51 protein-coding genes and 2 tRNA genes (2 of these 53 running past the window's edge) are annotated in these 56,715 nt (G+C 67.8%); 18 read left to right on the top strand and 35 right to left on the bottom strand.

Annotation, left to right across the window (positions count from 1 at the left end; all coding sequences use genetic code 11):
* The 8 genes from lpxK to uvrB all read right to left on the bottom strand — a co-directional run.
* Nucleotides 1-445, bottom strand: partial view of a tetraacyldisaccharide 4'-kinase gene (gene lpxK / locus AC3ITM_RS07100; RefSeq protein WP_228887201.1) — the 5' end (the start) only. 578 nt of this gene lie to the left of the window's left edge; only the first 445 of its 1,023 coding nucleotides appear in the window; it begins with the start codon at nt 443-445; its stop codon lies beyond the left edge, outside the window.
* Nucleotides 445-2,193, bottom strand: coding sequence for a lipid A export permease/ATP-binding protein MsbA (msbA, locus tag AC3ITM_RS07095; protein WP_489269436.1), 1,749 nt, complete (start codon nt 2,191-2,193; stop codon nt 445-447). Before msbA ends, lpxK begins: the two co-directional genes overlap by 1 nt.
* Nucleotides 2,190-2,612 (bottom strand): ExbD/TolR family protein, encoded by a 423-nt coding sequence (locus AC3ITM_RS07090; protein WP_228887199.1) that lies wholly within the window; start codon nt 2,610-2,612, stop codon nt 2,190-2,192. Before AC3ITM_RS07090 ends, msbA begins: the two co-directional genes overlap by 4 nt.
* A 3-nt stretch (nt 2,613-2,615) precedes the next feature.
* Nucleotides 2,616-3,287, bottom strand: a complete 672-nt coding sequence (locus tag AC3ITM_RS07085; RefSeq protein ID WP_489269434.1) for a MotA/TolQ/ExbB proton channel family protein — start codon at nt 3,285-3,287, stop codon at nt 2,616-2,618.
* Between the two features lie 3 nt (nt 3,288-3,290).
* Nucleotides 3,291-5,699 (bottom strand): DNA internalization-related competence protein ComEC/Rec2, encoded by a 2,409-nt coding sequence (locus tag AC3ITM_RS07080; RefSeq protein WP_489269432.1) that lies wholly within the window; start codon nt 5,697-5,699, stop codon nt 3,291-3,293.
* Nucleotides 5,700-5,853: 154 nt separating this feature from the next.
* A complete protein-coding gene (locus tag AC3ITM_RS07075; protein WP_489269430.1) occupies nt 5,854-6,210 on the bottom strand; it encodes a YkgJ family cysteine cluster protein in 357 nt (118 codons plus the stop codon).
* A 139-nt stretch (nt 6,211-6,349) separates the two neighbouring features.
* A tRNA-Val gene (locus tag AC3ITM_RS07070) sits at nt 6,350-6,424 on the bottom strand.
* 107 nt (nt 6,425-6,531) lie between these two features.
* On the bottom strand, nt 6,532-8,556 hold the full coding sequence (gene uvrB, locus AC3ITM_RS07065; protein ID WP_489269428.1) for an excinuclease ABC subunit UvrB: 2,025 nt from the start codon (nt 8,554-8,556) through the stop codon (nt 6,532-6,534).
* Nucleotides 8,557-8,709: 153 nt separating this feature from the next.
* On the opposite strand from uvrB, the gene AC3ITM_RS07060 reads away from it, so the two are divergent.
* Nucleotides 8,710-9,252, top strand: coding sequence for a GspH/FimT family pseudopilin (locus AC3ITM_RS07060; RefSeq protein WP_489269426.1), 543 nt, complete (start codon nt 8,710-8,712; stop codon nt 9,250-9,252).
* Between the two features lie 64 nt (nt 9,253-9,316).
* Here AC3ITM_RS07060 and AC3ITM_RS07055 read toward each other — a convergent pair.
* From AC3ITM_RS07055 to grxD, 11 genes are all read right to left on the bottom strand, one after another.
* Nucleotides 9,317-9,393, bottom strand: a tRNA-Asn gene (locus tag AC3ITM_RS07055).
* 90 nt (nt 9,394-9,483) lie between these two features.
* Nucleotides 9,484-9,894, bottom strand: a complete 411-nt coding sequence (locus tag AC3ITM_RS07050) for a type IV pilin protein (protein ID WP_489269424.1) — start codon at nt 9,892-9,894, stop codon at nt 9,484-9,486.
* A gap of 26 nt (nt 9,895-9,920) precedes the next feature.
* Nucleotides 9,921-13,664 carry a pilus assembly protein gene (locus tag AC3ITM_RS07045; protein WP_489269422.1) on the bottom strand — a complete coding sequence of 1,248 codons (3,744 nt, stop codon included), beginning with the start codon at nt 13,662-13,664 and terminating at the stop codon, nt 9,921-9,923.
* Between the two features lie 11 nt (nt 13,665-13,675).
* Nucleotides 13,676-14,200 (bottom strand): pilus assembly PilX family protein, encoded by a 525-nt coding sequence (locus AC3ITM_RS07040; protein WP_489269420.1) that lies wholly within the window; start codon nt 14,198-14,200, stop codon nt 13,676-13,678.
* A gap of 5 nt (nt 14,201-14,205) precedes the next feature.
* Complete coding sequence (locus AC3ITM_RS07035; RefSeq protein WP_489269418.1) at nt 14,206-15,375, bottom strand: PilW family protein; 1,170 nt, start codon at nt 15,373-15,375, stop codon at nt 14,206-14,208.
* A complete protein-coding gene (gene pilV / locus AC3ITM_RS07030; protein WP_228887189.1) occupies nt 15,372-15,863 on the bottom strand; it encodes a type IV pilus modification protein PilV in 492 nt (163 codons plus the stop codon). The genes AC3ITM_RS07035 and pilV overlap by 4 nt, the downstream gene beginning before the upstream one ends.
* Nucleotides 15,860-16,375 (bottom strand): GspH/FimT family pseudopilin, encoded by a 516-nt coding sequence (locus tag AC3ITM_RS07025; protein WP_489269416.1) that lies wholly within the window; start codon nt 16,373-16,375, stop codon nt 15,860-15,862. Before AC3ITM_RS07025 ends, pilV begins: the two co-directional genes overlap by 4 nt.
* Before the next feature lie 195 nt (nt 16,376-16,570).
* Nucleotides 16,571-17,959 (bottom strand): nucleotide 5'-monophosphate nucleosidase PpnN, encoded by a 1,389-nt coding sequence (gene ppnN, locus AC3ITM_RS07020; protein WP_489269414.1) that lies wholly within the window; start codon nt 17,957-17,959, stop codon nt 16,571-16,573.
* 274 nt (nt 17,960-18,233) lie between these two features.
* On the bottom strand, nt 18,234-21,422 hold the full coding sequence (locus tag AC3ITM_RS07015) for a TonB-dependent receptor (protein WP_489269412.1): 3,189 nt from the start codon (nt 21,420-21,422) through the stop codon (nt 18,234-18,236).
* Between the two features lie 363 nt (nt 21,423-21,785).
* The gene (locus tag AC3ITM_RS07010; RefSeq protein WP_489269410.1) at nt 21,786-22,529 is read right to left on the bottom strand and encodes an SDR family NAD(P)-dependent oxidoreductase; all 744 of its coding nucleotides are present in this window, start codon (nt 22,527-22,529) and stop codon (nt 21,786-21,788) included.
* A complete protein-coding gene (gene grxD, locus AC3ITM_RS07005; protein ID WP_228887184.1) occupies nt 22,526-22,846 on the bottom strand; it encodes a Grx4 family monothiol glutaredoxin in 321 nt (106 codons plus the stop codon). The genes AC3ITM_RS07010 and grxD overlap by 4 nt, the downstream gene beginning before the upstream one ends.
* Before the next feature lie 118 nt (nt 22,847-22,964).
* Between grxD and AC3ITM_RS07000 the strand changes: the two genes are divergently transcribed.
* Nucleotides 22,965-23,546 carry a superoxide dismutase gene (locus AC3ITM_RS07000; RefSeq protein ID WP_228887183.1) on the top strand — a complete coding sequence of 194 codons (582 nt, stop codon included), beginning with the start codon at nt 22,965-22,967 and terminating at the stop codon, nt 23,544-23,546.
* 172 nt (nt 23,547-23,718) lie between these two features.
* Here AC3ITM_RS07000 and AC3ITM_RS06995 read toward each other — a convergent pair whose 3' ends face one another.
* Entirely contained in the window at nt 23,719-24,867 is a 1,149-nt protein-coding gene (locus tag AC3ITM_RS06995) for a 5-(carboxyamino)imidazole ribonucleotide synthase (protein WP_489269408.1), read from the bottom strand.
* Entirely contained in the window at nt 24,864-25,367 is a 504-nt protein-coding gene (purE, locus tag AC3ITM_RS06990) for a 5-(carboxyamino)imidazole ribonucleotide mutase (RefSeq protein ID WP_489269406.1), read from the bottom strand. The genes AC3ITM_RS06995 and purE overlap by 4 nt, the downstream gene beginning before the upstream one ends.
* Nucleotides 25,368-25,426: 59 nt before the next feature.
* Here purE and AC3ITM_RS06985 point away from each other — a divergent pair, with 59 nt between their 5' ends.
* The 4 genes from AC3ITM_RS06985 (at nt 25,427) to AC3ITM_RS06970 (ending at nt 28,291) form a co-directional block, all read left to right on the top strand.
* A complete protein-coding gene (locus AC3ITM_RS06985) occupies nt 25,427-25,696 on the top strand; it encodes a Trm112 family protein (RefSeq protein WP_489269404.1) in 270 nt (89 codons plus the stop codon).
* On the top strand, nt 25,693-26,550 hold the full coding sequence (gene nadC, locus AC3ITM_RS06980; RefSeq protein WP_489269402.1) for a carboxylating nicotinate-nucleotide diphosphorylase: 858 nt from the start codon (nt 25,693-25,695) through the stop codon (nt 26,548-26,550). The genes AC3ITM_RS06985 and nadC overlap by 4 nt, the downstream gene beginning before the upstream one ends.
* Before the next feature lie 262 nt (nt 26,551-26,812).
* Entirely contained in the window at nt 26,813-27,850 is a 1,038-nt protein-coding gene (locus AC3ITM_RS06975; RefSeq protein WP_489269400.1) for a DUF2272 domain-containing protein, read from the top strand.
* An 84-nt stretch (nt 27,851-27,934) separates the two neighbouring features.
* Nucleotides 27,935-28,291 carry a DUF3301 domain-containing protein gene (locus AC3ITM_RS06970; RefSeq protein WP_489269398.1) on the top strand — a complete coding sequence of 119 codons (357 nt, stop codon included), beginning with the start codon at nt 27,935-27,937 and terminating at the stop codon, nt 28,289-28,291.
* Between the two features lie 101 nt (nt 28,292-28,392).
* On the opposite strand, the gene AC3ITM_RS06965 is transcribed toward AC3ITM_RS06970, so the two are convergent.
* The 6 genes from AC3ITM_RS06965 to AC3ITM_RS06940 all read right to left on the bottom strand — a co-directional run bounded on the left by AC3ITM_RS06965 (nt 28,393) and on the right by AC3ITM_RS06940 (nt 33,528).
* The gene (locus AC3ITM_RS06965) at nt 28,393-28,836 is read right to left on the bottom strand and encodes a ClpXP protease specificity-enhancing factor (protein ID WP_228886606.1); all 444 of its coding nucleotides are present in this window, start codon (nt 28,834-28,836) and stop codon (nt 28,393-28,395) included.
* Nucleotides 28,837-28,987: 151 nt separating this feature from the next.
* Nucleotides 28,988-29,623 (bottom strand): glutathione S-transferase N-terminal domain-containing protein, encoded by a 636-nt coding sequence (locus AC3ITM_RS06960; RefSeq protein WP_228886605.1) that lies wholly within the window; start codon nt 29,621-29,623, stop codon nt 28,988-28,990.
* Nucleotides 29,624-29,783: 160 nt separating this feature from the next.
* A complete protein-coding gene (locus AC3ITM_RS06955) occupies nt 29,784-30,530 on the bottom strand; it encodes a cytochrome c1 (protein WP_489269395.1) in 747 nt (248 codons plus the stop codon).
* Complete coding sequence (locus tag AC3ITM_RS06950) at nt 30,523-31,782, bottom strand: cytochrome b (protein WP_228886603.1); 1,260 nt, start codon at nt 31,780-31,782, stop codon at nt 30,523-30,525. Before AC3ITM_RS06950 ends, AC3ITM_RS06955 begins: the two co-directional genes overlap by 8 nt.
* A 2-nt stretch (nt 31,783-31,784) precedes the next feature.
* Complete coding sequence (petA, locus tag AC3ITM_RS06945) at nt 31,785-32,405, bottom strand: ubiquinol-cytochrome c reductase iron-sulfur subunit (RefSeq protein WP_176989573.1); 621 nt, start codon at nt 32,403-32,405, stop codon at nt 31,785-31,787.
* Nucleotides 32,406-32,595: 190 nt separating this feature from the next.
* Nucleotides 32,596-33,528: a lytic transglycosylase domain-containing protein gene (locus AC3ITM_RS06940; protein WP_489269392.1), complete on the bottom strand. Its 933-nt coding sequence runs from the start codon at nt 33,526-33,528 to the stop codon at nt 32,596-32,598.
* 197 nt (nt 33,529-33,725) lie between these two features.
* Here AC3ITM_RS06940 and miaB point away from each other — a divergent pair, with 197 nt between their 5' ends.
* The 7 genes from miaB to AC3ITM_RS06905 all read left to right on the top strand — a co-directional run bounded on the left by miaB (nt 33,726) and on the right by AC3ITM_RS06905 (nt 40,907).
* On the top strand, nt 33,726-35,189 hold the full coding sequence (miaB, locus tag AC3ITM_RS06935) for a tRNA (N6-isopentenyl adenosine(37)-C2)-methylthiotransferase MiaB (RefSeq protein WP_489269390.1): 1,464 nt from the start codon (nt 33,726-33,728) through the stop codon (nt 35,187-35,189).
* Nucleotides 35,190-35,481: 292 nt separating this feature from the next.
* Nucleotides 35,482-36,465, top strand: coding sequence for a PhoH family protein (locus AC3ITM_RS06930; RefSeq protein ID WP_228886601.1), 984 nt, complete (start codon nt 35,482-35,484; stop codon nt 36,463-36,465).
* A 59-nt stretch (nt 36,466-36,524) separates the two neighbouring features.
* Nucleotides 36,525-37,010 carry an rRNA maturation RNase YbeY gene (ybeY, locus tag AC3ITM_RS06925; protein WP_228886600.1) on the top strand — a complete coding sequence of 162 codons (486 nt, stop codon included), beginning with the start codon at nt 36,525-36,527 and terminating at the stop codon, nt 37,008-37,010.
* 31 nt (nt 37,011-37,041) lie between these two features.
* Nucleotides 37,042-37,620 (top strand): hypothetical protein, encoded by a 579-nt coding sequence (locus tag AC3ITM_RS06920; RefSeq protein ID WP_489270049.1) that lies wholly within the window; start codon nt 37,042-37,044, stop codon nt 37,618-37,620.
* Nucleotides 37,621-37,686: 66 nt separating this feature from the next.
* On the top strand, nt 37,687-38,568 hold the full coding sequence (locus AC3ITM_RS06915; RefSeq protein WP_228886599.1) for a CorC family transporter: 882 nt from the start codon (nt 37,687-37,689) through the stop codon (nt 38,566-38,568).
* A gap of 8 nt (nt 38,569-38,576) precedes the next feature.
* Nucleotides 38,577-39,890, top strand: coding sequence for a lipoprotein N-acyltransferase Lnb domain-containing protein (locus AC3ITM_RS06910; RefSeq protein ID WP_489269387.1), 1,314 nt, complete (start codon nt 38,577-38,579; stop codon nt 39,888-39,890).
* A 15-nt stretch (nt 39,891-39,905) separates the two neighbouring features.
* The gene (locus tag AC3ITM_RS06905) at nt 39,906-40,907 is read left to right on the top strand and encodes a magnesium and cobalt transport protein CorA (RefSeq protein WP_489269385.1); all 1,002 of its coding nucleotides are present in this window, start codon (nt 39,906-39,908) and stop codon (nt 40,905-40,907) included.
* A 123-nt stretch (nt 40,908-41,030) separates the two neighbouring features.
* On the opposite strand, the gene AC3ITM_RS06900 is transcribed toward AC3ITM_RS06905, so the two are convergent.
* From AC3ITM_RS06900 to AC3ITM_RS06875, 6 genes are all read right to left on the bottom strand, one after another.
* Nucleotides 41,031-42,395 carry an NAD-dependent succinate-semialdehyde dehydrogenase gene (locus tag AC3ITM_RS06900; protein ID WP_489269383.1) on the bottom strand — a complete coding sequence of 455 codons (1,365 nt, stop codon included), beginning with the start codon at nt 42,393-42,395 and terminating at the stop codon, nt 41,031-41,033.
* A gap of 64 nt (nt 42,396-42,459) precedes the next feature.
* Nucleotides 42,460-43,305 carry an ABC transporter permease subunit gene (locus AC3ITM_RS06895; RefSeq protein ID WP_489269381.1) on the bottom strand — a complete coding sequence of 282 codons (846 nt, stop codon included), beginning with the start codon at nt 43,303-43,305 and terminating at the stop codon, nt 42,460-42,462.
* Entirely contained in the window at nt 43,302-44,213 is a 912-nt protein-coding gene (locus AC3ITM_RS06890) for an ABC transporter permease subunit (RefSeq protein WP_489269379.1), read from the bottom strand. The genes AC3ITM_RS06895 and AC3ITM_RS06890 overlap by 4 nt, the downstream gene beginning before the upstream one ends.
* Nucleotides 44,210-45,343: an ABC transporter ATP-binding protein gene (locus tag AC3ITM_RS06885; RefSeq protein WP_489269377.1), complete on the bottom strand. Its 1,134-nt coding sequence runs from the start codon at nt 45,341-45,343 to the stop codon at nt 44,210-44,212. Before AC3ITM_RS06885 ends, AC3ITM_RS06890 begins: the two co-directional genes overlap by 4 nt.
* Nucleotides 45,344-45,475: 132 nt before the next feature.
* On the bottom strand, nt 45,476-46,579 hold the full coding sequence (locus AC3ITM_RS06880; RefSeq protein WP_489269375.1) for a polyamine ABC transporter substrate-binding protein: 1,104 nt from the start codon (nt 46,577-46,579) through the stop codon (nt 45,476-45,478).
* Between the two features lie 135 nt (nt 46,580-46,714).
* The gene (locus tag AC3ITM_RS06875) at nt 46,715-48,109 is read right to left on the bottom strand and encodes a glutamine synthetase family protein (protein WP_489269373.1); all 1,395 of its coding nucleotides are present in this window, start codon (nt 48,107-48,109) and stop codon (nt 46,715-46,717) included.
* A 400-nt stretch (nt 48,110-48,509) separates the two neighbouring features.
* Between AC3ITM_RS06875 and AC3ITM_RS06870 the strand changes: the two genes are divergently transcribed.
* The 3 genes from AC3ITM_RS06870 to AC3ITM_RS06860 all read left to right on the top strand — a co-directional run bounded on the left by AC3ITM_RS06870 (nt 48,510) and on the right by AC3ITM_RS06860 (nt 51,784).
* The gene (locus tag AC3ITM_RS06870; RefSeq protein WP_489269371.1) at nt 48,510-49,805 is read left to right on the top strand and encodes an NAD(P)/FAD-dependent oxidoreductase; all 1,296 of its coding nucleotides are present in this window, start codon (nt 48,510-48,512) and stop codon (nt 49,803-49,805) included.
* Between the two features lie 106 nt (nt 49,806-49,911).
* Nucleotides 49,912-51,252, top strand: a complete 1,341-nt coding sequence (locus AC3ITM_RS06865) for a diguanylate cyclase (RefSeq protein WP_489269369.1) — start codon at nt 49,912-49,914, stop codon at nt 51,250-51,252.
* Nucleotides 51,253-51,322: 70 nt separating this feature from the next.
* Nucleotides 51,323-51,784 (top strand): bacteriohemerythrin, encoded by a 462-nt coding sequence (locus tag AC3ITM_RS06860; protein ID WP_228886588.1) that lies wholly within the window; start codon nt 51,323-51,325, stop codon nt 51,782-51,784.
* Here the strand turns inward: AC3ITM_RS06860 and AC3ITM_RS06855 are convergent.
* Nucleotides 51,765-53,057: an MFS transporter gene (locus tag AC3ITM_RS06855; RefSeq protein WP_489269367.1), complete on the bottom strand. Its 1,293-nt coding sequence runs from the start codon at nt 53,055-53,057 to the stop codon at nt 51,765-51,767. The two genes, AC3ITM_RS06860 and AC3ITM_RS06855, sit on opposite strands and share 20 nt — an antisense overlap.
* A 113-nt stretch (nt 53,058-53,170) precedes the next feature.
* Entirely contained in the window at nt 53,171-54,673 is a 1,503-nt protein-coding gene (locus tag AC3ITM_RS06850) for an aldehyde dehydrogenase (RefSeq protein ID WP_489269365.1), read from the bottom strand.
* A 111-nt stretch (nt 54,674-54,784) separates the two neighbouring features.
* Here AC3ITM_RS06850 and aptA point away from each other — a divergent pair, with 111 nt between their 5' ends.
* Entirely contained in the window at nt 54,785-56,137 is a 1,353-nt protein-coding gene (aptA, locus tag AC3ITM_RS06845) for an omega-aminotransferase AptA (protein WP_489269363.1), read from the top strand.
* A 51-nt stretch (nt 56,138-56,188) separates the two neighbouring features.
* A protein-coding gene (locus tag AC3ITM_RS06840; protein WP_489269361.1) for a plasmid replication/partition related protein crosses the window boundary here: on the top strand, nt 56,189-56,715 show its 5' portion. It continues 364 nt past the right edge of the window; 527 of the gene's 891 nt are visible here — the first part of the coding sequence; its start codon is at nt 56,189-56,191; its stop codon lies beyond the right edge, outside the window.

Genomic DNA, 56,715 nt, shown 5'->3' with positions numbered 1-56,715 from the left:
CGATGATGTTGCAACCCGCTTCGACCAGCGCCCTGCCGGCCGCCACGCGGTCGGCGTCCACCCGCACCGGCACGCCGGTCTTCCAGGCGATCAGCACCGGCTCGTCGCCACCGATGCCGGTGGCGGTGCCGGCCTCGACCCAGCGCGCCACGCCGGCATCCTCGCGGCCGTAGCCGCGGCTGGCCACGCCGGGTTTCCAGCCGGCCTCGCGCAGTCGGTTGACCAGGGCGATGGTCAGCGGGGTCTTGCCGGTGCCGCCGGCGGTGACATTGCCGACCACGATCACCGGCACCGGCAGCGAATGCCGCTTCAGCCAGCGCCGCCGGTACAGCAGCCGGCGCAGCGCGATGGCCGCGCCGTACAGCGGGGCCAGCAGCCGCGCCGGCCACGGAACCGTGCTGCCGTCATACCAGTACGACGGCGTCTGGGCGCCCTTGGCCGCCATCAGGCCTGCCTGTCGCGGAACTGCATCTTGTGCAGGTGCTCGTACAGCCCGCCCAGCGCCAGCAACTCATGGTGGGTGCCGCGCTCGACGATGCGGCCATGGTCCATCACCAGCACCTGGTCGGCATGCTCGATGGTGGACAAGCGGTGCGCGATCACCAGCGTGGTGCGCTCGGGCATCAGCCGTTGCAGGGCATCCTGCACCAGCCGCTCCGATTCGTTGTCCAGTGCGGCGGTGGCCTCATCCAGGATCAGGATCGGCGCATCGCGCAGGATCGCGCGGGCGATCGCCAGGCGCTGGCGCTGGCCGCCGGACAGCAGCGCACCGTTTTCACCGACCGGGGTCTGCAGCTGCTGCGGCATGCGCGCGATGAACTCCCAGGCGTTGGCCGCTTCGGCCGCGGCACGGATCTGTTCTTCGGTGGCGTCCATGCCGTAGGCGATGTTGGCGCCCACGCTGTCATCGAACAGCATCACCTTCTGCCCGACCATCGCCACCTGCCGGCGCAGGTCGGCCAGCGGGTAGTCGTCCAGGGCCACGCCATCGAGGGTGATGCGGCCGCCACTGGGTTCGTAGAAGCGCGGCACCAGCCGGATCAGGCTGGTCTTGCCGCTGCCGGAGCGGCCGACGATCGCGGTCACCGTGCCCGGCCTGGCCACGAAACTGATGTCATCCAGCGCAATCCCGGTGTCCTCGCGGTAACGCAGCATCACGTGCTCGAAGGCCAGCTCGCCCTGTGCGCGGCCGATGCGCCGGGTGCCCTGGTCGCGCTCGACCGGCATGTCCAGGATGCCGAACAGGCGCTCGGCGGCGGCCACGCCACGCGAGATCGAGGTCTGCACGCTGGTCAGGCGCCGCAGCGAGGGAATGATCGCCATCATCGAGGTCATCAGGCCCATGAACTGGCCGGCGTTGAGCTTGCCGGCCAAGGCCTCGCGGGTGGACACCCAGACGATTACCGCCAGCGCCAGCGCGGCCAGGAACTGCACCGTACTGGAGGCCAGCGCGCGGGTGGTTTCCACCTTCATGTTCAGGCCGAGCATGCGGTTGGCCAGCCGTGCATAGCGCGAGATCTCGTGCGCTTGGGTGCCATGTACCTTCACTTCCTGCTGCGCGGCCAGCGACTGCTCGGCGGTCTGGGCCATGCTGCCCATGCCGTCCTGGATGCCACGGCTGATGCGCCGGTAGCGCTTGCCCACGAACGAAACGATCACCCCGATCAGCGGCACCACCACCAGCATCGCCACGGTCACCTTGACGCTCATCTGCAGCATCACCACCAGCATGGCGATGATGGTCAGGGTGTCGGCAACCAGGGTCTTGAGCGCATCGGCACTGGCCTGGGTGACCTGCTCGGTGTCGAAGTTCAGGCGGCTGACCATCACCGGGGTGGCTTCGGAATCGAAGTGCGAGGATGGCAGGTGCAGGTACTTTTCCAGCACCTGTTCGCGCAGGTCGCGGACCACGCTGCGGCCGGTGCGGGCCAGCGTGTAGTCGCTGACCAGGGTGGCCAGGCTGCGCATCATGAACAGGCCCAGGATGGTCAACGGCAGGATCACCGCCATCTTCGGCTCGGGGTTGACGAAGCCGCGGTTGACCAGCGGTTCCATCAGCTTGGTGAAGTGGTAGCCGGCCAGCGCCTCGATGATCATGGCGATCACCGCCGCCACCATGAACACCCAATAGGCGCGGGTATAGCCGAGCAGGCGCTTGTAGATCGGCCAGATCGGCGGGTGTTGGTTACTCATGGATGCACCTCCGGCGCAGTAGCAATGGCAATGCGGCGGAAGCCGAGCTGGCCCAGGGCATCCTGGGCGGTGACAACGGCCTGGTACGGGGTGCGCGCATCGGCGCGCAGCAGCACGGTCTGCTCACGATCGCTGCCGGCCACGGCGGCGATGGTCTGCTTGACCGACTCCACGTCGGTGCGCAGCACTTCCTGGTCGTTGATGAAATAGCGCCCTTCGGCGTTGACCAGCACGCTCAGCGCGCGCGGCGGCTCGGCGTGGTTCTGCTGGCTGGCGGTCGGCAGCTGCAGCTGCAGGGTCGACCGCGCGTCGAAGGTGGTGGTGACCACGAAGAAGATGATCAGCACGAGGATCACATCGATCAGCGGGACCAGATCGATGTGCGGCTCGTCCTGGACCCGGTCATTGCGGATGCGCATCCGTCAGCCCTTGGCCGTGACCGGCGCCGCGGTGGCGGCGGGGTTGGCGCGGGCGGTGGCGTTCATCACCCCCGGGCGGCCGTCGAGCGCGTCCAGCAGGGCGCCGGCTTCCTGTTCCATCTCGATCACATAACCGCCGATGCGGCCCTTGAAATAGCGATGGAACATCAGCGCCGGAATCGCCACGATCATGCCGGTGGCGGTGCAGACCAGCGCCTTGCCGATACCGCCGGCCAGCTGGTTCACATCGCCCACGCCGTGGTCGAGGATGCCCAGGAACATCTGGATCATGCCCACCACCGTGCCGAGCAGGCCCAGCAGCGGGCCTGCCGAGGCAATCGTGCCCAGGGCGTTCAGGAAACGCTCCATGCGGTGCACCAGGTGCCGGCCGGCATCCTCGATGCGCTCGCGGATCTGGTCGCGCGGCCGGTTGCGCGCTTCCAGCGCGACCGCCAGCAGCGCGCCCAGCGGCGAATTGGCCCGCAGCGACTGGATGTGGCTGGGGTCGAGCTTGCCGCGTGCGGCCCAGTTGCGCACTTCCTGGCCCAGCCCGGGGGGCAGCACCTCGTTACGCCGCAAGGTCCAGAAACGCTCCAGGACGATCGCCAAAGCCAGTACGCCCAACAGCAGCAGCGGCACCATCGGCCAGCCACCGGCCTTGACCAGTTCCCACACGTTTCAACCCTCCGGCCCATCGGCCGCCTGTTTGACCGCCGATAGGATAGCAGCCGACCGCGCCCGCTCCGCGGCATCCCACCAACGCGGCTGAAAAACCCGCTGTTCACGCACCTGCAGGCCTTCACGCCCCAGCCACACGCGCAGCGCGCCGCTGTCGGCGGTACTGAGCACTTCGGCCCCCACGCCCTGCCAGCGCGCCACCACGGCGGCACGCGGATGCCCGAAGCGGTTGCCATGCCCGGCCGAGACGATCGCCAACTGCGGCGCCACCGCCTGCACCCAGGCCGGCGTGGAGGAACCGGCACTGCCGTGATGCGGCACGATCACCGCCTGCGCGCGCAGCGACTGCGGCGCGGCCTGCAGCAGCAGCGCCTCGCTGGGCGCGCCGATGTCGCCGGCCAGCAGGATCGCCCCATAGCCGGTGTCGATGCGCAGCACGCAGCTGCTTTCATTGCCCACGTAGCGGGTCCGGCCGGGCGGATGCAGGTAACGGAAACCCACATCGTCCCAGCGCCAGCCCTGCCCGGCCACGCAGGGCTGGCTGAGGGCGACCGGCGCGCCGGCGGGCGCCTGCAGCGGCGGGGCGGCAAAGGCCCGGCGCACCGCCGCCACGCCGCCGGCATGGTCCTGGTCGGCATGACTGAGCACCACCCGGTCCAGCCGGCCCTCGCCCAATGCACGCAGGGTCGGCACCACGATCCGCTCGCCGGCATCGAAGCCTGCCTCGGCGGCCGGCCCGGCGTCGTACAGCAACTGGTGCCGGGCCGTGCGCACCCATACCGCCAGGCCCTGCCCCACATCCATCACCAGCAACTCCACCTCGCCCGGGCCAGGGCGCGCGCGGGCCGGCCACAACAGCGGCAGGCACAGCAGCAGCGCCGGCAACCGCGCGCCACCGCCACGCGGCAGCAGCAGCCAGAACACCCCCAGCAGTGCCGCCAGCAGCGCCGCGCGCCCGGCCTGCGGCAACCACCACAGGGCCAGTTCGCTGCGCGCGGCCCAGCCGAACAGCCACCAGCTGGCCTGGAAACACCATCCGGCCAATTGCCAGGGCCAGCGCCCGGCACCGTCGACCAGCGCCTCCAGCGCGGTGCCGAGCAAGGCCAACGGCACCACTACCAGGCTCCACCAGGGAATCGCCAGCAGGTTCACCAGCGGCCCGGCGCGCGAGGCCTGGCCGAACAGTGCCGCCGTCAACGGCAACAGCGCCAGGGTCGCCACCCCCTGCGCGCCCAGGAAGGTGCGCAGCCAGTGCTGGTCGCGCCCCGGCAGGCACCAGACCAGCCACAGCACGCCGGCAAAGCTGAGCCAGAACCCCGGCGCCAGCACCGACAGCGGGTCCAACAGCAGCATCGCCAGCGCTGCCAGGGCCAGGGCCTGTCCCACCGTGGCCCGCCGCCGCGTGCAGCGCGCCGCGGCCACCACCGCGATCATCAGCACCGTGCGCACCGTGGGCAGCGCGAAGCCGGCCACAGCGGCGTACAGTGCCGCCCCGGCCACCGCGCCGATGGCCGCCGCCAGTGGCCGTGGCCACACCCGCCCCAGCAGCGGCAGTGCCCGCCAGCCCAGGGCGGCCAGCCAGGCGGCGACGCCGGCCACCAGACCGACATGAAAACCGGAGATGGCGACCAGGTGGGTCAGCCCCAGTGCGCGCAGATCGTCCCAGTCGGCCTGGCTCAGGCCCCGCGTATCACCCAGTGCCAGTGCCTGCACGAAGCGCGCGCCGTCGCCGCGCACCTGGCTGGCGATCGCCGTGGCCATGCGTTCGCGCCAGGCCGGCAGCCCGGTCGGCTCACCCAGTGCCTGCGCCGCCGGCACCGGCCGCACATAGCCGGTACCGGCGATGCCTTCCAGCAGCGCGTGGCGCTCGGCGTCGAAACCGCCAGGATTGAGCAGGCCGCGCGGCGGGCGCAGGCGCGCACTCAAGGCCCAGCGGGCACCGCCGCGCACGCGCTGGCGCGCCGCCGGCGCAGCGCGCGTCCCCAGGTCATGCCAGCCCAGCGCGAACACCCGGCCGCGCACCGCCGGCGGCATCGCGGCGGTGTCATCGACCTGGAAACGGAAGCGGGTACTGCGCGGCCCATGCTCGGGCAGGCCAACCACCCTGCCCTGCAACGCGTACTCGGTGGCCGCAGCATGGGCCGGCAACTGCCGGTCCAGCGCGGCATGGCCGTGGACACCGGCCCAGCCCAGGCCGAACAGGGCCGCGCCCAACCAGCGCACGCGTGACGGCCACAGCCACAGCAGTATCCCGGCAACGACCCCGGCCAACGCAGGGCCGCGCGGCAGCAGCACCGGCGCGAACACCAGCAGGCACACCCCACACAACAGTGCGGCCGCGCAGGCCTTGCCGAACACCGGCAAGGGGCCAGGCCGCGGACAGTTCGCGAGGTGACGCAGCAGGGGCATGCGGGCAGCCGGGCTGAAAACCACATGCTTGGGCAGGCCGCACCGCACCACCATCGGGAGGGACAGCTATCCAGCGTCGGGAATTACCTCTTGCCGAGCCCGCACCCGGCACGCCAGGCAGGGCGCGCCGCCCCGGGAAATGCAGCGCATACCGCTACAGCAGCACCTGCCGGGTCGAACGCAGGAACTGGTGGATGTCTTGCTCGGCTTCGGTATCGATCATGTACACCGGGCGCTGGCCGTTGGGGCACAGCAGACGCGGCGTGGTGCCGAACAGCCGGCAGATCAGCGGCCGCTCGTGGTACACCTCGCAGCCGTGCTGGCCCAGGTAGGGGCAGCTCAACTCGGCCAGGGCCGCAGCGTGCTCGGCCTCGGTCTTGACCGGCAACCGCGCCATCTCCTCGCTGGCCACCGTCACCGGCCCGCAGCAATCGTGGCAGCCGACGATGCAACGGAACGAGGGAATGCGCTCGCGCAGCTGCAACAGCTTTTCGGTGTTCGCATACGGCATGGCAGGCCCCCAGAAGCAGACGATCGCCGGTACGGGAATCGCGCCGGCATGCAGCGCCGCCGAGCGGACCGGAACAACAAAAAGGCCAGCGCGATGGCTGGCCTTCTTCGTTTCCACCCGCGCCTGCTGGAGGCCGGAGTGGTGGGCGGTACAGGGTTCGAACCTGTGACCCCTACCATGTCAAGGTAGTGCTCTACCGCTGAGCTAACCGCCCGTTTCTTCCCGCTGCGCCGGCGCAATTGCGTCGGTGCAGGCCGCGTATATTACGGGCGTCCCCCGGGAAGCGCAACTGTTTTGTGAAGGCATTTCACCACCGGCGGTTCAGCGCAGGCTGGCCTCTTTCAGCTGGCGGATCTGGTCGCGGACCTGGGCGGCATCCTCGAATTCCAGGTCGCGCGCGTGCTGGTACATCTTCTGTTCCAGCGCCTGCAGGCGTTTGGCGATCTGGGCCGGGCCAAGCGTGCGGTAATCCACCGCCTCCTCGGCCACCTTGCCGACGCGCCCCTTGCCCTTGCCGCGCGATTCCTTCTCGGCCGCCTCCGACCGCGCGCCTTCGAGCACATCGGTGATCGGACGCAACACCGACTTGGGCGTGATGCCATGCAGCGTGTTGTACTCCACCTGCTTGGCACGGCGGCGGTCGGTCTCGTCGATCGCCGCCTGCATCGAGCGGGTAATCTTGTCGGCGTACAGGATCGCCTTGCCGCGCAGGTTGCGCGCGGCGCGGCCGATGGTCTGGATCAACGAACCGGTGGACCGCAGGAAGCCTTCCTTGTCCGCATCCAGGATCGCCACCAGCGACACCTCGGGCATGTCCAGGCCTTCGCGCAGCAGGTTGATGCCGACCAGCACGTCGAACTTGCCCAGGCGCAGGTCGCGGATGATCTCCACCCGCTCGACGGTGTCGATGTCCGAGTGCAGGTAGCGCACGCGGATGCCGTGTTCGGTGAGGTAGTCGGTGAGGTTCTCGGCCATGCGCTTGGTCAGGGTGGTGACCAGCACGCGGTCGCCGAGCTTGATGCGCTCGTTGACTTCGCTCATCAGGTCGTCGACCTGGGTACCGACGGGGCGGATCTCCACCACCGGATCGATCAGCCCGGTCGGGCGCACCACCAGTTCGGTGATCTCGTCGGCGGCTTCGCGCAGTTCGTAAGGACCCGGCGTGGCCGAGACATAGATGCTGCGCGGGCAGCGCGCCTCCCATTCCTCGAACCGCAGCGGCCGGTTGTCCAGCGCCGACGGCAGGCGGAAGCCAAACTCCACCAGCGTTTCCTTGCGCGAGCGGTCGCCCTTGAACATCGCGCCGATCTGCGGAATGGTCACGTGCGATTCGTCGATCACCAGCAGCGCGTCCGGCGGCAGGTAGTCGAACAGGGTCGGCGGCGGCTCGCCCGGGGCCTTGCCGGTGAGGTGCCGGGAATAGTTCTCGATGCCGTTGCAGAAACCGACCTCGGCCATCATTTCCAGGTCGAACTGGGTGCGCTGGGCCAGGCGCTGCGCCTCGACCAGCTTGCTCTGCTCGTATAGCTGTTCCAGGCGCGGCTTGAGCTCGGCCTTGATGGTCTCCACCGCGGCCAGCACGCGCTCGCGGGTGGTGGCGTAGTGGGTCTTGGGATACAGGGTGTAGCGCATCAGCTTGCGCAGGCTCTCGCCGGTGAGCGGGTCGAACATGCTGATCTGCTCGACTTCGCCCTCGAACAATTCGATCCGTACCGCCTCGCTGTCCGACTCGGCCGGGAACACATCGATCACCTCGCCGCGCACGCGGAAGGTACCGCGCTGCAGTTCGTACTCGTTGCGGGTGAACTGCAGCGAGGTGAGGTGGTTGATCAGGTCGCGCTGGTCGATGCGCTCGCCGGTGGACAGGATCAGCCGCAGCGACAGGTAGTCTTCCGGCGCGCCCAGGCCATAGATCGCCGACACGGTGGCCACCACGATCGCATCCGGGCGCGACAGCAGGGTCTTGGTGGCGGCCAGGCGCATCTGCTCGATGTGCTCGTTGATCGAACTGTCCTTCTCGATGAAGGTATCCGACGCGGCCACGTAGGCCTCGGGCTGGTAGTAATCGTAGTAGCTGACGAAATACTCCACCGCGTTGTTGGGGAAGAACGCCTTGAACTCGCCATACAGCTGCGCGGCCAGGGTCTTGTTCGGCGCCATGATCAGCGTCGGTTTCTGTACGTTCTGGATGACGTTGGCGATGGTGTAGGTCTTGCCCGAACCGGTCACGCCCAGCAGGGTCTGCTTGGCGATGCCGGCCTGGAAATTGGCCGTCAGCTTTTCGATCGCCGCCGGCTGGTCGCCCGCCGGTGAATACGGGGATACAAGTTCAAACCGATCGCTCATGGTGCCGCCAATGCCCGGGCCCTCCAGTATACCGGGGGCAATGGTGACGGCCGGCTGAGAAGGTCGCCGACAACCGCATGCGGCGGCCCCTGATGGGACGCGTTGGCTGTCCAGCGCAGGCTGATCTCCCGCCCCAACCTGCCGAGCCCGGCCATGACCCGATCCAGACCCGCGCGCTCCGCCCCTGCCGGCGGCTGGACCCTGCTGGAGGCCATCACCGCGATGGTGGTGCTGGCCACGCTGGCCTCGCTGGCCCTTCCGGCCGGCCAGCAGCTGCTGGACCGCCAGCGCGCGGCCAGTGCCCGGCACCTGGTCAGCAGCCACCTGGCCTTCGCCCGGCTGGCCGCGATCCAGCACCACGCGGAAATCAGCATGTGCCCGAGCACCGACGGCGTGCGCTGCAGCGGCGACCCCAGCGGCTGGGCGCAGGGCTGGATCATCCGCCCCACCCGCGCCGGCGCGGCCACCGAGGCCACGGTACTGCGCCACCAGCAACTGGACTACCCGCCCGGCTGGCACATCCAGTCCAGCATCGGCCGCGCGCATATCCGCTATCTGGCGGACGGCCGCGCACTGGGTACCAACCTGCAGTTGAAGATCTGCAGCGGCGATCATCTCTGGGGAAAGGTGGTGGTCAACAACAGCGGCCGGATCCGCTCCGAGCGCCTGGAGCAGGCCGGCGGTTGCCTGCCCTGAAGGTGCGGCGGCCGTTGCCGCACGGACACGAAAAAGCCGCGATTTCTCGCGGCTTTTCAGTATCTGGCGCCCGAAGTTGGACTCGAACCAACGACCCCCTGATTAACAGTCAAGTGCTCTAACCGGCTGAGCTATTCGGGCGGGGAGGCGCATTGTAATGGCGCTTTTGCCGAAGGGCAACACCTTCGGCGTAACCTGCCCTGCACGCCGCCGCCCCCTGCCCGCACCGGTTTACCAGCACTCGCTCAAGGTGGTCTCGGCGGTCTTGCGGTTGGCCTGGTCGATGGTCATCTCGCCGCACTTGTCCTTGGCCTGGCTGCCCTGCGGGGTGGCGGTGATGGTGAAGGTGGACTGGGTCGTAGCCACCTTCAGGTTGTAGTACGCGGTGCCGCCCTCGCGCGGCGACACCGTGTACGGCAGCGCGTAACCGGCATAGGTGTTGGACGAGGAATGCTGGCGCTCGGCGCGCTGGGCATATTCCACCAGGTCGGCCTTGACCGCACCGCGGCGGCTCTTGCGCACCTGGTCCAGGTACGACGGATAGGCGATGGCGCTGAGGACGGCGATCACCCCGATCACCAGCATCAATTCGATCAGGGTGAAACCGGCCACCATCGACGGGGCTTTGCGGAGGCGATTCATGGTCGTGAGGTCCTGTTCTTTCATGGTCACTGCACCTGGCGCCAGGATTGGCGGCCGCAGGGGTATGGCGCGTACATCGGCTCGCCACCGGCGACGCTGACCACCATCCAGCACGAGTTGCCACCCGGCGGACCGGCACCGCCGCCGCTGCGCAGGCGCGGGATCGCCGAGACACCGACATCCTTGACCGGCGCAGTGCCATCGCCCTTCAGCCCCACCGCAGCGGTGCCCTTGCCCGGACTGGTACCGCCAGGGCTACCGAAGCGCATGTCCGACATCGCCCCGGCACCGGTCAGCGCCTCCACCCCGAACAGCCAGTTCGAGCCGCCGGTCGAGCAGCCCACGGTCTGCCGGTTCGGCACATAGGTCGGCATGAACAGGGTGCCGCCGACGATGCTGGGGTTGCCGACGAAACGTTCACCGGTGGTCGATGGCAGGATGATGGTCCAGCCGCGTGCGTTGGCCGGCACGCCCCCGGCGGTCAAGGTGCGCTCCTCGCCGGTGGTCACCACCGAGTAGACCTGCAGGTTGGATGGTCCCAGGGTCGTGGCCGGGTCGCCGTTGCTGACATCGTTGACGCCGTAAAGCGCCTGCTCCGAAGCGTCGGCCGGATCGTTGTAGAAGGAGAAGCTGCCGGTGCCGAAGAACAGCATCACTCCGCCGCCGGCGCCGGTGGCGGCGGTCAGGCCACCGGTGATCGGCTGGCGGTAGGTCAGCGTGTTGCTGCCGGAGGTTTCGGTATGGGTGGCGGTGGTGAATACCGGGGTGGTGATCTTGGTGGCGGTGCTGCGCAGGTCGAACTTCCACAGCGCGCCGCGCTGGTCGGCCGCATATACGGTGTCGGCGGCGCCATCGCGGCCACGCGCACTCTGCGTCGGGCCGCTCCAGCGGTCGATCGCCACGATGTTGCCCAGGCCGTTGCTGCCGGCCACCGTGGAACTGGCTTCGGCGGCCTCGATCATCGAGGTGGTGCCGGTGGCCATGTCCACCACGAACAGCACGACCTTGCCGTTGACGCTGCCGTAGCCATTGCCGAAGATCGCCTTCCAGACCACGTTGGCGCCCGAGCGGACCGGCACGATCACTGGCTTGCCCAGCACGTTGCCGATGCTGTTGCGCACGTCCAGCGACAAGCTGGTATTGCGGTCGTTGATTTCCCACAGCACGTTGCCGGGGCCGAATTTGGTGGGATCGGTGACATCCAGCGCGAACACCGAGCGGCCGCCGGCGCCGGCGGTGCCGACCACGGCGGTGCGCCAGTTGGTGCCGTCGAACATGTCCGACACGGCCACCGGGCCATCGACGTAGTAACGGTGCTGGAACTTCTGGTCGTTGGTGGAGGACTTGTACGGGAACAGCAGGTTGCCCATATGCCCCAGCGCGGTGGCCGGGATATAGGCCAACCGCTCCTTGCCGCCATCGGTGGTGTCCTGGCTGCTGCCGTTCATGCCGCCGTCGAAGCCGTGCAGCATGCCATCATTGGCGCCCACATAGACCATGTAGCTGTGGGTCTTGATCTTGGTCGCCAGGTAGTTGCCGTACGAGGTGGCCAGGCTGCCGCCGAGCTGGCGGAAACCGTAGTCGTCCAGCGGCGAACTGATCACCGGGTTGGAATTGATGATGTCGCCCAGCAGCGTGGTGCGGTCGCGGAAGATGCCACCATTGCGTACTTCACGCGAGGCATCGCCGCGCAGGTAAGCCACCGCAGTAGCATTGGTGGCGCCGAGGGCGGTGAGGTCCTTGGTGATGAGGTCCTCGGTGCAGACCGCCAGCGGGCCCTTGCACAGATCGGCCAGGGCCACGTTGGTGCTGCTGAAATCCACCGCCGTGCCATTCTTGTTCAGCACGATCTGGCGGCCGGTGGAACTCAGCTGCGTCGCCGCGTCCCAGACCTGGGTGTATTCGGCCACCTGGGTCTTGGGGTTGACGCTGACCTTGGAGGCACGCAGCTGGCTGTACCAGTCGGTGCCCTCGTTGGCGATGTCGTAGCGAGGGATCACGCTGAGCGAGCCGGCGCCGATGCGCGCACCGGTCGAGCCAATGCTGCCCGACGGCGAGCCGCCGGCGCTGATCGAGGACAGCACGCGGCGCATCGCCGCAGTGACCTCGGCCGGGGTCTGCGCGTTGATGAACTCGCCACGGCTGTTGATCGCCGCGTGCCACAGTTCGTCGATCACGGTGCCGTCGTCGACCGCCACCGGGTTGCCGTTGCCGTCCCAGTTCGGTGGATTGGTGTAGGGGTCGTCGGTGGCGGCCTGGTTGACCCCGTAGATCTTGCCCCGCGCGCCCAGGGTGACGCCGTAGAAGTTCATGTGCAGGTTGGTCTGGCAATCCAGCCGCTTCCACGCCGGCGTACCGACGTCCAGGGTCTTGCACTGGTTGCTGACCGGTACCTGCCCGGCCGGGAAGCCGGCGTCGTTGCGCAGCGGCGTCCATGTGGCGCCACCGTAATAGGCGGCGGTCACGTCGGCGATGGTGTTGTTGTAGGAATCCTTGAACGGCGCACCGTTGAAGGGCACGGTGTCGGTACCGTCGGCATTGGCGTAGCCGCTGACCGTGCTGGAGGTATTGGTGTAGCCATCGGTGAACAGCATGCCGCCGTTCTTCTGGCAGGCCAGTTGCACCGGTGCGCCGGCATCGGTGCGCCGGAACTGCCTGCCCAGGTAGTCCACCGCCTGGCGGTTGGGGGTGCCGCCGTCCGGGGCCAGCTTGTAGATCTGGGTGTACAGGTCGGCCTTCCGGGTGGCCATGTCGTACATGGTCACCGGGTTGAGGTTGTTGATGGTGAAGTAACCCACCCGCATGTTGTTGACATCCACCATCGCATGGCTGGCCGAACCGACGATGGCCAGGATGCGGTTGCGGTGGTACTGGAACCAGTTGGCGAAGTTCTGGATCGCCGCGTTGTAGGCGGCGGTGCTGGCGTAGTTGTCGCTCTTGATCTGGTAGCGGCGCATGTTGCAGTTGGGGCCGCAGGCACCGGCAATCACCGGGCGATAGGTGTCCTCGGTACGGTAGCCGGCCGGTGCCGGAGCGTTGGCTGGCAGGTAGAAGGTGGCCGGGAAGTAGTCCACCGCGATGGAAGTATCACTGGTGATGCTGCGTGCGGCGGTACGCCACCCGTTGTTCTGGTAATAGCGGGTACCGGTACCGGTCAGGTCCGGAATGGTCATCCCGTTCAAGAACTGGAAGTTTTCACCGGTACTGGCGCGGTTGCTGGTCAGGTTGTAGGTCGTGGCGTAACCGGCAAAACCGTTGCGCGGATCGACACGTGCCGCAGTGGTGGACGCGTTGGCCCACAGCGTACCGTCGGCATTGCGCCAGGGCTGGTAGGTCTCGGCAGGGTTGTAATAGCTGGCGTTGTAGGTGGGCGAGCGCGCGAAGCCGAAGATGTCCAGCGGCGGAATCGCCCGGCCCGGCGAGTAGCTGGCGTTGTAACCGGCATGCGGGTACAGGTACAGGTAGCAGTCGTTATTGCCGCAGGCGCCGCCGACGCTGAAGAACACGCCGGCAGAACGGAAGAAACTGCCGTTGCTGCTGTTCCAGCGCAACGCGCCGTCGCCGCCGGGGAACATGCGTTCGAAGGTCATCGAGTTGGAGTCATCGACGGCCATGATGAAGGCCGGCGGGGTCTGCACCTGGTTGTTGAGCGGCTCCTGGGCGAGCGCGCCCTGGGCCTGGGCGGCCATCAGGCTGTAGACGAAGTAGCCGCCACCGGCCAGCAGCACCGCCGACGCGGCGAGCAGGGACTTGAACTTGCGCGACATCATTGCGGCAGCCCTCAGAGCTTGAACACGGTATCGATCGCCGATGACGAAGTGCCATCGGCGTTGGTATCTGCGGCATAACCGGTGATCTGGTAGACCGGGGTGGGTGCATCGAGCGGCTTGCCCATGTCCAGCGCGCCTTCGCCCTGGATGCAGCCCTGGATCTGGCGCACCTTGACCAGCGGCTTGCTACCCAGCCGGGAGTTGCGCACCCACTCCACCGGGTCGTAACCGTCATCGCAACGTTGTTCGATGTCGGCGCTGCTGACGATCGGGTCGCTGCCGGCCGCTTCGCGGTTGGCGATCTTCTCCACCGCGTCCTCGGCGCTGCGCACCGCGCCCTCGGAATTCTGGAAGGCCAGGTTGGTGGCGCGGTAGTTGGACGACATCTTTTCCTGCATGCCGGCCACCTGCATGCCGACCACGCCCAGCACCGCCAGCAGGATCAGCATGATCAGGGCCACATACAGCACCGCGCCACGCTGATGGCGTGCCGGTGCTGCGCGCCGGGACCGGATCGAAGGGGTATGGGTGTTCATGGCGGTCAGTTCCCGAACAGGCGGTTGCGCAGCGCCACCGAGACTTCATAGCTGGCGCGGAAGCGCTTGTCGTCGGTGGCGGGCGGGACGATGGTGGTGCCCAGTACGCCCAGGTAGTTGTCGGCCACCTTGGGCGCCTCGGCCGCGGCCTGCTGGGGGCTGCGTGCGAGCAGGCCGACCTGGACCAGGCCGACCCGGCGCCACTGGTTCACCGCGGCGGCGGTGGTGGCGGTACTGACGCCGTTGCCGGCCTGCTGCTCGACGATGTTGCCGGTCGGCGGGGTGGCGCGGCTGATGTTGGCGGTGGCATCCAGGCCATACAGCAACTGCAGGCTTTCGATGCCCTCGACCAGTTCCTCGCCGGCGCCATAGGCGCCATTGGAACCGGCGCGGGCACGGTACAGCGCCGGCTCGGTGCCGTTGTTGGCTACGTAGTAGACCACCGCCTCGGCCCGGTACAGCATGGTCACCGCGTTGTTGGCCGCGTAGCGGGACAGGTCGGTGGCATCGGCGGTGACGGTGGTACCGGCCAACGTGCCGGTGAACACTTCGGCGCGGTTGCAGTCGGCGACGCCGAACACCGTCGGTCCGCCGCTGACCCCGGCCGACAGGCGCTGGGCGCCGTCGCTGCTGATGCCGACCTTGGACTCGGTACTGGCCGAGGTCAGGCTGGCGATCGGCACGCCATCGGGATGGAAGAAGCGCAGCACCAGAATGTCGCTGCCCGGGCTGGGGGCCGGCTTGAGTCCGGTGATGCTGGCCGGCGCGGCGATCGCCGGCTGCCAGGCCGCACCGATGGTCAGCGAATTGGTCGGTGCGGTACCGCCGGCCTCATAGCCCTGGATGGGCACCGAGAAATCCAGCGGCACGCCGCTGCCGGAGACCACGCCAGCGATGTGGTAGCCGATCGCGTTGTTGCCCTTGACCACGTGGGCCTGGTCGTTGACGCAGCCGAAGTGGCCGGCCATGCGCAGGTCGCGCTGCAGGAAATCCAGCGCGAAACGCGCATTTTCCTGGGTACGGGCCAGGCCTTCGGACAGCTGCGAGGCCGCGCGCGAGGCGATGAAAATCTGCACCACGCCCAGCATCATGATCAGGCCGATGACCATGGCGATCATCAACTCGATCAGCGACAGGCCGACCATGCGGCGGCGGGAGGAAATCGCAGGGCTCATAGCTGGGACACCAGGCCGAAGGAGGTAAGGGCGTCGGGGTCCTTGGCGTCCCAGCGCTGGTCGCCCCAGCTGATCGCCACGGTGACCTGGCCGTTGTTGTACTGCACCTGGGCACTGGCCTTGTCGCCCAGGGTCTTGACCACCTGGCACTGCCAGCGCGCCACGTTCTGCTGGGCGGTGATCACCTTGCCGGTCGGCCAGGCGCAGGCACCCTTGCTGGTGATCGAGCCGGCAGCGAAAGACGCATCGACATAGCCGCCGCCGTTGAGCGTATCGGCACGCTGGGCGCGCATCAGGTCGATCAGGTCGTAGGACAGGTTGGTGGCCTGGGTACGGTAGTTGGCGCTCTGCACGAAACGCACGTTCATGGTCTGCAGCAGGGCGAAGCCGAGCAGGCCGAAGGCCAGCACCAGCAGCGCGATCAGCACTTCGAGCAGGCTGAAGCCACGCGCACGCTGGCCAAACCCGGTGATATTCCTGCGTTTCATGAACATGTCCCTCGTGCAACCCGGACCTGGCCGGAGAGATTCACCGTCAAGGTGCGGTTGGATTCGCCGGCCTTGCACTTCACCGGGGCCAGCGCGATCTGCTGGTTGGCGGCACTGCGGCGGCGGCCGCGCGCGTCGAAGGCGATCAGCGTCGGTGCCGACCCGGTCACGGCCAGCTCGGGCGAGCCCTGGGCGAAGCGCAGCACGGTGTCGCCGCCGTTGAAGCTGCCGTTGCCGTCCAGGTCCGACCAGGCCATCAGGCCGTCGGACCAGGTGCCGTCGCAGGCGGTGCCCTTGGTGCTGGCGCAGATGCCGGCGCCCTGCTTGTTGCGGACCGCCTCGCTGCGGGCCAGCGCCAGCATCCCCATGATTTCATTGTTGGAGGTGCTGACCCGGTTGGAGCGGATGGTGCTGGTGAAGTTCGGGAACGCGATCGCCGCCAGCACGCCCAGGACCACCAGCGTGACCATCAGTTCGACCAGCGTGAAACCCTTGGAACGGCGTGCAGACATGGAACGCTCCCCAGCGTGATGGCATAGAAGATGGACGACCGGCCGGCCGCCGGCAAGCGGCGGCAGGACGAACGGTCGCCCGGGGGCGACGGGCGTCAAGGCGTTGACGCCCTTGGCCCGTGTCGGGCGGTACCGGCCCCTGCCCGCTCCCCCGCCGCTCCCGGGCCGGACGGCCCGGGGCTCAGCCCGCCGCGGTCAGGCCAGCACCTTGTAGCAGGGCTGGTATTCGCCGGAGATCTTCATCCGGCGCTGCTCGACGAAGCCGCGCAGCAGTTCGTCCAGGGCCTGCATCATGTCGGCATCGCCATGGATCTGGAACGGGCCGAATTCCTCGATGCGGCGCATGCCGTCTTCCTTGACGTTGCCGGCGACGATGCCGGAGAACGCGCGGCGCAGGTCGGCCGCCAGCGCATGCGGGGCGCGGCCGTGGTGCAGGTCCAGCGCGGCCATGGCCTCGTGGGTGGGCACGAACGGCTGCTGGTACTCCCACGGAATCTCGATGGACCAGTTGAAGAAGAACGAATCCTTCTGCGCCAGGCGGTGCTCGCGCACGCGCTTGATCCCGGCCGACATCTTGCGGGCCACCGCCACCGGGTCGCCGATGATGATCTCGTAGCGGCTGGCGGCCTGTTCACCCAGGGTCAGGCGGATGAAGCGGTCGATCTGCTCGAAGTACGGTGCGGCCATGGTCGGGCCGGTCAGGATCAGCGGGAACGGCAGATCCTTGTTTTCCTCGCGCAGCAGGATACCCAGCAGGTACAGGATCTCCTCGGCGGTGCCCACGCCACCGGCGAACACGATGATGCCGTGGCCGATGCGGACGAACGCCTCCAGGCGTTTTTCGATGTCCGGCATGATCACCAGGTGGTTGACGATCGGGTTCGGCGACTCGGCGGCGATGATGCCCGGCTCGGTCAGGCCGATATAGCGCGTGGTGGTCTTGCGCTGCTTGGCATGGGCGATGGTGGCGCCCTTCATCGGGCCCTTCATCGCGCCCGGGCCGCAGCCGGTGCAGATGTCCAGGCCGCGCAGGCCCAGCTCGTAGCCGACCTGCTTGGTGTACAGGTACTCATCGCGGCCGATCGAGTGGCCGCCCCAGCACACCACCAGGTTCGGATCGCCCGGGTTGAGGATGCGCGCATTGCGCAGCAGCCCGAACACCGCATTGGTGATGCCCTCGGAGGATTCCAGCTCGGCCGCGTAGGCCGGGCCCATTTCGATGGCCATATAGGCCAGGTCGCGGACCACCGCGAACAGCAGCTCGGCCACGCCGCGGATGATCTCGCCATCGACGAAGGCCATCGCCGGGGCGTTGACCAGGTCGATGCGCACGCCACGGTCCTGCTGCGCCACCTGGATGTCGAAGTCCGGATACAGATCGCGCGCCGCGCGCGGATCGTCCGAGGCGCTGCCGCTGGTCAGCACCGCCAGCGCGCAACGCCGCAGCAGCTCGTGCATGCCGCCGCCGGAGGCATCGCGCAGGCGCGCCACCTCGGCCCGCGACAGCACATCCAGCCCACCGCGCGGGTAGATCCGCGCGTCCTGCACCGGCAGCGTACGCGCCGGCTTTTCGGTGATCGTCATTTCCATTTTCTTTGCTTTCCTCAAGGTTTCCGACTGTACCGCTGCCCCCTTAAAAAGCAAAACGGCCGGGGAGACCCGACCGCTGGATATATGGCGCCCCGGCATTGCCGTGGGGCCGCCGCATGTGCGCCTTTGGCGGCGCAACCGGTTGAGCATACGCCGATGCGGGTAGCGGGGCAAGCCGGCACCCCGCCTGCATGCTCTCCGGGGGCCGCACAGCAGAACGGCCGGGTTGCCCCGGCCGTTCCGTTTGCAGCGTTGCTACATCAATTCATCAGAACTGGTAGCGGAAGCCCAGCTGCACCGACCACTGCGACACACCGACGTCGAAGCCATCGGCGTCGGCGTTAGCCACGGTCGGGGCATCGGCATTGCGGTAGTTGTACACGTACTTGCCCTGGTACATGCCCTGCAGGGTGGCCACACGCGCATCGGCGAAGAAGCCGTAGTCGTAGATGTTGCCCCAGTCCTTGTTGATCATGTTGCCGACGTTCTGGATATCCAGCCAGATCTCCGACTTGTGACCCTTCATGAAGCCCGGCAGCTGCTGGCTGATGCGCACGTCGAAGGTGTTGATCCAGCCGGTGCGGAAGCCGTTGGCCGGCGCCGAGCTGCCGGCGTACTTGGCCAGGTCCGGGTTGGCTGCCAGCCAATCGAAGAAACTCTTCTCCATGTTCGCATCGGGGGTGAACACACCGGCGTTGCTCAGGTTGCCGAACAGCACATCGCCCGGGCCGGACGGCACGTAGAACAGGTCATTGGCCGAGCGGCTGTCGCCGTTGGCGTCGTTGACGTAGACGTAGCTGTACGGACGGCCGCTGCGGCCTTCGTACACCAGGCCCACCTTGGTCTCGTAGTCGCCGAAGAACTTGTGCTTCCAGTTCAGCGCACCCGACAGGCGGTCGCGGATCTGGTAGCGCGAGGTGTTCTCGACCGGGGAGTTGGCGTCGAAGGCGTACTGGTAGCCCCAGCCCGAGCCGGCGGTGGAGCTGGTCAGCGAGCCCACTTCGGTGGCGTCGGTATAGGTGTAGCCGATGTTCCAGGACCAATCGCTGGCATCGCTCCATGGCTTGCTCAACGACGCGGTGAACTGCGAGGTACGGCCCTTGTCCGTGTTGTTGATCAGGTAGACGTTGTTGTAGGCAGTATTGCGACGGAAGCGGGAGTCATTGTTGGTCCACGCACCCACCTTGGCCTGGTTGTAGAACATGTCGCGGCCGTCCGGCCCCTGGTACTGCACCGGGCCCAGGTTCAGGTTCTGGTAGAACAGGCCATCCTTGACCTTGGTTACCAGCAGCTCGGCGGATGCAACGATGCCGTACCACGGGGTTTCATGGTCGAAGGCCAGGTTGGCCTTGTAGATCGACGGCAGCTTGAAATCATTGCCGACGAAATTGACGTTCTGCTGGTTCGACCCCGGGGTGGTCGGGACCGGCTGGCTGTCCTTGTCCGGGTTGAACGGCAGGGCCGGGTTGTAGGCGCGGATGTTGTAGACGTTGGCGTTGAAACCGGTCGCCGAGTAGCTGTTGCTCAGCCACACCTGCGGCGAGTCACCCTGGAACAGGCCCACGCCACCACGCAGCTGGGTCGGACGATCGGTGTCGAAGGTGTAGTTGAAACCGAAGCGCGGCTGGACCAGGAACTTGTTGCTCAGCACCTTGCTGTTGTCCACGCCGAACAAGGTCGAGGCAGGCGCGTTGTAGGCCGGCGACGGGCTGGTGTCCGGACGGTCGGCGCGCAGGCCCAGGGTCAGGGTCAGGTTGTTGTTGACGTACCAGGTGTCCTGCACGAACAGCGCCAGGTTGCTGTACTTGTAGTCAGCGGCGATCGAGCCCGGGGTGCGCTCCGGAGCGTAGTCGTAGGTGCTCCAGCGGCCGGCGGCGAAGTTGTCCAGGCCGTAGAAGGTGTAGGCACCCCACGAGTTGGCGCCGTAGTAGTTGTAGATGTCGTTGGTGTCGTACGACGCACCGAACTTGACGTCATGGTTGCCCAGGGTCAGGGTGCCGGCGCCGTAGTAGTTCCACGCCTTGGTGGTCAGGATGTTGTCCTGCGAGTTGACCTCGGTACCCAGGTACAGCGAGTCACCGCTCGGCGCCGCTTCGGTGCCGCCGAAGTAGATGCGCACGCTGGGCGCATCGGTGTTCACCGAACGGATCGCCGAATACTCGCGGTAGGACGCCTTGAACTCGGTGGAGAAGGTGTCGGTCCAATCGCTGAACAGCTGGGCGACGTAGCTCTCGTTGGTCTTGTCGTGCTGGTACCAGTACGAGTTGAGCGAGGCAGAGCTGGTGGTCATGCCGTTGATGCGCAGCTTGCTCTGGTCGATCTTGCTGTAGCGGATGCTGGCACGGTGGTTGTCGCTGATGTTCCAGTCCAGCTTCAGCGCATACTCTTCCATGCTGGTGTCGCCGTTGCTGTCCAGGCCGCCGGCATTGATGCCGTAGTTCTGCGCGATCTGCTGCGCGCGGGCCACATCGTCCGCATCAAACTGGCCATTGGCCTTGCCCAGCGGGGTGGTGCTCAGGTCGGCACCCGGGGCAGCCTGCTCGAACTTCTCGTAGTTGGCGAAGAAGAACAGCTTGTCCTTGATGATCGGACCACCGACGGTCATGCCGTAGGTCTTTTCCTTGGTGAAGCCGTTGAACGGCTGGCCTTCGGGGTTGTCACCGAACCAGTCACCGTCACGGTAGGTGCCGTAGACCGAGCCATGGAATTCGTTGGTACCGGACTTGGTCACCGCGTTGACGGTGGCACCGGCGGCGGCAGCGATGCTGACGTCGTAGTTGGACAGGTTGATGTCCAGCGCTTCGATGGCTTCCATCGCGACCGGCTGGCGACGGGTCGGCATGTTGTTGCCTTCCAGGCCGAAGGTATCGCTGGCCGACACGCCGTCGATGCTGACCGAGTTGAAGCGCGGGTTCTGGCCACCGGCCGAGATCGAGCCCGAGGCGCGGTCGATGAAGGTCACGCGCGGATCCAGGCGCATCAGATCCTGGATGTTGCCGCCGATGGACGGCGCAACTTCGATCTGCTGCTGGCTGATGTTGGTGCCCGAGCCCATCTTGGTGGAGCTGAACACTTCCGAGCCACCGGCGACGGCGACAACCTGCACCGCGTCCAGGTTGGTCGCGGCCAGGTCGCCGGTCAGGGCGGCGTTGACGGTGCCGGTCTGGTTCACGCCCAGGTACACGCCGTCTTCGGTCTTGGTGCCTTCACCGGACTTGGTGATGGTGATGGTGTACGGACCACCCACGCGCAAACCACGCGCGTTGTAGCGACCGGCCGCATCCGTGGTGGCGCGGCTGACCGTGCCCGACTCGGTGTGCGTGATGGTGACTTCTGCACCGGCAACAGGCGCGCCTGCTGCGGAGGTGACCTGACCGCCGACACCGGCAGAGGTGCTCTGGGCGAAGGCGGGGGCGGCAGCAAGTGCAGCCACGAGACCAAGGGTGAGCTTGGACATCCGGAGACAACGTGGGTGGGTCATTTGGGGTGGCCTCGATGCGAGATTGGCGATGGCGGAAAAAAAACGCGCCCAAGCAGCCTTGCTGGCGGCTGACTGGACTTTTATCTGGGTTCCCTTGCCGCGGGCTGGTTTCAGCCGCAACGGTTAACACTAGATTAACACGGTAGCGTCGAATTGTGACGGTTTGGCGACAGAACGCACGCCATCACAACGCTATCGTGACGGGATCTTCACATCACCTGAAGACATCCCCATGACAGGCCGGTCGACCGGCGCCGCGCCCTGTCAGCGCCCCATTGACAGCAAAGGGATTCGGCACGCCGCTGGACCCACCGCCGGCACAACCGGCCAGGGCCGGCGTTATGCGGCGTCCAGGACCTGGCCGCGATGGGTGGCGCCGGCCGCCGACAGCAGCAGCACCGCCGCGGCGGCGCAGTCGGCCGGCTCGCGGGCACTGCGGTCCTCGTCCAGCGAGAACGCGCGGGCGCGCAGCGCGGTCCGCATCGGGCCGGGCTGCAGGCCGCTGACCCGTACCGGGCTGCGCCCCAGTTCGTCGTGCAGGGCCGCGATCAGGCCGCGCAGGCCATGCTGGGCGGCGCCGTAGCCGCCCCAGTAGGCCTGCCCTACCCGCGCCGGGTCATCGACGCAGAACACCAGCGCGGCATCCTCGCGCTGGCGCAGCAACGGCAGGCAGGCCTGGGCCAGCCAGGCCGGCGCGGTCAGGTTGACGTGTACGGCCCGGGCGAACGCGGCCGGGTCGGCCAGTTCGAACGGGGTCAGCCCGGCGAAATCGGCCGCGCAGTACAGCACCCCATCCAGCCGTCCCAGTTCCGACCCCAGCCGCTCGGCCAGGGTGGCGTAGTCGTCCGGGGTGGCCCCTTCCAGGTCCAGCGGGTACAGCAGCGGCTCCGGGCCCGCCGCCTGCACGGCGGCATACACCCGGTCCAGCCGGCGCGGCTTGCGCCCCAGCAGCACCACGGTGGCACCAGCCTGGGCACAGGCCACCGCAGCGGCACTGCCCAGGCCACCACCGGCGCCGGCGATGAGAATCACGCGGTCGGCCAGCGGCCCGGTCCCGGCCACGACGGACGGGACCGCATTCATGGCTGGGAGGCCTCTTCGACGATGCGCTTGAGCTCGCCGGACTCGAACAACTCCAGCACGATGTCGCAGCCGCCGATCAGCTCGCCGTGGATGAACAGCTGCGGGAAACTGGGCAGGTTGGAGAACCGCGGCAGGTTGGCGCGGACCTCGGGCTCTTCGAGCACGTTGACGGTACGCAGCGCCGCCGCGCCGGCGGCCATCAGGGCCTGGATGGCGCGGCTGGAGTAGCCGCACATCGGGTACTGCGGGGTGCCCTTCATGAACAACACGAGGGGATACCGCTCGACTTCGGACTGGATCTGCTGCATCACCGCCACCACGACTCTCCCTCCAATGCGGGACAACCCGACCTCGCCGGTCGGATAGACTTCCCTACCCGCTCATTCTAATCCTACTGGCCCATCCCCGGCGCCCGTTCCCAATCCGCACAGGCCCATGCCCCTCGAACAGCCCCGTCTTCCCTACGATCGCACCGCCCTGCAGCCGCATCTGTCGGCGCAGGCGCTGGACCTGCACCACGGCCACCACCATCGCGCCTATGTCGAGGCGGTAAACGCGCGGATCGAGGGCACCGAGCTGGCCGAACTGCCGCTGGAGGACATCGTGCGGCAGAGCCAGGGCAGCCTGTTCGATGCGGCCGCCCAGGCCTGGAACCATGCCTTCTATTTCCAATGCCTGCATCCGCGCGGCGGTGGCGACCCCAAGGATCGCCTGGGCGAACTGGTCACCCGCCAGTTCGGCGATGTGCGCCGGCTGCGCGAGGAGTTCGAGCGTGCCGCATTGGGCCTGTTCGGCTCGGGCTGGGTATGGCTGGTGCAGCACCCCACCGGCGCGCTGGCGATCCAGGTCACCCGCAACGCGGGCACCCCGCTGACCGGCCAGAGCACGCCGCTGCTGGCCTGCGATGTGTGGGAACACGCGTATTACACCGATTACCAGAATGAGCGCGCGCGCTATCTGGAGGCGTTCTGGAAGATCGTCAACTGGGATTTCGTCGCCGCACAGCTGCGGGATTGAGGGGCGTACCGACCGATGAAGGGCGTACCGACAAACGGTGGGTACCTACCCCGGGTGTCGCGGCGGCTGCGTGTACCGGCCAACGGCCGGTACCTACCGGCCGACATGGCCCGAATCGGGGTAGGTCGCGACCGTTGGTCGTGACCGGGGCGACGGGTGCCGCCCTGCCCCATTACCGGCGCAGGGCCTCGACCACCGGAGCGACCTGGTCGGCACGGCCCAGCTGTGCGCCCACCTGTTCCAGCGCCGCGGCCAGCGCACCGGCATCGTCCTGGCGCAGCGTGGCGTGGCCGACCTTGCGGCCCTCGCGCGGCTGCTTGCCGTAATCGTGCCAATGCCCACCGGGCTGGCCGAGCACGGCCGCCGCAGCGGGCATCGCACCCAGCCAGTTGAGCATGCAGGCCTGGCCGAGCATGCGGGTATCGCCCAGGGGCAGGCCCAGCACCGCGCGCAGGTGGTTCTCGAACTGCGAGGTCTCGCTGCCTTCGATGGTCCAGTGACCGGAGTTGTGTACGCGCGGCGCCATCTCGTTGACCAGCAGCTCCTCGCCGCGGCAGAACAGCTCCAGCGCGAACACCCCCACGTAGTCCAGGCGCTCGGCCAGCGCGCGGGCATGGCCGATCGCCGCCGCCTGCTGGGCCGGGCTCAGCTGGGCCGGCGCCAGGCTGGCCGACAGTACGCCGTCGACATGCCAGTTGCCGGTCACCGGCCAGGCGCGGAACTCGCCGTCGCGGCCACGCACGGCCACCACGCTGACCTCGCGGTCGAAGACGACAAAGCCCTCCAGGATCAGCCCGGTCCTGTCGACGTAGCCGCCCAGCGCGGCCCAGGCGGCGTCGATATCGGCCGCGCTGCGGATGCGGAACTGGCCCTTGCCGTCGTAGCCCAGGCGGCGGGTCTTGACGATGCAGGGCATGCCGAACTCGGCGACCTTGGCGGCCAGCTCGTCGCGGCTGCCGATGTCGGCGAACGGCGGCAGCGGGATGCCCAGTTGCTGGAACAGGGTCTTTTCGCTGAGCCGGTCCTGGGCTACCGCCAGGGCATCCGGATTGGGATACACCGGCACGCGTTCGGCCAGGAAGCGGGCGCTGTGCGCCGGCACGTTCTCGAAATCGAAGGTGACCACATCCACCCGCGCGGCGAACGCGGCCAGGGCCGCCTCGTCGTCGAAGGCAGCCACCTGCAGCGGTGCCAGCTGGGCACCACAGGCATCGGCGGCCGGGTCGAACAGCTCGAAACGCAGCCCCAGCGGCGCGCCGGCCAGCACCATCATGCGGGCGAGCTGGCCGCCGCCCAGAATGCCAACGGTCTTGTGGCTCATTGACGCGGGTCGTCGTGGGCCATGACGTCTTCGGTCTGGCGGGCGCGGAACGCGTCCAGCGCCTGGCCGATCGCCGGCTGGTCGCCGGCCAGCATCGCCGCGGCGAACAGCGCCGCGTTGGAGGCGCCGGCATTGCCGATGGCGAAGGTGGCCACCGGGATGCCGGCCGGCATCTGCACGATCGACAGCAGCGAGTCCATGCCGTTGAGGGCCTTGGACTGCACCGGTACGCCCAGCACCGGCACCGCGGTCTTGGCCGCGATCATGCCCGGCAGGTGGGCGGCGCCGCCGGCACCGGCGATGATCGCGCGCAGGCCACGCGGGCCGGCCTGCTCGGCATAGGTGAACAGCACGTCCGGCGTGCGGTGCGCCGAGACCACTTTCACTTCATAGGGAACACCCAGGGCATCCAGCTTCTGGGCGGCGTGCTGCATGGTTTCCCAGTCGGAGCGGGAACCCATGACGATGCCGACGAGCGGCGCGGTTTGGTTGAGGGTCATTGGCCGTCACCTGCCTTAAAGACGTATTCTAGCCATCTTCCACGCAAGACGAAGAATCCATGGATCGCAAGCTGCTCGACCTGTTGTGCTCGCCCGACACCCGCCAGCCCCTGGCCCTGCTCGATGCCCGGGGCCTGGAGGCGCTCAACCGCGCCATCGGCGCCGGTGGCGTGGTCAAGGCCGACGGCAGCGCACAGGCCCTGGCCCTGCGCGAGGCGCTGCTGACCCGCGACCGCAAGCAGGTGTTCCGCGTGGACGACGGCATCCCGGTGCTGCTGGCCGAGGAGGCCATCGCCACCGCCCAGATCGCCGACTTCCCGGAAAAATGAGCCGCGCCGCGCTGCTGGCCCCGGCCACTGCCGTGGTGGCCGCCGATGTCGCCCGCGCCCTGGCCGAGGACATCGGCAGCGGCGATGTGACCGCCGCGCTGCTGCCCGACCGCCCCGACAGCGCCTACCTGCTGTGCAAGCAGGATGCGGTGATCGCCGGCCGGCCGTGGTTCGATGCCACCCACCGGGCGCTGGACCCGGACGTGCGGATCGACTGGCAAGTGTCCGACGGCGATGCGGTCCGCGCCGGTACCGTGCTGGCCATCCTGCACGGTCGCAACCGCAGCCTGGTCAGCGCCGAGCGCACCTCGCTGAACTTCCTGCAGACCCTGTCGGGCACCGCCACCACCACCGCACGCTACGTCGCGGCGGTGGCCGGCACCGGCACGCGCATCCTGGACACCCGCAAGACCCTGCCCGGCCTGCGCCTGGCGCAGAAGTACGCGGTGCGCTGTGGCGGCGGCGACAACCATCGCATCGGCCTGTTCGATACGGTGATGCTGAAGGAAAACCACATCCGTGCCGCCGGTTCACTGACCGCCGCGGTGCAGGCCGCACGCGCGCAATGGCCGCAGTTGCCGCTGGTGGTCGAGGTGGAAGACCTGGACCAGCTCCAGGAGGCGCTGTCGGTGGGCTGCGATCGCATCCTGATCGATGACTTCGATGTGGGCATGCGCCGTGACGCGGTACGCATCACCGCCGGGCGGATTCCGCTGGAGGTATCGGGCAGCGTGGACCTGGCCGGGCTGCGTGCGATCGCCGAAGACGGCGTGGACTGCATTTCCATCGGCGGGCTGACCAAGCACGTGCAGGCGATCGACCTGTCGCTGAAGCTGGGCCCGCCGCCGGGCTGAGCACCGCGTACCGACCAACGGTCGGTACCTACCGCATTCTGACGGGCTGATCGACCGACGTACCGGCCAACGGCCGGTACCTACCGCGCCCCACCCGCGGTAGCGCACGACCGTTGGTCGTGCGGGCATTGGTCGTGCGGACATTGGTCGTGCGGGCATTGGCCGTGCAGGCGTTGGTCGTGCGGTCGATCGCCACGCGATATTCACGGCCCCGCCAGACCCGGTCTGCGAGGCTTGCCCTGCCCCCATCCGGAGAGCGCGCATGCGCCCCCTGCTCCTGCTTGCCTGCCTGTCACCGTTCACCGCGCTGCTGCCCGCCACCGCGTCGGCGGCCGAGGTCTGCGACATTCCGCCACGCTTCGGCCTGAGCCCGCTGGCCGTGACCATCGTGCAGACCGCCTGCAACGAGCACCGGCTGTGGTACCGCCCCTTCATCGATCGCGATGGCCGCGTCGCCAGCCTGAGCGCGACCGAAGCGGAGAACGTGCACCTGGCCGACAGCGGCCTGGTTGCCTGGCAGCGCGTGGTCGGCTACTGGCGGCAGAGCGGCACGTTGTCGCCGCTGGGCGACCAGCCCGGCGCGTCCAGCTGTCTGGCACCGCCGGGCGCGCGCTACACCGACAGCGACTGCCGTGCATTCCTGGTCGACAATCCGTGGTCGGCCGCCTTCATCTCGTGGGTGATGACCCGCGCCAGCGTGCCCGGCTTCACCCGCTCGCCGCGCCATATCGACTACATCCGCGCCGCCTACCAGAACAGCGGCCCGTACCGCATGACCGACCCCGCGCAGGAAAAGCCCGCCCCCGGCGACCTGCTGTGCTACCTGCGCGACCGCCGGGAGGCGCTCAGCTACAGCGGCCTGGTGCAATCGCTGGGCAGCGGTGCGGTGACGCACTGGAAGTCGCATTGCGAAGTGGTGATCGCCGCCAACACCGGCGGCGACCGCACCCTGTACCTGATTGGCGGCAACGTGATGAACACCGTGGCGATGCGCAAGCTGTCGCTGGACCGCGGCGGCCGCATCGAACTGCCGCCGGCCAAGGCCAGTGTCGCCGACGGGGTGGAGCTGGGTTGTACGCCGGGGCGCGAGGAGGAATGCAGCTTCAACCGCCAGGATTGGGCGGCCCTGCTGAAACTGGTGGCCACCGCCCCGACGACGCTGCCGACCGTGCAGCCCGATCCGGCGCCGTATCCCCAGCCGACCACGCCGACATCATCGCCGACACAGCCCATGCCGGCGCCACGCCCCGGCGAGCCGCAACCGCCGCCGCCCACCCCGGTGCCGGCACGCATGCCCTGATGCCGGCATTGCCGCCGGCTTGATCCGCGGCGCATTCGTCGCCATCTTGTAGGATCCACCCGTCCTGCCCGCGCCGAGTCACCGATGCCCAGCCTGATCCTGTTGATGATTGCCGGCGCGTTCGCCTACGCCTTCTGGAATTCCTCGCGCGCCGCCGCCGAGCGCGCCGGCGTGCTGGGCCGCAACGCCTGCCGCGCCGCCGATGTGCAATGGCTGGACCAGGCCGTGCACGCCACCGGGCTGCGCGTGGTGCGCAAGGACAACGGCTGGCTGGGCTGGGAGCGCACCTTCAAGTTCGAGTACTCGCACGATGGCGTGGACCGCCACAGCGGCCGCATGGTGCTGCGCGGCGATGAGCTGGTAGCGTTCGTGGGTCCATCGGCGGCGCGGATCAGCGAGATCCGCCGCGGCGTGGACACCAGCGGTGCCGAGGATGTGTGATCGGGGGCGTGGTGCCGGATCGTATTGGTGTCCGGTCCGACGGCGTCCGGCCAAGGGTCGGCCCCATCAGCGGAATGGCCGCCCTTCGGCGGCCATTTTTTTTATTTGACCACCCGCAGATGCGGGCGACCGCTGGGCTTGGGCGGCGCATCGTCGGGCGGGGTCGGGCTGTCGTCGGGCGGCAGCTCGTCGTCCGGGCCCGGCTCGTGCCCGGGAATGTCGTCCGGCAACGCCATGCCCTGCCCGGTCTCGCGCGCGTATACGGCCAGCACGGCCGAAATCGGCACCTGCACCGGATGGCTGGTGCCGGAGAAACGTGCCGAGAAACTGACGTGGTCGTTGTCGATATGCAGCTGCACCACCGCGCGCTCGGCGATGTTCAGCACCACCCGGCCGTCCTTGACCGCGCTCTGCGGCACCTGCACGCCGGGCATCCCGGCATCGACCAGGATGTGCGGCGTCAGGTCGTTGTCATTGATCCATTCCACCAGGGCCCGCAACAGGTACGGGCGGTGGCTGGTCATGCGAAAAGTGTCTTCAGTCATGTGGGTAGCGCCAAGCCATGCTCGGCTGCGGGGATCCGATTGCGTAGTGGCAAGTGTACGCGCCCGCCTACCCGCAGGTCAGCCTCCGGGCGTGCCTGCCCTGCCATTGCGTTCAGTGCGGCCGGACCCGTAGCGGCCCCGGCGGCATCGCTCACACCGGCAGATCGCGCAGTTTCTTTTCCTGGTCGGTCAGGCTGCGGATGAAGCCGGGGTGGCGGAAGATGCGGTTGCCGTAGTCCTCGATCGACTTGCCATCCTTGGGCAACGGCACGTCCAGCGCCTTCAGCCGCCAGATGATCGGGGCCATCGCGCAGTCGGCCAGGCTCATTTCCGGGTTGAGGAAGAACTTGCTGGCCTTGAACAGCGGCACCGCGCTGGTCAGCAGTTCCTTCAGGCGCTTGCGCCCGGCCTCGGCCTGGGTCTTGTTGCCCAGCTGGATGGCCTGCACCTGCGGCACCCAGTCGTGCTCGATGCGCAGCATGGCCAGGCGGATGCGCGCCCGCGACAGCGGATCGACCGGCATCAGCGGCGGGTGCGGGTAGCGTTCGTCCAGGTATTCGCTCACCACCGACGCCGCGTACAGCACCAGTTCGCGCTCCACCAGGGTGGGCACCGAGTGGTAGGGGTTCAGATCGATGAGGTCTTCGGGCGGGTTCTGCGGGTCGACCGGGACGAAGTCGTAGCTCACGCCCTTGGCCGCCAGGACCAGCCGTACGCGATGGCACAGGACATCGTCGTTCGAGGAAAACAGCGTCAGGGTATTGCGCATGCGTACGCTCGCCGCCATCAAAGGCTCTCCAACGACCGGTAACCGCCGGTCGTATCGGCGCCGCCAGCCCATTGCCGACGGTCGTCACAGTACCCGAGTGTGCAACCGAGCATCACAAAAGCCAATAGGCTTGTCGACCCGGTCCCGGATCGAACGCCCAAGGCCTGCGCGATGGTGCTCAGTGCACGTCCTTCCAGTATTCCTTCTTCAGCAGGTATGCCAGGAACGTCAGCAGCGCCAGGAACAGGATCACCCACACCCCCAGCTTCTGGCGCTTGAGCACGGCCGGCTCGCCGGCATATTCCAGGAAGTTGGTGATATCGCGCACCGACTGGTCGTACTGGCCGGCATCGACGTTGCCGGGCTGCACGATCTTCAGCCCGATCACCGGCGGATCGGCACCGGGGCTGTCCGGCTTGCCATGGATGGCGTGCTGCATTCCCTGCATTTCCCACAGCGGGTTGGGCATGGAGGCGTTGGGGAACAGGCTGTTGTTCCAGCCCAGCGGCCGCGACGGGTCCAGGTAGAACGACTTGAGGTAGGTGTAGACCCAGTCGCTGCCACGCACGCGCGAAATCAGGCTCAGGTCCGGCGGCATCTTGCCGAACCACTTCTCGGCCTGCGCCTTGGGCATGCTGACCGGAATCTGCTCGCCGATCGGGGTGCCGGTGAAGTTGAGGTTGTTCATCACCTCTTCCTCGCTCAGGCCCAGGTCCTCGGCCAGCCGCGAATAGCGCAGGTACTTCAGCGCATGGCAGCCGGAGCAGTAGTTCATGTACAGCTGCGCGCCGCGCTGCAGCGAGGCGCGGTCGCCCAGGTCGTTGCCGGCCTGCAGGGTCTTGCCGCCCTCGGCGGCACCGGCCAAGGCGCTGCCGAGCATCAGCGCGGCCGCGCAGGCCAGCCGGACAATCCAGTGGTCAGTCATGCGTGGTCACCCGGTCCGGTACCGGCTTGGTCCTGTCCAGCTTGGTCCATAGCGGCATGGTGATGAAGAAGGCGAAGTACAGGAAGGTCAGCACGCGCCCGACATAGGTCTCGTGCGCATCGGTGCCGGGGCCCGAGCCGATCACCCCCAGCCAGACGAAGCACACCGCGAACATGCTCAACAGCGCGCGCGAGAGCGCCCCGCGGTAGCGGTAGGACTTGACCTTGGCCCGGTCCAGCCATGGCACCAGGAACAGGATGGCGATCGCCGAGAACATCACCAGCACGCCACCCAGCTTGTTGGGCACCACCCGCAACATCGCGTAATACGGGGTGTAGTACCAGACCGGCTTGATGTGTTCGGGGGTGACCAGGCGGTTGGCCTCGGTGAAGTTGTCGTGCTCCAGGAACAGGCCGCCGAAGGCCGGCGCGAAGAAGATGATGAAGGCGGCGATGATCAGCAGGAACCCGGCACCGACCGCATCCTTGAGCGTGTAGTACGGGTGGAACGGGATGCCGTCGGTGGGCGCGGTGGCCGACCAGCGGTTGCCCTTCGGGCCCTTCTTGATCTCCACCCCGTCGGGGTTGTTGGAGCCCACCTCGTGCAGCGCCCCCAGGTGCAGCACCACCAGCAGCAGCAACACCAGCGGCAGGGCGATCACGTGCAGGGCGAAGAAGCGGTTGAGGGTGGCATCGCTGGGCAGGTAGTCGCCCATGATCCATTCGGTCAGGCCGTTGCCGATCACCGGGATCGCGCCGAACAGCGAGATGATCACCTTGGCGCCCCAGAACGACATCTGGCCCCAGGGCAGCACGTAGCCCATGAAGGCTTCGGCCATCAGCACCAGGTAGATCAGCATGCCCAGGATCCACACCAGCTCGCGCGGCTTCTGGTAGCTGCCGTACAGCAGCCCGCGGAACATGTGCAGGTAGACCACGATGAAGAACAGCGAGGCACCGGTGGAGTGCATGTAGCGGATCAACCAGCCCCATTCGACATCGCGCATGATGTATTCGATGGAGGCGAACGCTTCGGCGGCGTTGGTCTTGTAGTGCATCGTCAGGAAGATGCCGGTGACGATCTGGTTGACCAGGATCAGCAGCGCCAGCGAACCGAAGTAGTACCAGAGGTTGAAGTTCTTCGGCGCGTAATACTCGCTGACGTGCTTGCGGTAGACCGGCATCAGCCCGGGCGCGCGCGCGTTGACCCAGTCAAATACCCCGGTGGCGGTACGGGTAAGGATATTGGCCATGGTCAAGCCGCCCCCTGCGGATCAACGCCGATGATGATGGTGTTGTCGTCCTGGTAATGGTGCGGCGGCACCAGCAGGTTGATCGGCGCCGGGACATCCTTGAACACGCGACCGGACATGTCGAAGCGCGACTTGTGGCAGGGGCAGAAGTAGCCGCCCTTCCACTGCGGGTCGTAGGGCTCGGGGCGGATCTCGGCCACCATTTCCGGCGAACAGCCCAGATGGGTGCACAGCCCGACCAGCACCGAGACCTCGGCCTTGATCGAGCGGAATTCGGGATTCTGCTTGAGCACGTACTCGGGCTGCTGTTCCTTTTCGCCCGACCCGGGATCCTTCAGCCGCCCGTCAAGGCCGTGCAGCGCCTCGAGGATGGCCTTGGAACGCTTGACGATCCAGATCGGCTGCCCACGCCACTCCATGACCAGTCGCTGGCCTTCCTGCAGGGCGCTGATATCGGCAATCACCGGGGCACCGGCCAGTTTGGCGCGGGCACTGGGATTCCAGGACTTGATGAACGGTACCGCTGCAAATCCGACGCCAACCGCTCCGACCACCGCAGTGGTTGCTGAAAGGAACCGTCGACGTCCAGTGTTGACTGGATCGTTTACCCCATCGTTGGCCATCCGGCACTCCGATATTGATTAGGTAGCTTGAGGCTGCCAGCAGACCGGTGGGGGCCAGTCCACATTGAATCAGCCGCGAGTGTAGCTGAACCGAAGTCGGCCACACAACGCGGTATCACCGAACCACATTACTGCAGGACATTACGCCATGAAGGCCCGCCAGCGCCATGGGCAGCACCGGCGCGGCCGGTCACTGGCTGCTGACCGGCACGGCGCGGTAGCGGTCGGCCAGCTGCGCCACCCGCTTCACGTAGTACTGGGTCTCGCTGTAGGGCGGCACCCCGCCATGGCGATCGACCGCGCCTTCGCCGGCGTTGTAGCCGGCCGCGGCCAGGGTCAGGTTGCCATTGAAACGCTTGAGCAGCCACGACAGGTATTGCACGCCGCCGCGGATGTTCTGCGCTGCGTCATAGGAGTCGGTGACACCGAAGCGACGCGCGGTCGGCGGCATCAGCTGCATCAGGCCCTGTGCGCCGGCACGGCTGAGCGCGGTGGGGTTGTAGGCCGACTCGGCGTGGATGATGGCGCGCACGATCGCCTCTTCGACGCCGAACTCACGCGCCGCGGCGCTGATCTCGGCCTGGAAGGCGGTGGTGTTCAGGCGCACCGAGCCGAAGTTGACGCCCGGGTTGGCGCCGCAGGCATAGCAGCGTTCGATGAAGCTGTAGTGGATGGTGCGCACCGGGCCGAGGCTGGCCAGTTGGGCCGGGCGGGCGCTGGTGTAGTGGCGCACGCCGTCCTTCATGTACGAATAGACCTGGCCGTTGACCACCCGCCCGGCCTTGCCGGTGCGCGGCGGCGCTGGCGTGGCGGCGGGCGGGACCGGGGCGCCGACGGCCACGGCGGTGCCGGCGGTGGCGCCATCGGCCCGGGCCGGGCTGGGCGCTGCGGCAGTGGCAACGGCGGGCGTGGCGACCGGAGCCGGCGGCGGGACGTAGCGACGCGGGGCATTGCGCTCGGGACGGTAGTTGCTGACCACGCTGCAGGCCGCGCCGGACATCCGCTTGCTGACATAGCTGGGAATGCCGTCGGCGCCGACGCACTTGTACAGCGTGCCCGCACTGGCCGGCACAGCGGTCAGCGCAGCCAGGGCCAGCGCGGCAATCCCCAAGATTCCCCTCATGGGCGGGAGTGTCCCAAGTTCGCCCGGGCTTGCCAAGTGGTTGATGCGCCAAACCTCCCCCGCCCCGGGCCAACCCGGACGGCCGTCACAGCCGCCGCGGGGGGGCGCCGGCGCGCCTTCCCCTTCCCCGTTACAATGGCCGGCTCCCCGGCAGCCGTTGCGGTTGCCTGCCCGCCCACCCGACTGGAATAAGCGCCATGACCGGGACGCCAGCTTCGACCGCGCCGACTTCGGCCGGCTCCGCCCTGCCTGCCTCTGCCCCCGCCACCCCCGCCGCCCGCCCCGACCTGCTTCCGCTGCCCGGCGCCAGGCCGCAGGTGACCGGTCCGGTGCGCGGCAAGCTGTACATCAAGACCCACGGTTGCCAGATGAACGAGTACGACTCGTCCAAGATGGCCGACGTGCTGGCCGCCGCCGAAGGCCTGGAGCTGACCGACGACCCGGCCGAGGCCGATGTGCTGCTGATGAATACCTGCTCGATCCGCGAAAAGGCCCAGGAGAAGGTATTCAGCCAGCTGGGCTACTGGAAGGCACTGAAAAACAACGGCCGTGGCGTGATCATCGGCGTCGGCGGCTGCGTGGCCTCCCAGGAAGGCGAGGCGATCATCAAGCGCGCCCCGCACGTGGACCTGGTGTTCGGCCCGCAGACCCTGCACCGCCTGCCCGAGCTGATCCGGCAACGGCGCGAATCGGGCAAGTCGCAGGTGGACATCAGTTTCCCGGAGATCGAGAAGTTCGACCGCCTGCCCGAGCCGCGCGCCGACGGCGCCTCGGCCTTCGTGTCGATCATGGAAGGCTGCTCCAAGTACTGCTCGTTCTGCGTGGTGCCCTATACCCGCGGCACCGAGGTCAGCCGCCCGTTCGAGGACGTGGTGGTGGAAGTGGCGCAGCTGGCCGCCCAGGGCGTGCGCGAGATCAACCTGCTGGGCCAGAACGTCAACGCCTACCGCGGCCCGTATGGCGAGGGCGAATTCGCCGATCTCGGCCTGCTGATCCGCACCATCGCGCAGATCGACGGGGTCGGCCGGATCCGCTTCACCACCTCCCATCCGCTGGAATTCAGCGATTCGCTGGTGGATGCCTACCGCGACGTGCCGCAGCTGGCCAACTTCCTGCACCTGCCGGTACAGGCCGGCAGCGACCGGGTGCTGTCGGCGATGAAGCGTGGCTACACCGCGCTGGAGTTCAAGGCCAAGATCCGCAAGCTGCGCGCGGTGCGCCCGGACATCTCGATCAGTTCGGACTTCATCGTCGGCTTCCCCGGCGAGACCGAGGCCGATTTCGAGAAGACCATGCAGCTGATCGAAGACATCGGCTTCGACCACAGCTTTTCCTTCATCTACTCGCGCCGCCCCGGTACCCCGGCCGCGGATCTGCCCGACACCCTCGGCGACGCCGAAAAGCACGCACGCCTGTCGCGGCTGCAGGCACGGATCAACCAGCAGGCCGCGGCGATCTCGGAAAAGATGGTGGGCAGCGTGCAGACCGTGCTGGTCGAAGGCCCCTCCAAGCGCAATCCCAACGAGCTGACCGGCAAGAGCGAGAACATGCGCTCGGTGAACTTCCCCGGCCACCCGCGCCTGGTCGGCCAGTTCGTCGACGTGGTGATCACCGAGGCGTACAGCAATTCGCTGCGTGCGCGGATGGTGGCGGCCGACTGACACGCGGGTGGTACCGGCTGCCGGATGCCGGTGTTTCCGCTTCGCGGCCTGCGCAGATCGCCCGAGGACAATTTTTCACCACCCCGTCACAACCCTTGCAGCGCAAGGGCTGGCACGGGGTATCCACAGGTTGCTGCAGCGTCCTTGCACAGCCGCTGTGGAGAACCCCCACGCAGGCCCGCCAGCCCCGCGCATGGCCGGCGTTGTAGCGGCGGCCCCACGCGCGCGCTACCCTGTGCTTCCTTTCCCCAGCTTGCGGCCCAGTCCCCTGGATTGACGGCCGCCGGACGCAATGACGGCACTGGCACAACGCGATTTCACCCTGGCCCCGGAAGACAACGAACGCCTGGCCAACCTGGCCGGCCCCTTCGATGAGCACCTGCGCCAGATCGAACTCAAGCTCGGCGTGGAAATCGCCAACCGCGGGCACGTGTTCCGCGTGACCGGCCCCAGCCGCGTTGCCGAAGAGGCACAGAAGCTGATCGAGGCGCTGTACCTGGAAGCGGCCGACACCCCCTTCGACAACCACGCCATCCACCTGCGCCTGAACCAGGCCAACGTCGAACACGTGGTCGAGCGGGCCTACGAAGCGCAGGAAGTGGCGATCAAGGTCAAGCGCGGCACGGTGCGCGGGCGCGGCGCCAACCAGGCGCGCTACCTGCACCAGATCACCACCCACGACATCAACTTCGGGATCGGCCCGGCCGGTACCGGCAAGACTTTCCTGGCCGTAGCCAGCGCGGTGGAGGCCCTGAACGAGTCGCGCGTGCAGCGGTTGATCCTGGTGCGCCCGGCGGTGGAGGCCGGCGAGAAGCTCGGCTTCCTGCCCGGCGACCTGAGCCAGAAGGTCGACCCCTACCTGCGCCCGCTGTACGACGCGCTGTATGAAATGCTGGGCGTGGAAAAAGTGCTCAAGCTGCTGGAAAAGAACGTCATCGAGATCGCGCCGCTGGCCTATATGCGCGGGCGCACGCTCAACGATGCCTATGTGATCCTGGACGAGGCGCAGAACACCACCATCGAACAGATGAAAATGTTCCTGACCCGGCTGGGCTTCGGCTCGACCGCGGTGGTCACCGGCGACCTGACCCAGACCGACCTGCCCAAGCACGTCAAATCCGGCCTGCGCGATGCGATCGAGGTGCTGCACGACGTCGATGGCGTCAGCTTCACCTTCTTCGAGGCGCGCGACGTGGTCCGCCACCCGCTGGTGGCGCGCATCGTCAGTGCCTACGAACGCCGCGACCTGCAACAGGTCAAGCCGGGCGCGGAATAGCCCGACGGCCCGCCGCCGTGCCCCGCCCCGCACCCCCTGATAACCCGGAATTGCCCGCCATGACCAAAGGTCCCGTCCGCCTCGATGTCGCCGTCAGCTACGCCCTGCCCCGCGCCGGGCTGCCCTCGGCGGTGAGTTTCCGCAAGTGGGTGGCAGCGGCACTGAAAGGCCGCATCCGCGAAGCCGACCTGGCCATCCGCCTGGTCGACGCCAAGGAGGGCCAGTCGCTGAACCGACACTACCGCGGCAAGGATTACGCCACCAACGTGCTCAGCTTCCCGGCCGAACTGCCCGAAGGGCTGCCCAAGGGGGTCAAGTTCCCGCTGCTGGGCGACCTGGTGATCTGCGCCCCGGTGGTGGCCAGCGAGGCGGCCGAGCAGGACAAGCGGCTCAACGCCCACTACGCGCACCTGACCGTGCACGGGGTGCTGCACCTGCTGGGCTGGGACCACGAGGACGACAAGGAAGCCGAGGCGATGGAACAGCTGGAACGCGAGATCCTCGCCGACCTGGGCATCGACGACCCCTACGCCAACGAGCAGTGAGCCACCCGGCATGCCGACCTTCCGACGCCCGATGACCGCCTGCGCAGGCCTCTGCCTGGCCCTGTCCACCCTGCTGCCGGCCACCGGCTCGGCCGCCGCGCTGGACCTGCCGGCGCTGATCGAATGCCGCCAGGGCCTGGCCGACTACAACGCCCTGGCGCCGGTGGTGGCCGACCCGCTCAAGGCGGTGGCCAACGGCCTGCAGCCGTTGCCGCAGACCAACGCGTTCATGAGCGAGTTCCGCCTGGCCACGCCGCTGACCGTGTTCGGCCAGCGCACCGAGTACCTGGCCATCGCCGGGGCCAGCATCATGGCGATCCTGGACCTGCCCGACCCGCGCCCGCTGGCCCGCACGCTGGCGCTGGAGGACGGGGTGGATACCCCGGAAAAGTTCATGGCCGGGCGCGAACTGGTCAGCCGCGATGTTACCGACCCGGTCACCGGCGAACCGATGATCGAATCGGTGATCCTGAGCCTGTCCACGGTCAAGACCCACCCGGGCAAGACCCTGGCCGGCTGTACCTACAGCCTGGACCTGCCGCCGGAAGCGCCCGAAGCGCCGCCGGCCCCGGTCCCGGCCGCCCCGCCACCGGCTGCCGCCGGGCGCTGACAGCGCCCCGCATCCTGCTAGACTCCCCTCCAACGCCCGGCACGCCGGGTGCCTTTTTTTCCAGAGATGTCTGAAGACGACAGTAGTAGCTCCGCCCTGGAGCAACATGAGAAGAAGCGCAGCTGGCTTGAACGCCTGACCTCTGCCTTCTCCGGCGAACCCCACACCCGCGACGAGCTGGTGGCGGTACTGCACACCGCAGAGGAAGACGGCCTGATCGCCGCCGACACCCTGCGGATGATGGAGGGGGCGATCGCGGTGGCCGAGCTCACCGTGGGCGATGTGATGATTTCGCGCTCGCAGATGGTCTCCTTGCCGGTGGAAGCCCCGTTCCTGGACCTGATGAAGCAGGTGGTCGAATCGGGCCATTCGCGCTTCCCGGTGCACGGCGACAACAAGGACGACATCCTCGGCATCCTGCTGGCCAAGGACCTGCTGCGCGGCGTGGTCGCCGACCACGGCCCGGCCAACATCCGCGAGCTGCTGCGCCCGGCGGTGCTGATCCCCGAAGCCAAGAAGCTCAATGTGCTGCTCAAGGAGTTCCGGCTCTCGCGCAACCACATGGCGATCGTGGTCGATGAGTACGGCGGCGTCGCCGGCCTGGTCACCATCGAGGACGTGCTGGAGCAGATCGTCGGCGAGATCGACGACGAACACGACGAGGCCGAGGACCACACCGCGCAGATCGCGATCCAGGCCGATGGCCAGTACGTGGTCGACGCGCTGACCCCGATCGAGGATTTCAACGAGCGTTTCGGCGCCGGCTTCCCCGACGACGACTACGACACCATTGGCGGCCTGGTCACCGAGGCGATCGGCCACCTGCCCGAAACCGGCGACGAGCTCAGCCTGGACCGTTTCGTGTTCCGGGTGGCGCGCGCCGACGCGCGCCGCGTACAGGCGTTCCATGTGACCGTGCTGCCGCCGGACACGAACAACGAGGATTGATCCACGCCATGCGGCCCCTGCTGAAGCGGTGGCCGTCGTGCCGCCTGTTGTTCCTGTCCTGGATGCTGGTTCTGGCCAGCCTGCCGTTGCCTGCGCTGGCGCAGGCGGCCCCTGCCCCGCCGGGGCACGCGCCTGCCGAACCCTCGGCGGCGGTGGGCGGCGTGAACATGCCTTCCGCACCACGCATCGGCGTGAACATGCCTTCCGCACCACGCATCGGCGTGGTGACCATGCAACCGGGCGAGATCTTCTTCGAACGCTTCGGCCACGACGCGCTGGTGGTGCTGGACCCGGCCAGTGGCCAGGCGACCTCGTACAACTTCGGCTACTTCGATCCGGGCGAGTCCGATTTCGTCGGACGCTTCGTACGCGGCGACATGATGTATTACCTGGTGGCGCTGCCGCTGGACGAGGACCTGTCCTACTACCGTGACAGCGGCCGTGGCGCCAGCCTGCAGTGGCTGGACCTGGACCCGGCGCAGGCGCGCGCATTGGCGGCCTCGCTGGCCGAACGCGCCAAGCCGGAAAACGCGCGCTACCACTACGATTACTACACCGCCAACTGCGCCACCATGGTGCGCGATGCGATCGACCAGGCGCTGGGCGGCGGGTTGCATTCGCAGCTGTCCGGGCGCTCGCGCGGCAACACCTACCGCAGCGAATCGGTGCGGCTGGCCTCGCCGTCGCCGTGGATGTGGCTGGGCTTCGACATCGGGCTGGGCCCGTATGCCGACCAGCCGCTGTCGCGCTGGCAGGAAGCCTTCGTGCCGATGCGCCTGGCCGATGCGCTGCGCCAGGCCCGCAACAGCGACGGCCGCCCGCTGGTGCAGGCCGAACAGGAACTGCTGCCGCACCGGATCGCGCCAGAACCGGCCGAATCGGCCCGCCACTGGTGGCCGTGGCTGCTGTGCGGGCTGCTGGCCGCCGCCGGCATCCTGGCCCTGCGCACGCGCCGGCGCCTGCTCGGCGGCATCGCGCTGCCGCTGTGGCTGCTGTGCGGCATCGCCGGCGCCCTGCTGACCTACCTGTGGGGCTTCAGCGCGCACCAGGCGGCCTGGGCCAACCGCAACCTGCTGCAGCTCTCGCCGTTGTGCCTGCTGTTGCTGCCCGGCGCGATCACCCTGCTGCGCGGGCGAACCCCGCGCGCGTGGTTCGCCGCGGTGCTGTGGGCGGTGGCGCTGCTGTCGGCGCTGGGCCTGGTACTGCATTGGCTGACCCTGCAGGCGCAGGTCAATCTGCAGTGGATCGTGCTGCTGTTGCCGGTGCACCTGGCGCTGGCCTGGGTGCTGGGCCGCCGTGACTTGCCCGTCACGGCCGGCTGACGCACGATGCCGGCCATGGAAAATACCCCCGCACCGGTCAATCCGCCCTGCGTCATCAACTGCGTGCACTACGATGACCAGGGCAAGCGCCACGACATCAGCCTGGATGCGATCAGCGATGTGATCGAAAGCGGCAACGGCTTTGTCTGGGTCGGCCTGTACGAGCCGGCCGACAGCGTACTGCTCAAGCTGCAGGAAGAATTCTGCCTGCACTCGCTGGCCATCGAAGACGCCCGCAACGCGCACCAGCGGCCCAAGGTGGAGGCCTACGGCAATTCCCTGTTCGTGGTGGTGACCACCGCGCAGATGGTCGATGAGCGCATCGAGTACGGTGAAACCCATGCCTTCCTCGGACCGCGCTTCCTGGTCACCGTGCGCCACGGCGCCTCGCTGTCCTATGCCGCCCCGCGCGCACGGGTCGAGCGCGAGCCGGAGCTGCTGCGCACCATGGGCCCGTCGTACTGCCTGTATGCGGTGCTGGATTTCGTGGTCGACAACTACCTGCCGATCACCCAGCGTTACCGCCAGACCCTGGAGCTGCTGGAAAAGGACATCTTTTCGGACAGCTACAAGCGCCAGACCGTGGTGCGCCTGTACGAGTTGAAGCGCGAACTCAACAAAATGCGCATGGCGGTGGCGCCGTTGCAGGACATGCTGGCGCAGATCAAGCGCTACCAGGGCGAGCTGGTGCCCGACGAGGTCAAGCTGTACCTGCGCGACGTACACGACCACGCGGTGCGGATCAGCGATGTGATCGATACCCTGCGCGAGATGCTGGGCACCGCGCTGAGCGTGAACCTGTCGCTGGTGACCCTGGCCCAAGGCGAGACGGTCAAGCGCCTGGGTGCCTGGGCCGCGTTGCTGGCCGCCCCGACCCTGATCACCAGCTGGTACGGGATGAACTTCACCCACATGCCCGAGCTGGACCAGCCCTGGGCCTACCCGGCGATGATCATCGGCGTGGGCGCGATCTGCGTGGGCCTGTACCGCCTGTTCAAGCGGGTGCGGTGGCTGTAAGCGGTGTCTGTAAGCGGTGTCGGCGATTGCCGGTAGTGCCGGCCGCTGGCCGGCTCCAGACGATGCCGGGTTGACCGCAGAGCCGGCCAGCGGCCGGCACTACCGGATCATTCTCAGGCCACCTCAGGCCACGTAAACGCTCTTGATGTTCATGAACTCATGGATGCCATGGTCGGCCAGTTCGCGGCCGAAGCCGGAGCGTTTGGTGCCGCCGAAAGGCAGGCGGGGGTCGCTCTTGACGATGGCGTTGACGAAGGCCGCGCCGCATTCCAGCCGCTTGGCGATCGCTTCGGCACGCACCACATCCCCGCTCCAGACGCTGCCGCCCAGGCCGAAGCTGGTGTCGTTGGCCACCCGCAGCGCCTCGGCGTCATCGCGCACGCGCACGATCGCCGCGGCCGGGCCGAACAGCTCTTCCTCGTAGGCCGGCATGCCCGGCCCCACGTTGTCCAGGATGGTGGCCGGATACCCGGCATGCGTGCCGGCAACCGGCTCGCCCCCCAACAGCAACGTGGCCCCTTTGGCCACGCTGGCCTGCACCTGCTTGTGCAGCTCATCGCGCAGGTCCGCGCGCGCCATCGGCGCCAGCGTGGTCTGCTCGTCCTGCGGGTCGCCATACACGCGTTGCGCGGCGGCGGCGACGAACTGTTCCACGAACGCATCGGCGATCGCATCGACCACGATGAACCGCTTGGCGGCGATGCAGGTCTGGCCGCTGTTGTCGAAGCGCGATTTCACCGCGGCGGCCACGGTCTTGCCCAGGTCGGCATCTTCAAGCACCACGAACGCGTCGCTGCCGCCCAGTTCCATCACGCATTTCTTGAGCTGGTCGCCGGCGTTGGCCGCGATCGAGCGCCCGGCGCGTTCGCTGCCGGTCAGCGTCACCGCCTTGACCCGCCGGTCGCGCAACACCTCGGCGGCCTGGTCGTTGTCGATATGCAGCACGTCGAACACCCCCTCGGGCAGGCCGCCATCGCGGCAGACCGCCAGGATCAGGTCGGCGCATTGCGGCACATTGCTGGCGTGCTTGAGCAGGGCCACGTTGCCGGCCATGAATGCCGGCGCCAGGAAGCGGAATACCTGCCAGATCGGGAAATTCCACGGCATCACCGCGAACACGCAGCCGATCGGCTCATAGCGCACGTAGCTGCGCTGGGCCTCGGTGTCGATCAGCTGCGGCTTGAGGTAGTCGGCGGCGTGGTCGGCATAGAATTCGCAGGCCTGGGCGCACTTCTCGATCTCGGCCAGCGCCTCGACCTTTAGCTTGCCCATCTCGCTGGTCATGGCCAGCTGGATATCGGTGCGGCGGTGGCGCAACTGGGCGGCGATCGCGCGCAGGATGGCGCCGCGCTCCTGCAGCGAGCGCGCCGACCACAGCGGGAAACCGGCCGCGGCGGCGGCCAGGCGCTGTTCGATCTGGGCGCTGTCCAGCAGTTCGTGGCGGTAGGTGACCAGGCCGGTGGCGGGGTTGACGATTTCAGCGGTCATCGTGGTGCTCCGGAAGACAGGCCACCATTCTGCGCCCGGGCTTGTGATCCGGATGTTGCCACCCTCACCCCTTGTCCTGCAGCGCCATCTGCATATCGCGCTGGCGCCGCTTCTCCCCGCGCGCGGTGATGAACCAACCGACCACCGCCGCCACCGACACCGCCAGCACCATCAGCGTGGCCAGCGCGTTGATCTCCGGCTTGATGCCCATCCGCACCGACGCGAACACCTTCATCGGCAGCGTGGTCGAATTGGGCCCGGCCACGAAACTGGCGATCACCACATCGTCCAGCGACAGCGTGAACGCCAACAGCCACCCGGCCACCAGCGCCGGGGCGATGATCGGCAATGTGATCTGGAAGAACACCTTCAACCGGCTGGCGCCCAGGTCCATCGCCGCCTCCTCCAGCGACCGGTCCAGTTCCTGCAGCCGCGAGGACACCACCACCGTCACGAACGACAGCGTGAAGGTCACATGCGCGATCCAGATGCTGGTCAACCCGCGGCTGGGGAAACCCGGAATGCCGCCCATCGCCACCAGCAGGGTCATCAGCGAAAAGCCCAGGATCACCTCGGGCATCACCAGCGGTGCGGTGATCAACGCACCAAACAGCGTCTTGCCCGGGAAACGGCGCATCCGCACCATCACCATCGCCGCCATCGTGCCCAGCACCGTGGCCGCGCAGGCGGTCCAGAACGCCACCTTCAGGCTGATCCACAACGCTGCCAGGATCTGCCGGTTGTTGAACAGCTCCCCGTACCAGCGCGTGGAGAAGCCCGACCACACCGTGGCCAGCTTGGACGCGTTGAACGAGTACACCATCAACAACAGGATCGGCAGGTACAGGAACGCAAAGCCCAGCCCCAGCACCGTCCATCCCAACCAACGATTGCGCCGTACCATGCTCATGCCAGCCGCCCTTCCAGCTCGCGCTGCTGCAGCCGGTTGAACAGCAGGATCGGCACCAGCAGCAGGACCAGCATCACCATCGCCACCGCCGAAGCCGTCGGCCAGTCACGGTTGTTGAAGAACTCGCCCCACAGCACCCGCCCAATCATCAGCGTGTCCGGCCCGCCCAGCATTTCCGGAATCACGAATTCGCCCACCGCCGGAATCATCACCAGCATGCAGCCGGCGATGATGCCGGTGCGCGACAACGGCAGGGTGATCCGCATGAAGGCCTGCCACGGCCGCGCGCCCAGGTCGTAGGCGGCCTCCAGCAGCCGGTGGTCCAGCTTGACCAGGTTGGCATACAGCGGCAGCACCATGAACGGCAGGTAGCAGTACACGATGCCGATGTAGGCCGCCGTCGGCGTATACAGGATCTGCAGTGGCGCATCGATCAACCCGATCTTCAGCAGCAGCTGGTTGAGCAGGCCGTTGCGGTCCAGGATGCCGATCCACGCATAGACCCGGATCAGGAACGAGGTCCACGACGGCAGCACCACCAGCATCATCGCCACGTTGCGCGCCGCCGGCGGCATCCGCGAGATCACGTAGGCCATCGGGTAGCCGATCAGCAGGGTCAGCACGGTGGCGATCAGCGCGATCCTGATCGAGCTCAGGTAGGCCAGCACGTACTGGTTGTCCTTGACCAGGGCCGCATAGCTGCCCAGGTTGAGCTTCAGCGAAAACGCGCCGTCCACGTATTCCAGCAGCCAGGTATACGGCGGCGAGCCGACCTGGGTGCGCGCGAAGGAGATCATCAGGATGATCACGAACGGCACCGCGAAGAACAGCAGCAGCCACAGGTACGGGGCGGCGATCACCCCGGCGCGGGTGCCGGGCAGCCAACGCTTCCAGCCGGTCGCGTTCATGCGGTCAGCACCACGCCGTCGTTGTCGCGCCAGTGCACCCACACGCTGTCGCCCCAGGTCAGCCCATCGCTGGCCCAACGCTGCGAATTGGCGAAGTTGGACAGCACCCTAGCCCCGCCCGGCAGGCGCACGTGGTAGACCGAATGGCTGCCGAAATAGGCGATCTCCTCGATCACGCCCTGCGCCTTGTTGGTGTCCCCGGCCGGTTCTTCCTTGCCGATCATCACCTTCTCCGGGCGCAGCGCGAACGCCACCGGCTGGCCTTCGTAGCCGGTGATGCCGTGGGCCACGTAGATCGGCGCGGGGAACAACGGCGTGCGCACGGTGACGTACTCGGGCAGGTCCTCGTCGATCACCCCGTCAAACAGGTTGACCGAGCCGATGAACTCGGCCACGAAACGGTTGGCCGGCTGCTCGTAGATCTCGTCGGGCTTGCCCACCTGCTGGATCCAGCCGGCATCCATCACCGCGATGCGGGTGGCCATGGTCATCGCCTCTTCCTGGTCGTGGGTGACCATCACGCAGGTCACCCCGGAGGTTTCGATGATGTTGACCAGCTCCAGCTGCATCTGCGAGCGCAGCTTCTTGTCCAGCGCGCCCATCGGCTCATCCAGCAGCAGCAGCTTGGGCCCCTTGGCCAGCGAGCGTGCCAGCGCCACGCGCTGTTGCTGGCCGCCGGACAGCTGGTGCGGCTTGCGCTTGGCCAGCTTGCCCAGCTGCACCAGCTCGAGCATTTCGCCCACCCGCCGGCCGATCGCATCGCGCGACAGCCCATCCTGCTTCAGCCCGAAGGCGATGTTCTGCTCCACGCTCATGTGCGGGAACAGCGCATAGGACTGGAACATCATGTTGATCGGCCGCTGGTAGGGCGGCAGGTGGTTGATGCGCTCGCCATCCAGTTCGATGCTGCCCTGGGTGGGCGTCTCGAACCCGCCCAGGCAACGCAGCAGGGTCGACTTGCCGCTGCCCGAGCCGCCCAGCAGGGCGAAGATTTCGCCCTTGCGTACGTCCAGGCTGACGTCGTCGAGCGCGACGAAGCCGTCAAACTCCTTGCGCAGCGTGCGGATGGACAGATAGCCCGGTTCCAGCACCGGGGTGACCACGCCTTCGGGCTTGGCTTCAAATGGCATGGGCAGCGGCTCCGGGAGCGGTGGCAGGACGGGGGGCGAGGCGCCCATTTTACATGGGGGCCCGGCCGCAGGCCCCGCCCTGCACCGGGCCCGATACGACGACGCCGGCCCCGGGCCGGCGTCGCAGGGCACTCAGCGCCCGGTCTTCACCTCGGTCCACAACCGGGTGTAGAGCTTGTCCACCTCCGGGGGGTTGATCGAATAGGTGAACATCTTCGCGGCCACCTCGGCCGGCGGGTAGATGGTGGCATCGTTGCGGATGGCCGCATCCACCAGCGGCGTGGCCGCCGTCACCGGGTTGGCGTAGTGGATGTAGTTGGTGTTGGCCGCGGCGACCTTGGGTTCAAGCAGGTAGTTGATGAAGGCATAGGCGGCCTGCGGGTGCTTGGCATCCTTGGGGATGGCCAGCATGTCGAACCACTGCGGCGCGCCTTCGCGCGGAATCGAATAGGCCACGGTCACTCCGTTGCCGGCCTCGGCGGCGCGGTCGCGGGCCTGGATGATGTCGCCCGACCAGCCCACCACCAGGCAGGTCCCGCCGTTGGCCAGCGAGCCTACGTACTGGGAAGAATGGAAGTTCTGCACGTACGGGCGGATGCTCTTGAGCAGGGCGGCGGCCTTTTCGATCGTGGCCGGGTCCTTGCTGTGCGGATCTTCGCCAAGGTAGTGCAGCGCGATCGGAATCATGTCCGACGGCGTGTCCAGGATGGTGATCCCGCAGTCCTTCATCCTGGCTATGTTTTCCGGCTTGAACACCAGGTCCCAGCTGTTGGCGATCTCGGTGCTGCCGCCGAAACGCTGCTTGAGCATGTCCACGTTGTAGCCGATGCCGGTGGTGCCGATCATGTACGGCACCCCGTACTGGTTGCCAGGATCCTGCTGGGCGATGCGCTTCATCACCTCCGGGTCCAGGTTGGCCAGGTTGGGGATCTTGCTCTTGTCCAGCGGCAGGAACACCCCGGCCTGGATCTGCCGGCCGAAGAAGTTCAGCGTCGGTACCACCACGTCATAGCCGCTGGCGCCGGCCAGCAGCTTGGTTTCGACCATTTCATCGCTGTCGAACACATCGTAGGTCACCTTGATGCCGGTGGCCTTCTCGAAGGCGGGGATGGTGTCTTCGGCGATGTAGTCGTTGTAGTTGTAGACGTTCAGCACCTTGCTGTCGTCCTGCTTGGCGCCACCACAGGCGCTGAGCATGGTCACGGCAATGCCGAGGGTGAGGATTGGCAGTTTCATCGGACTCTCCACAGGTCAGGTGCGGGATGGGCGAACCGGCCGGACCGGCGCAACGGGTGCCAGCCTAACGGGCACGCCGCCATTTTCCCAGCACGCAGCCATCACGGCCATGCCGGGCCTGGCGGTGCGGCCGGGTCAGACGTTGAGCAGCAGGAACTCGCGCTCCCACGAGCTGATCACCCGGAAGAAGGTCTCGTACTCCTTGCGCTTGACCGACACATAGGCCCGGCAGAACCGCTCGCCGAGCATCTCGCGCAGTTCCGGGCAGCCTTCCAGCCCGTCCAGCGCCTCGCCCAGCGAACGTGGCAGGTCATAGCCCAGTTCCTTGGCGCTGCTGGTGATCGGCGCGGTCGGCGAGCCCTGCTCGCGGATCCCGAGCAGGCCGGCGGCCAGGGTCGCGGCCATGGCCAGGTAGGGGTTGGCGTCCGAGCCGGCAAAGCGGCTTTCCACACGCATGTTCTCCGGGGTGTCCAGCGGCACGCGCAGCCCGCAGGTGCGGTTGTCGAAGCCCCAGTGCACATTGCTCGGCGAGACCTCGCCGAACATCAGCCGGCGGTAGGAGTTCACGTTCGGTGCGAAAAACGCCATCGCCATCGGCACGTACTTCTGCAGCCCGGCCAGGTAATGGCCGAACAGCGGGCTGAAATCCTCGCCGCCATGTTCGCCGGTGAACACATTGCTGCCATCGCTGATGCGCAGCAGGCTCTGGTGGATGTGCATGGCGCTGCCCGGCTCGTTCTCCATCGGCTTGGCCAGGAAGGTGGCGTACACCCCATGGCGCATCGCCGACTCGCGCATGGTGCGCTTGAACAGGAACACCTGGTCGGCCAGGTCCATCGCATTGGCGTGGGTGAAGTTGACTTCCAGCTGGGCCGCGCCGGATTCGTGGATCAGCGTGTCCACGTCCAGCTTCATCGCATCGCAGTAGTCGTACATCAGGTCCAGGATCGGATCGAATTCGTTGACCGCGTCGATCGAGTAGGACTGGCGCGCCGTCTCCGGTCGGCCCGAACGCCCGGCCGGCGGCAGCAGCGGGAAATCCGGGTCGGTGTTCTTCTGCACCAGGAAGAACTCCAGCTCCGGCGCCACCACCGGGCGCAGGCCAAGCTCGGTATAGGCATTGAGCACCCGGCGCAGCACGTTGCGCGGGGCCAGCTCGTGCGGCTCACCGGTCTTGGTGAAGCAATCGTGGATGACCTGGGCGGTGGGGTCGGTGGCCCAGGGCACCATGCGCACCGTGTCCGCGTCCGGGCGCAGGATCATGTCCGAATCCGACGGCGAGGTCAGCTCGTAGTAGTCGTCCGGGAATTCACCGGTGACGGTGGTGGCGAAGATGCCTTCGGGCAGGCGGGTACCGTAGTCGTGCGAGAACTTGTCGGCCGGGATGATCTTGCCGCGGGCATTGCCGGTGATGTCCGGCACCAGGCATTCCACCTCGGTGATGCGCCGCTCCTTGAGCCAGCGCAGCAGTGCGCTTTCCTGCGCTACGGGCGGGGTGGAGGCTTTGCGCGAACGCGTTCGGGTGTTCATGACCGCTCTGCTTTGGATGGGTAGCGGCGACAAGCTTCGCCGAAGGCATGGAAAATAGGGTGACGGAACCGGTGTGCGGTGACCCGCCACACCCCATGGCGCTGCCTGCCTGCGGCGACGGCAGATTGATCGCATGGGCCGCCAGCCGATGCCCCGGCCGTGCACGCAACCGCGAACCGTCGGTGGCCCGCTGCGGCGATCGGTGGCAGCCGGTCCGAGGGCGATACGCGCGGCCGTCGCCGGATGCGCTGCCTGCACGTTACCCCCGGGGCGTGACCGGGCGCAACTCGCGGCGGCCGTCACAGGCCTGCCGCGCAGGCTGCGACAGACTGTCCGCTGTCACCGTTGCGCGTTGCTGGCATGCTGTCCCCATGATTGCCGTCCCTTCCCTGCGTTGCCGGTGCATGGCGTGAGCCAGGCAGGACAGCCCCACGCCTCCAGCTGGTATGCCGACCGCCTGCCGGCCAGCCCGCTGCGCCCGGCCCTGGCCGGCGCGCACAGCACCGACGTATGCGTGCTTGGCGCCGGCTACACCGGGCTGTCGGCGGCACTGTCGCTGGCCGAACGCGGCTACCGGGTAACGGTGCTGGAGGCGCAGCGGGTCGGCTGGGGCGCGTCCGGGCGCAATGGCGGCCAGGCCATCGTCGGCTACGGCTGCGAGGTGGACACGCTGGAACGGCTGGTCGGGCCGGCCGATGCGCGCCGGTTGTTCGACTTCTCGCGCGACGGCATGGCGCTGCTGCGCCACCGCCTGCAGCACTACCGGATCGACTGCGACTGGCGCGACGGCCACGCCAGCGTGCCGATCCGGCCCCGCCAGGAACGCGCGCTGCGCGCCGGGCTGATCGAACTGGCAGAACGCTACGACTATCCGCTGCAGTGGTGGGACCGCGCGCAGCTGCGCCAACAACTGGACAGCCCGCGCTACCGCGGGGCGATGTTCGATGCCGCCAGCGGCCACCTGCAGCCGCTGGCCTATGCGCAGGGCCTGGCCCGTGCGGCCGAAAGCCTCGGTGTGGTCATCCACGAGCAGTCGCCGGTACTGCAGCTGCAGCGTGGTGCGCGCCCGCAGCTGCGCACCGCGCGCGGCAACGTCGCCGCCGGGCACGTGGTGATCGCCGGCAACGCCCTGCTGCAGGGCATCGCCCCCGAGCTGGAAGCGCGGATCATGCCGGTGGGCACCTATATCGGCGCCTCGCAGGTGCTCGGCGCCGAACGCGCCCACGCCCTGATCCGCAACGACATGGCGGTGGCCGATGTCAGCTGGGCGCTGGACTATTTCCGGATCAGCGCCGACCACCGGTTGCTGTTCGGTGGCCGCGCCAGCTATTCCTCGCTGCCGCCACCGGGGTTGCGCGCCCTGATGACCCGGCGCATGCACCAGGTCTTCCCGCAGCTGGCCGACGTGGGCATGGAACAGGTCTGGGGCGGCTATGTGGACATCACCCGCAACCGCGCCCCGCACTGGGGCCGGCTGACGCCCAACGTGTATTTCGCGCAGGGCTTCTCCGGCCACGGCGTGGCCGCCACCGGGCTGGCCGGTGCGGTGCTGGCCGAGGCCATTGCCGGGCAGTCGCAGCGACTGGATGTATTCGAACGCATCCCCCACCGCCGCTTCCCCGGCGGGCGCCTGCTGCGTACCCCGCTGCTGGTGGCGGCGATGTCCTGGTACAAGCTGCGCGACGCATTGTGGTGAGCGGCGGTGCTGGCCAACGGACCCCGCCGATCGCACCACATCGCTAAAGTTGCAGGCGAAAATGCCGCTAACACTGCGGACCGACTTCACTCCGAGCGTACGCCCCATGCCGGCACTGTTGCAGGGCGCTATCGACAGCGACCCCGGTGATGCCCTGCCCCAGCGGATCCTGCTGGTGGAAAATTCGCGCACGTTCACCAGCATGCTGGGGGAGGCGATCGAGCAACGGCTGGAGCTGCCGGTATCGGTGGCCACCAGCCTGGCCGAGGCCGGGCGCCTGCTGGATGAGGAACAGGGCTGGTTCCTGGTGCTGACCGGGCTGGTGCTGGCCGATGGCGACCGCGACAAGGTGGTCGAGTTCTTCCTCTCGCGCGGCCTGCCCACGGTGGTGGTCAGCGGGGTCTACGACGAAGACCTGCGCAAGCGCGTGCTGCAGCAGCAGATCATCGACTACGTGCTCAAGAACACCCCCGGCAGCATCGACTACCTGGTATGGCTGGTGCAGCGGCTGGAGCGCAACCGCCGCATCGCCGCCCTGGTGGTGGACGATTCGCTGTCGGCGCGGATGTATGCCGCCTCGCTGCTGCGCATGTACGGGCATACCGTGTACGAGGCCGCCGATGGCGCGCAGGGCCTGGAGGCGATCGAGGCGTACCCTGCGATCCGGCTGGCGGTGGTCGACCAGGAAATGCCGGGCATGGAGGGGGTGGAATTCAGCCGCCGGTTGCGTACCCTGCGCTCGCGCGACAAGGTGGCGGTGATCGGCATTTCCGGCAACACCGACCCTTCGCTGATTCCGCGCTTCCTCAAGAACGGTGCCAACGATTTCCTGCGCAAGCCGTTTTCGCGCGAGGAGTTCTTCTGCCGGGTCTCGCAGAACGTGGACCAGCTGGAACTGATCGGCACCCTGCAGGACCTGGCTACCCGCGACTTCCTCACCGGACTGCCCAACCGTCGCTGCTTCCTGGAGCAGAGCCAGCGCCAGCTGCCGCAGCTGCACCTGACCGGTGAGCCGGTGGCGGTAGCGATGATCGACATCGACCACTTCAAGCACATCAACGACACCCACGGCCACGAGGCCGGCGACGACGCGCTGCGCGCGGTCGCCGCGGCGGTGGCCGGGCATGCGCGCGAGCAGGACCTGATCGCGCGCTTTGGCGGGGAGGAATTCTGCCTGCTGGTTCCCGGGCTGGAGGAAGACCAGGCGCGCGGTTATTTCGAATTGCTGCGCCAGCGCATCGCCGCCCTGGAGGTGAGGCTGGGGCCGGCCACGCTGCGCATGACCGTCAGCATCGGGCTGTGCTGCCTGCAGCCGCAGCGCGATTCGCTGCACCGGTTGATTTCCGAGGCCGACCGCCAGCTGTACCTGGCCAAGGCCGGCGGCCGCAACCGGGTCAGCTGCACCAGCGTGGCCGACAGCGTCCGCGAGACCGCACTGGCGCCTTGATCCAGATCAACGCAGGCCGGCAGCGCCAGCCCTAGAGTCGCTCCCAGTTGAACAGCACGGGGAACGCAGCATGGCACTTCTGGTCTGGCAGGACGACCTGAACATCGGCATCGAGGTCATCGACCACCAGCACATGCGGATCGTGGAGATGCTCAACCATCTGCACATGGCGCAGAGCAGCCTGCAGCGGCTGGCGGTGGCCGAGGTGATCGACGAACTGGTGGACTACACCATGTCGCACTTCGCCTTCGAGGAAGAACTGATGGAGGAAGCCGGCTATCCGTTCTGTGCCGCGCACAAGCGCGTGCACGAGATCTTCGGCAAGCGCGTGTCCGAGTACCGGCTGCGCTTCCAGGCCGGCGAAGACGTCACCGACGAACTGCGCACGATGCTCTCGCGCTGGCTGTTCAACCACATCCGCGGCGATGACAAGGCCTATGCGCCGCAGGTCAAGCAACACCTGAACCAGTTCGCCCGCGAGCACCAGCAGGGCAGCTGGCTGGGCCGTACGCTCAAGCGTTTCTTCCGCTGAGCCCAGCGCGCCGGCTCATCGCCAACAGGGCCAGGATGGTCACCAGCGCGGTCCCGCACAGGTAAAGCCCCACCGCCAGCAGGCCGAAGCGTTCGGCCAGCCAGGTCGCCACGTACGGCGCCGGCGCCGCGCCAAGAATGCCGGCCAGGTTGAACGACAGCGAGGCGCCGGTGTAGCGCACCTGCACCGGGTAGATCTCGGCCAGGAAGGTGCCGCAGGGGCCGTAGGTCAGGCCCATCAGGAACATGCCCAGCGACAGGAAGCCCAGCACCAGCCACGGGCTGGATGCCTGCAGCAGCGGCGCGAACAGCACGCCGAAGCCCAGGATCAGGCCGCTGGCCACGATCATCGTACGACGCGTGCCCCAGCGGTCGCCGTACAGCGCCGACAGCGGGATGCCGGCGGCGAAGAACAGCATGCTGACCATCTGCAGCAGCAGGAAATCCGAACGGGTGTAGTGCAGCACCGTGGTGCCGTAGCCCAGGGTGAACACCGTCATCAGGTAGAACAGTACAAAGGTGGCGAACGCGCCCAGCGTCCCCAGCATCAGGGTCAGGCCGTGCTCGCGCATGACCGTCCACATCGGCAGCTTGACCCGCTCATTGCGGTCCAGCGCCGCCTGGAACTGCGGCGTCTCGTGGATGTTCAGGCGCACCCACAGGCCCACCGCCACCAGCAGCGAACTGGCCAGGAAAGGAATGCGCCAGCCCCACTGCAGGAAATCGGCATCGCTCATCACCCCGCCCAGCAGCAGGAAGATGCCGGCCGACAACAGGAAGCCCAGCGGCGCCCCCAACTGCGGGAACATGCCGTACCAGGCGCGCTTGCCCGGCGGTGCGTTCTCGGTGGCCAGCAGCACCGCCCCGCCCCATTCACCGCCCAGCCCCAGGCCCTGGCCGAAACGGCATAGCGCCAGCAGCGCCGGGGCCAGGATGCCGATGCTGGCATGGGTGGGCAGCAGCCCGATCGCCACGGTGGACACGCCCATGGTCAGCAGCGCGGCCACCAGCGTGGCCTTGCGCCCGATCCGGTCGCCGTAGTGGCCGAACACCGCCGAGCCGACCGGACGGGCGATGAAGGCCACCGCGAAGGTCGCCAGCGACTGCAGCAGCGCCGCACCGTCGCTGCTGTCTGGGAAGAACAGGTGCGGGAACACCAGCACCGCAGCGGTGGCGTAGATGTAGAAGTCGAAGAACTCGATGGTGGTGCCGATCAGGCTGGCCAGCAGGATGCGGCGGGGCGAATTGGTGGCAGGTGCGGCAGGAGTCGACATCGGGCACACGAAGAAGGGCAGCTGCCGGATTCTGCCACGGCCACGCCGTGCTGCGGGCCGATGGTTGCAGACGTGACCGCCTGGCCCGCCCGGCACCAGGCGTGGCCGACGCCTCAGTCGCCCAGGTGGATCCAGGTCGCCTTGAGCTCGGTGTACTTGTCGAAGGCGTGCAGCGATTTGTCGCGGCCGATGCCGGACTGCTTGTAGCCCCCGAACGGTGCGGTCATGTCGCCGCCGTCCCACTGGTTGACCCAGACGCTGCCGGCCCGCAGCTGGCGCGCCACCCGGTGCGCGCGGCCGAGGTCGCCGGTCCACAGGCCGGCCGCCAAACCGTAGCTGGAATCGTTGGCCAGGCGCAGCGCGTCGGCCTCGTGGTCGAAGCCGAGCACCGCCAGCACCGGGCCGAAGATTTCCTCGCGGGCGATCGCATGGCCGGCATCGACCTCATCGAACACGGTCGGCTGCACGTAGCTGCCGCCGGCCACCACCTCCACCCGCTTGCCGCCCAGCAGCAACCGCGCACCCTCGGCCTGGCCGCGGTTGATGTACGCCAGCACGTGCTCGGCATGGGCCGCATCGACCAGCGCGCCCATCGGCGCGTCCGGGTCGAACGGATGGCCGGGCTGCATGCGGCGCGCGTGGGCCAGCACCCGGGTCACGAAGGCGTCCTGGATCGAACGTTGCACCAGCAGCCGCGAGGCCGCCGTACAGACCTCGCCCTGGTTGTAGAAGATGCCGGTGGCCGCCGCTTCGGCCGCCTTGTCCAGGTCCGGCGCATCGGCGAACACCAGGTTGGGGCTCTTGCCGCCACATTCCAGCCAGGTGCGCTTGAGGTTGGACAAGCCCGCGCACTGCAGCAGACGGCGGCCCACCGCGGTGGAGCCGGTGAAGGCCAGCGCGTCCACGTCCATGTGCAGGGCCAGCGGTTCGCCGGCGCGCCTGCCAGTGCCGGGCAGCACGTTGAACACTCCATCGGGGATGCCGGCCTCGGCCACCAGCGCGGCCAGCCGGATCGCACTCAACGGCGAGCGCTCGGACGGCTTGAGGATCAGCGAATTGCCGGCCGCCAGCGCCGGGGCGATCTTCCAGCAGGCCATCAGCAACGGAAAGTTCCACGGCACGATCGCGGCCACCACGCCTATCGGCTCGCGGCTGATCAGGCCCAGCGTATCGGGCGCGGTCGGGGCGATTTCCCCGTAGACCTTGTCGATCGCCTCGGCGGTCCAGCGCAGGCAGCGCACCGCGCCGGGCAGGTCGCCCTGGCGCGCGTCGCGCACCGGCTTGCCCATGTCCAGGCTTTCCAGCAGGGCCAGCTCATCGGCGTGCTGTTCGACCAGGTCGGCCAGCCGCAGCAGTACCTGCTTGCGCTGCACCGGCGCGGCGCGCGACCAGTGCCCGGCCTCGAAGCTGCGCCGCGCGGCGGACACCGCGCGCTCGACATCGTTGCTGCCGCAGTCGGCCACCTGGGCCAGCACGCGCCCGTCGATCGGGCTGATGCAGGCAAAGCGTGCGCCGTCCACGGCGTCCACGTAACGGCCGTTGATGAAGGCCTGGCCCTGCACGCTCAAGGCATCGGCCTGGCGCTGCCAGTCCTGGCGGGTGCGCACGCTGGTCATCGAAGGTCTCCTGCAACGGGTATCGACCGCCTTTATACCCGGCGCTTTCACCCCGCGCCGTGACGCATCTGCGATAGAGTCGTGACCATCCGGTCTGCTGCGGAGTTGCCGATGCGTCGTACCGAAAGCGGGTTGTCGTCCCTGTCCCAGCAGCGCCCGGCATCGATGGAGGCGTACTGGATGCCGTTCAGCGCCAACCGCCAGTACAAGGCCGCCCCACGCCTGCTGGTACGCGCCGAAGGCATGTACTACCACGATGTGGACGACCGCCCGATCCTGGATGCCGCCGCCGGGCTGTGGTGCTGCAACGCCGGCCATGCCCGCCCGCGGATCGTGCAGGCCATCCAGCAGCAGGCGGCCACGCTGGATTTCGCCCCGCCGTTCCAGATGGGCTCGCCGCTGCCGTTCGTACTGGCCCAGCGCCTGGCCGCACTGGCCCCGGCGCCGCTCAACCATGTGTTCTTCAGCAACTCCGGCTCCGAAGCGGTGGATACCGCGATGAAGATCGTGCTGGCCTACCACCGGCTGCGCGGCCAGGGCCAGCGCACCCGCTTCATCGGCCGCGAGAAGGCCTACCACGGGGTCGGTTTCGGTGGCCTGTCGATCGGCGGGCTGCCCAACAACCGCAAGGACGCCGGGCCGCTGCTGGCGGGCAGCGATTTCCTGCGCCACACCCTGGACCTGTCCCGCAATGCGTTCAGCCGCGGCCTGCCCCGCCACGGCGCCGAACTGGCCGAGGACCTGGAACGGCTGATCGCCCTGCACGATGCGTCCACCATCGCTGCGGTGTTCGTCGAGCCCATCGCCGGCTCCGGCGGGGTGATCCTGCCAGCACCCGGTTACCTGCAGCGGCTTCGCGAGATCTGCGACCAGCACGGCATCGTGCTGGTCTTCGACGAGGTCATCACCGGCTTCGGCCGGGTCGGCAACGCGTTTGCCGCGCAACGGTTCGGGGTCACCCCGGACCTGATGACACTGGCCAAGGGGCTGACCAACGGCGCGGTGCCGATGGGCGCCACGCTGGTGTCCGACGCCGTGCATGCCGCCTTCATGCAGGGCCCGCCGGGCGCCATCGAACTGTTCCATGGCTATACCTATTCGGGCCACCCGCTGGCCTGCGCGGCGGCGCTGGCCACGCTGGACACCTACGCCGAAGAGCACCTGTTCGAACGCGCCATCGAGCTGGGCGAATACTGGCAATCGGCCCTGCACAGCCTGCGCGGCCTGCCGCACGTGATCGACATCCGCAATTTCGGGCTGATCGGCGCGGTCGAGCTGGCCCCGCGCAAGGATGCCCCGGGCGCGCGCGGCTACGAGGTGTTCGAACGCTGTTTCCGCGACGGCAGCCTGCTGGTGCGCTGTACCGGCGATGTGATCGCCTTGTCGCCGCCGCTGATCATCGACAAGGCGCAGATCGACCGGATCGTGGAAATCCTGGGCGACATGATCAATGCCACCGGCTGACCCCCACCCCCATTACAATGGTCGGTCACGTTTGCTCGCGTACCGGATTGCATGGACATTGTCGTCAAAGAAGAACTCAAGGCCTACATCGATCCGCTGACCGCCGACGAGCACGACGCGCTGGAGCGCAGCATCCTGGCCGAAGGCTGCCGCGATGCACTGGTGCTGTGGGGCGATGTGCTGGTGGACGGGCACAACCGCTTCGGCATCTGCCAGAAGCATGGCCTGCCGTTCCAGACCGTGCAGAACAGCCGCTTCCAGTCGATGGACGATGTGCACCTGTGGATGATCGAGCAGCACCTGGGCCGGCGCAGCGTGTCCGACTTCCAGCGCGGCGTGCTGGCGCTGCGCAAGCGCGACATCCTGGCCGAGCGGCATCGCGCCGAACAGGCCCAGCTGCAGAAGGAAAGCGACGGCGAGATCGCCGACGCCAGCCCGCACGGCGATGAGGACAGCCCGCCGTGGGCGGCCGCGCCCAAAGTCAGCCGCGCCGACATGGCCCGCGAAGCCCGCCTGAGCAGCAGCCAGGTGACGATGATCGAGCGCATCCACAAGCAGGCGGCGCCGGAACTGGTGGA

The organism is Stenotrophomonas sp. KH_029, from assembly GCF_057839765.1.
This window is presented reverse-complemented; position numbering and strand designations above follow the sequence as displayed.

Coding starts and splice junctions, on each gene's coding strand:
- msbA (WP_489269436.1), bottom strand. CDS start 2,193: ATGAGTAACCAACACCCGCCGATCTGGCCGATCTACAAGCGCCTGCTC.
- AC3ITM_RS07090 (WP_228887199.1), bottom strand. CDS start 2,612: ATGCGCATCCGCAATGACCGGGTCCAGGACGAGCCGCACATCGATCTG.
- AC3ITM_RS07080 (WP_489269432.1), bottom strand. CDS start 5,699: ATGCCCCTGCTGCGTCACCTCGCGAACTGTCCGCGGCCTGGCCCCTTG.
- AC3ITM_RS07075 (WP_489269430.1), bottom strand. CDS start 6,210: ATGCCGTATGCGAACACCGAAAAGCTGTTGCAGCTGCGCGAGCGCATT.
- uvrB (WP_489269428.1), bottom strand. CDS start 8,556: ATGAGCGATCGGTTTGAACTTGTATCCCCGTATTCACCGGCGGGCGAC.
- AC3ITM_RS07060 (WP_489269426.1), top strand. CDS start 8,710: ATGACCCGATCCAGACCCGCGCGCTCCGCCCCTGCCGGCGGCTGGACC.
- AC3ITM_RS07050 (WP_489269424.1), bottom strand. CDS start 9,894: ATGAATCGCCTCCGCAAAGCCCCGTCGATGGTGGCCGGTTTCACCCTG.
- AC3ITM_RS07045 (WP_489269422.1), bottom strand. CDS start 13,664: ATGATGTCGCGCAAGTTCAAGTCCCTGCTCGCCGCGTCGGCGGTGCTG.
- AC3ITM_RS07040 (WP_489269420.1), bottom strand. CDS start 14,200: ATGAACACCCATACCCCTTCGATCCGGTCCCGGCGCGCAGCACCGGCA.
- AC3ITM_RS07035 (WP_489269418.1), bottom strand. CDS start 15,375: ATGAGCCCTGCGATTTCCTCCCGCCGCCGCATGGTCGGCCTGTCGCTG.
- pilV (WP_228887189.1), bottom strand. CDS start 15,863: ATGAAACGCAGGAATATCACCGGGTTTGGCCAGCGTGCGCGTGGCTTC.
- AC3ITM_RS07025 (WP_489269416.1), bottom strand. CDS start 16,375: ATGTCTGCACGCCGTTCCAAGGGTTTCACGCTGGTCGAACTGATGGTC.
- ppnN (WP_489269414.1), bottom strand. CDS start 17,959: ATGACGATCACCGAAAAGCCGGCGCGTACGCTGCCGGTGCAGGACGCG.
- AC3ITM_RS07015 (WP_489269412.1), bottom strand. CDS start 21,422: ATGTCCAAGCTCACCCTTGGTCTCGTGGCTGCACTTGCTGCCGCCCCC.
- AC3ITM_RS07010 (WP_489269410.1), bottom strand. CDS start 22,529: ATGAATGCGGTCCCGTCCGTCGTGGCCGGGACCGGGCCGCTGGCCGAC.
- AC3ITM_RS07000 (WP_228887183.1), top strand. CDS start 22,965: ATGCCCCTCGAACAGCCCCGTCTTCCCTACGATCGCACCGCCCTGCAG.
- AC3ITM_RS06995 (WP_489269408.1), bottom strand. CDS start 24,867: ATGAGCCACAAGACCGTTGGCATTCTGGGCGGCGGCCAGCTCGCCCGC.
- purE (WP_489269406.1), bottom strand. CDS start 25,367: ATGACCCTCAACCAAACCGCGCCGCTCGTCGGCATCGTCATGGGTTCC.
- AC3ITM_RS06985 (WP_489269404.1), top strand. CDS start 25,427: ATGGATCGCAAGCTGCTCGACCTGTTGTGCTCGCCCGACACCCGCCAG.
- nadC (WP_489269402.1), top strand. CDS start 25,693: ATGAGCCGCGCCGCGCTGCTGGCCCCGGCCACTGCCGTGGTGGCCGCC.
- AC3ITM_RS06975 (WP_489269400.1), top strand. CDS start 26,813: ATGCGCCCCCTGCTCCTGCTTGCCTGCCTGTCACCGTTCACCGCGCTG.
- AC3ITM_RS06970 (WP_489269398.1), top strand. CDS start 27,935: ATGCCCAGCCTGATCCTGTTGATGATTGCCGGCGCGTTCGCCTACGCC.
- AC3ITM_RS06965 (WP_228886606.1), bottom strand. CDS start 28,836: ATGACTGAAGACACTTTTCGCATGACCAGCCACCGCCCGTACCTGTTG.
- AC3ITM_RS06960 (WP_228886605.1), bottom strand. CDS start 29,623: ATGGCGGCGAGCGTACGCATGCGCAATACCCTGACGCTGTTTTCCTCG.
- AC3ITM_RS06955 (WP_489269395.1), bottom strand. CDS start 30,530: ATGACTGACCACTGGATTGTCCGGCTGGCCTGCGCGGCCGCGCTGATG.
- AC3ITM_RS06950 (WP_228886603.1), bottom strand. CDS start 31,782: ATGGCCAATATCCTTACCCGTACCGCCACCGGGGTATTTGACTGGGTC.
- petA (WP_176989573.1), bottom strand. CDS start 32,405: ATGGCCAACGATGGGGTAAACGATCCAGTCAACACTGGACGTCGACGG.
- AC3ITM_RS06940 (WP_489269392.1), bottom strand. CDS start 33,528: ATGAGGGGAATCTTGGGGATTGCCGCGCTGGCCCTGGCTGCGCTGACC.
- miaB (WP_489269390.1), top strand. CDS start 33,726: ATGACCGGGACGCCAGCTTCGACCGCGCCGACTTCGGCCGGCTCCGCC.
- AC3ITM_RS06930 (WP_228886601.1), top strand. CDS start 35,482: ATGACGGCACTGGCACAACGCGATTTCACCCTGGCCCCGGAAGACAAC.
- ybeY (WP_228886600.1), top strand. CDS start 36,525: ATGACCAAAGGTCCCGTCCGCCTCGATGTCGCCGTCAGCTACGCCCTG.
- AC3ITM_RS06920 (WP_489270049.1), top strand. CDS start 37,042: ATGACCGCCTGCGCAGGCCTCTGCCTGGCCCTGTCCACCCTGCTGCCG.
- AC3ITM_RS06915 (WP_228886599.1), top strand. CDS start 37,687: ATGTCTGAAGACGACAGTAGTAGCTCCGCCCTGGAGCAACATGAGAAG.
- AC3ITM_RS06910 (WP_489269387.1), top strand. CDS start 38,577: ATGCGGCCCCTGCTGAAGCGGTGGCCGTCGTGCCGCCTGTTGTTCCTG.
- AC3ITM_RS06905 (WP_489269385.1), top strand. CDS start 39,906: ATGGAAAATACCCCCGCACCGGTCAATCCGCCCTGCGTCATCAACTGC.
- AC3ITM_RS06900 (WP_489269383.1), bottom strand. CDS start 42,395: ATGACCGCTGAAATCGTCAACCCCGCCACCGGCCTGGTCACCTACCGC.
- AC3ITM_RS06895 (WP_489269381.1), bottom strand. CDS start 43,305: ATGAGCATGGTACGGCGCAATCGTTGGTTGGGATGGACGGTGCTGGGG.
- AC3ITM_RS06890 (WP_489269379.1), bottom strand. CDS start 44,213: ATGAACGCGACCGGCTGGAAGCGTTGGCTGCCCGGCACCCGCGCCGGG.
- AC3ITM_RS06885 (WP_489269377.1), bottom strand. CDS start 45,343: ATGCCATTTGAAGCCAAGCCCGAAGGCGTGGTCACCCCGGTGCTGGAA.
- AC3ITM_RS06880 (WP_489269375.1), bottom strand. CDS start 46,579: ATGAAACTGCCAATCCTCACCCTCGGCATTGCCGTGACCATGCTCAGC.
- AC3ITM_RS06875 (WP_489269373.1), bottom strand. CDS start 48,109: ATGAACACCCGAACGCGTTCGCGCAAAGCCTCCACCCCGCCCGTAGCG.
- AC3ITM_RS06865 (WP_489269369.1), top strand. CDS start 49,912: ATGCCGGCACTGTTGCAGGGCGCTATCGACAGCGACCCCGGTGATGCC.
- AC3ITM_RS06860 (WP_228886588.1), top strand. CDS start 51,323: ATGGCACTTCTGGTCTGGCAGGACGACCTGAACATCGGCATCGAGGTC.
- AC3ITM_RS06855 (WP_489269367.1), bottom strand. CDS start 53,057: ATGTCGACTCCTGCCGCACCTGCCACCAATTCGCCCCGCCGCATCCTG.
- AC3ITM_RS06850 (WP_489269365.1), bottom strand. CDS start 54,673: ATGACCAGCGTGCGCACCCGCCAGGACTGGCAGCGCCAGGCCGATGCC.
- aptA (WP_489269363.1), top strand. CDS start 54,785: ATGCGTCGTACCGAAAGCGGGTTGTCGTCCCTGTCCCAGCAGCGCCCG.